The 57,671-nt window shown below is 53.0% G+C and carries 53 protein-coding genes and 1 pseudogene (2 of these 54 cut by a window edge); 47 read left to right on the top strand and 7 right to left on the bottom strand.

The window, feature by feature from the left end; genetic code table 11:
* Together IM700_RS05370 and IM700_RS05365 are read left to right on the top strand one after the other, a co-directional pair.
* Positions 1-258: the end of a glycoside hydrolase family 88 protein gene (locus IM700_RS05370; protein ID WP_193416514.1), read on the top strand. Its footprint begins 888 nt before the window's first position; only the last 258 of its 1,146 coding nucleotides appear in the window; the start codon falls outside the window, past its left edge; the stop codon is at positions 256-258.
* A 205-nt stretch (positions 259-463) separates the two neighbouring features.
* Entirely contained in the window at positions 464-1,741 is a 1,278-nt protein-coding gene (locus IM700_RS05365; RefSeq protein WP_204801119.1) for a BNR-4 repeat-containing protein, read from the top strand.
* Between the two features lie 66 nt (positions 1,742-1,807).
* Here IM700_RS05365 and IM700_RS05360 read toward each other — a convergent pair whose 3' ends face one another.
* Positions 1,808-2,482 carry an SOS response-associated peptidase gene (locus IM700_RS05360; protein ID WP_193416513.1) on the bottom strand — a complete coding sequence of 225 codons (675 nt, stop codon included), beginning with the start codon at positions 2,480-2,482 and terminating at the stop codon, positions 1,808-1,810.
* Between the two features lie 252 nt (positions 2,483-2,734).
* On the opposite strand from IM700_RS05360, the gene sigK reads away from it, so the two are divergent.
* The 11 genes from sigK to IM700_RS05305 all read left to right on the top strand — a co-directional run bounded on the left by sigK (position 2,735) and on the right by IM700_RS05305 (position 16,015).
* A complete protein-coding gene (gene sigK, locus IM700_RS05355) occupies positions 2,735-3,433 on the top strand; it encodes an RNA polymerase sporulation sigma factor SigK (protein ID WP_155605744.1) in 699 nt (232 codons plus the stop codon).
* Positions 3,434-3,559: 126 nt separating this feature from the next.
* Entirely contained in the window at positions 3,560-4,201 is a 642-nt protein-coding gene (locus tag IM700_RS05350; protein ID WP_472850234.1) for a YczE/YyaS/YitT family protein, read from the top strand.
* Between the two features lie 152 nt (positions 4,202-4,353).
* Positions 4,354-5,211, top strand: coding sequence for an ABC transporter ATP-binding protein (locus IM700_RS05345; RefSeq protein WP_193416512.1), 858 nt, complete (start codon positions 4,354-4,356; stop codon positions 5,209-5,211).
* On the top strand, positions 5,204-5,863 hold the full coding sequence (locus IM700_RS05340) for an ABC-2 transporter permease (protein WP_193416511.1): 660 nt from the start codon (positions 5,204-5,206) through the stop codon (positions 5,861-5,863). The genes IM700_RS05345 and IM700_RS05340 overlap by 8 nt, the downstream gene beginning before the upstream one ends.
* Complete coding sequence (locus IM700_RS05335) at positions 5,860-6,225, top strand: GntR family transcriptional regulator (protein WP_193416510.1); 366 nt, start codon at positions 5,860-5,862, stop codon at positions 6,223-6,225. The genes IM700_RS05340 and IM700_RS05335 overlap by 4 nt, the downstream gene beginning before the upstream one ends.
* Before the next feature lie 214 nt (positions 6,226-6,439).
* On the top strand, positions 6,440-7,408 hold the full coding sequence (locus IM700_RS05330; RefSeq protein WP_193416509.1) for a LacI family DNA-binding transcriptional regulator: 969 nt from the start codon (positions 6,440-6,442) through the stop codon (positions 7,406-7,408).
* A gap of 229 nt (positions 7,409-7,637) precedes the next feature.
* Complete coding sequence (locus IM700_RS05325) at positions 7,638-8,591, top strand: ABC transporter permease (protein WP_193416508.1); 954 nt, start codon at positions 7,638-7,640, stop codon at positions 8,589-8,591.
* A 12-nt stretch (positions 8,592-8,603) separates the two neighbouring features.
* Positions 8,604-9,500, top strand: coding sequence for a carbohydrate ABC transporter permease (locus tag IM700_RS05320; protein ID WP_193416507.1), 897 nt, complete (start codon positions 8,604-8,606; stop codon positions 9,498-9,500).
* 108 nt (positions 9,501-9,608) lie between these two features.
* On the top strand, positions 9,609-11,243 hold the full coding sequence (locus IM700_RS05315; RefSeq protein WP_193416506.1) for an ABC transporter substrate-binding protein: 1,635 nt from the start codon (positions 9,609-9,611) through the stop codon (positions 11,241-11,243).
* A gap of 20 nt (positions 11,244-11,263) precedes the next feature.
* Complete coding sequence (locus tag IM700_RS05310; protein ID WP_193416505.1) at positions 11,264-13,732, top strand: PfkB family carbohydrate kinase; 2,469 nt, start codon at positions 11,264-11,266, stop codon at positions 13,730-13,732.
* Positions 13,733-13,735: 3 nt separating this feature from the next.
* Complete coding sequence (locus IM700_RS05305) at positions 13,736-16,015, top strand: GH32 C-terminal domain-containing protein (RefSeq protein ID WP_193416504.1); 2,280 nt, start codon at positions 13,736-13,738, stop codon at positions 16,013-16,015.
* Positions 16,016-16,189: 174 nt separating this feature from the next.
* Here the strand turns inward: IM700_RS05305 and IM700_RS05300 are convergent, their stop codons facing one another.
* The gene (locus tag IM700_RS05300; RefSeq protein WP_193416503.1) at positions 16,190-17,473 is read right to left on the bottom strand and encodes a glycoside hydrolase family 27 protein; all 1,284 of its coding nucleotides are present in this window, start codon (positions 17,471-17,473) and stop codon (positions 16,190-16,192) included.
* A gap of 462 nt (positions 17,474-17,935) precedes the next feature.
* Positions 17,936-18,121: pseudogene (locus IM700_RS05290) on the bottom strand (catalase); the annotation flags it as partial.
* Positions 18,122-18,550: 429 nt separating this feature from the next.
* On the opposite strand from IM700_RS05290, the gene IM700_RS05285 reads away from it, so the two are divergent.
* A complete protein-coding gene (locus IM700_RS05285; protein WP_239483606.1) occupies positions 18,551-23,350 on the top strand; it encodes a X2-like carbohydrate binding domain-containing protein in 4,800 nt (1,599 codons plus the stop codon).
* 55 nt (positions 23,351-23,405) lie between these two features.
* On the opposite strand, the gene IM700_RS05280 is transcribed toward IM700_RS05285, so the two are convergent.
* Positions 23,406-24,386 (bottom strand): family 43 glycosylhydrolase, encoded by a 981-nt coding sequence (locus IM700_RS05280; protein WP_193416500.1) that lies wholly within the window; start codon positions 24,384-24,386, stop codon positions 23,406-23,408.
* A 246-nt stretch (positions 24,387-24,632) separates the two neighbouring features.
* Here IM700_RS05280 and IM700_RS05275 point away from each other — a divergent pair, with 246 nt between their 5' ends.
* Entirely contained in the window at positions 24,633-25,841 is a 1,209-nt protein-coding gene (locus IM700_RS05275) for an oxalate decarboxylase family bicupin (RefSeq protein WP_239483634.1), read from the top strand.
* Here IM700_RS05275 and IM700_RS05270 read toward each other — a convergent pair.
* The 3 genes from IM700_RS05270 to IM700_RS05260 all read right to left on the bottom strand — a co-directional run bounded on the left by IM700_RS05270 (position 25,832) and on the right by IM700_RS05260 (position 27,269).
* Entirely contained in the window at positions 25,832-26,206 is a 375-nt protein-coding gene (locus IM700_RS05270; protein ID WP_193416498.1) for a hypothetical protein, read from the bottom strand. The two genes, IM700_RS05275 and IM700_RS05270, sit on opposite strands and share 10 nt — an antisense overlap.
* A 2-nt stretch (positions 26,207-26,208) precedes the next feature.
* Positions 26,209-26,808 carry an ImmA/IrrE family metallo-endopeptidase gene (locus tag IM700_RS05265; RefSeq protein WP_193416497.1) on the bottom strand — a complete coding sequence of 200 codons (600 nt, stop codon included), beginning with the start codon at positions 26,806-26,808 and terminating at the stop codon, positions 26,209-26,211.
* A 107-nt stretch (positions 26,809-26,915) separates the two neighbouring features.
* Positions 26,916-27,269 carry a helix-turn-helix domain-containing protein gene (locus IM700_RS05260; protein WP_059044468.1) on the bottom strand — a complete coding sequence of 118 codons (354 nt, stop codon included), beginning with the start codon at positions 27,267-27,269 and terminating at the stop codon, positions 26,916-26,918.
* Positions 27,270-27,564: 295 nt separating this feature from the next.
* Between IM700_RS05260 and IM700_RS05255 the strand changes: the two genes are divergently transcribed.
* The 32 genes from IM700_RS05255 to IM700_RS05105 form a co-directional block, all read left to right on the top strand.
* Positions 27,565-28,056 carry an ArpU family phage packaging/lysis transcriptional regulator gene (locus IM700_RS05255; RefSeq protein ID WP_193416496.1) on the top strand — a complete coding sequence of 164 codons (492 nt, stop codon included), beginning with the start codon at positions 27,565-27,567 and terminating at the stop codon, positions 28,054-28,056.
* Between the two features lie 270 nt (positions 28,057-28,326).
* Positions 28,327-28,920, top strand: a complete 594-nt coding sequence (locus IM700_RS05250) for a hypothetical protein (RefSeq protein WP_336244882.1) — start codon at positions 28,327-28,329, stop codon at positions 28,918-28,920.
* 6 nt (positions 28,921-28,926) lie between these two features.
* A complete protein-coding gene (locus tag IM700_RS05245) occupies positions 28,927-29,151 on the top strand; it encodes a YqzN/YkzM domain-containing protein (protein ID WP_193416494.1) in 225 nt (74 codons plus the stop codon).
* 3 nt (positions 29,152-29,154) lie between these two features.
* The gene (locus IM700_RS05240; protein WP_193416493.1) at positions 29,155-30,612 is read left to right on the top strand and encodes a phage tail sheath family protein; all 1,458 of its coding nucleotides are present in this window, start codon (positions 29,155-29,157) and stop codon (positions 30,610-30,612) included.
* 30 nt (positions 30,613-30,642) lie between these two features.
* Entirely contained in the window at positions 30,643-31,059 is a 417-nt protein-coding gene (locus IM700_RS05235) for a phage tail tube protein (RefSeq protein WP_193416492.1), read from the top strand.
* Positions 31,060-31,313: 254 nt separating this feature from the next.
* Entirely contained in the window at positions 31,314-31,796 is a 483-nt protein-coding gene (locus IM700_RS05230) for a phage tail assembly chaperone (RefSeq protein WP_193416491.1), read from the top strand.
* Positions 31,797-32,101: 305 nt separating this feature from the next.
* Positions 32,102-33,700 (top strand): hypothetical protein, encoded by a 1,599-nt coding sequence (locus IM700_RS05225; RefSeq protein ID WP_193416490.1) that lies wholly within the window; start codon positions 32,102-32,104, stop codon positions 33,698-33,700.
* Between the two features lie 19 nt (positions 33,701-33,719).
* On the top strand, positions 33,720-34,361 hold the full coding sequence (locus tag IM700_RS05220) for a LysM peptidoglycan-binding domain-containing protein (RefSeq protein ID WP_193416489.1): 642 nt from the start codon (positions 33,720-33,722) through the stop codon (positions 34,359-34,361).
* On the top strand, positions 34,358-35,356 hold the full coding sequence (locus tag IM700_RS05215; RefSeq protein WP_193416488.1) for an XkdQ/YqbQ family protein: 999 nt from the start codon (positions 34,358-34,360) through the stop codon (positions 35,354-35,356). The genes IM700_RS05220 and IM700_RS05215 overlap by 4 nt, the downstream gene beginning before the upstream one ends.
* Positions 35,346-35,747: a hypothetical protein gene (locus IM700_RS05210; protein ID WP_193416487.1), complete on the top strand. Its 402-nt coding sequence runs from the start codon at positions 35,346-35,348 to the stop codon at positions 35,745-35,747. The genes IM700_RS05215 and IM700_RS05210 overlap by 11 nt, the downstream gene beginning before the upstream one ends.
* Positions 35,740-36,201: a DUF2634 domain-containing protein gene (locus IM700_RS05205; RefSeq protein WP_193416486.1), complete on the top strand. Its 462-nt coding sequence runs from the start codon at positions 35,740-35,742 to the stop codon at positions 36,199-36,201. Before IM700_RS05210 ends, IM700_RS05205 begins: the two co-directional genes overlap by 8 nt.
* Positions 36,201-37,319 (top strand): baseplate J/gp47 family protein, encoded by a 1,119-nt coding sequence (locus IM700_RS05200; RefSeq protein WP_193416485.1) that lies wholly within the window; start codon positions 36,201-36,203, stop codon positions 37,317-37,319. The genes IM700_RS05205 and IM700_RS05200 overlap by 1 nt, the downstream gene beginning before the upstream one ends.
* A gap of 103 nt (positions 37,320-37,422) precedes the next feature.
* Positions 37,423-37,962: a YmfQ family protein gene (locus IM700_RS05195; protein WP_193416585.1), complete on the top strand. Its 540-nt coding sequence runs from the start codon at positions 37,423-37,425 to the stop codon at positions 37,960-37,962.
* Positions 37,952-41,272, top strand: a complete 3,321-nt coding sequence (locus IM700_RS05190; RefSeq protein ID WP_193416484.1) for a tail fiber protein — start codon at positions 37,952-37,954, stop codon at positions 41,270-41,272. The genes IM700_RS05195 and IM700_RS05190 overlap by 11 nt, the downstream gene beginning before the upstream one ends.
* Positions 41,272-41,460 (top strand): hypothetical protein, encoded by a 189-nt coding sequence (locus IM700_RS05185; RefSeq protein WP_193416483.1) that lies wholly within the window; start codon positions 41,272-41,274, stop codon positions 41,458-41,460. Before IM700_RS05190 ends, IM700_RS05185 begins: the two co-directional genes overlap by 1 nt.
* Before the next feature lie 35 nt (positions 41,461-41,495).
* Positions 41,496-41,627, top strand: a complete 132-nt coding sequence (locus tag IM700_RS23355; protein WP_272491408.1) for a hypothetical protein — start codon at positions 41,496-41,498, stop codon at positions 41,625-41,627.
* A gap of 85 nt (positions 41,628-41,712) precedes the next feature.
* Entirely contained in the window at positions 41,713-42,000 is a 288-nt protein-coding gene (locus IM700_RS05180) for a hypothetical protein (protein WP_193416482.1), read from the top strand.
* Positions 42,001-42,321: 321 nt separating this feature from the next.
* On the top strand, positions 42,322-43,254 hold the full coding sequence (locus tag IM700_RS05175; RefSeq protein ID WP_239483603.1) for a peptidoglycan recognition protein family protein: 933 nt from the start codon (positions 42,322-42,324) through the stop codon (positions 43,252-43,254).
* A gap of 14 nt (positions 43,255-43,268) precedes the next feature.
* Positions 43,269-43,547, top strand: coding sequence for a holin (locus IM700_RS05170; protein ID WP_193416480.1), 279 nt, complete (start codon positions 43,269-43,271; stop codon positions 43,545-43,547).
* 102 nt (positions 43,548-43,649) lie between these two features.
* Positions 43,650-43,862, top strand: coding sequence for a hypothetical protein (locus tag IM700_RS05165; protein WP_193416584.1), 213 nt, complete (start codon positions 43,650-43,652; stop codon positions 43,860-43,862).
* A gap of 179 nt (positions 43,863-44,041) precedes the next feature.
* Entirely contained in the window at positions 44,042-45,631 is a 1,590-nt protein-coding gene (locus IM700_RS05160) for a DUF4127 family protein (RefSeq protein WP_193416479.1), read from the top strand.
* 84 nt (positions 45,632-45,715) lie between these two features.
* Positions 45,716-46,828 (top strand): amidohydrolase/deacetylase family metallohydrolase, encoded by a 1,113-nt coding sequence (locus tag IM700_RS05155; protein WP_193416478.1) that lies wholly within the window; start codon positions 45,716-45,718, stop codon positions 46,826-46,828.
* The gene (locus IM700_RS05150) at positions 46,794-47,897 is read left to right on the top strand and encodes a DgaE family pyridoxal phosphate-dependent ammonia lyase (protein WP_193416477.1); all 1,104 of its coding nucleotides are present in this window, start codon (positions 46,794-46,796) and stop codon (positions 47,895-47,897) included. Before IM700_RS05155 ends, IM700_RS05150 begins: the two co-directional genes overlap by 35 nt.
* 1 nt (position 47,898) lies before the next feature.
* Positions 47,899-48,654: a 2-dehydro-3-deoxy-phosphogluconate aldolase gene (gene dagF / locus IM700_RS05145; RefSeq protein ID WP_193416476.1), complete on the top strand. Its 756-nt coding sequence runs from the start codon at positions 47,899-47,901 to the stop codon at positions 48,652-48,654.
* On the top strand, positions 48,647-49,666 hold the full coding sequence (locus IM700_RS05140) for a sugar kinase (RefSeq protein WP_193416475.1): 1,020 nt from the start codon (positions 48,647-48,649) through the stop codon (positions 49,664-49,666). Before dagF ends, IM700_RS05140 begins: the two co-directional genes overlap by 8 nt.
* 10 nt (positions 49,667-49,676) lie before the next feature.
* Positions 49,677-50,390, top strand: a complete 714-nt coding sequence (locus IM700_RS05135; RefSeq protein ID WP_193416474.1) for a GntR family transcriptional regulator — start codon at positions 49,677-49,679, stop codon at positions 50,388-50,390.
* Between the two features lie 431 nt (positions 50,391-50,821).
* Positions 50,822-51,841 (top strand): glycoside hydrolase family 130 protein, encoded by a 1,020-nt coding sequence (locus IM700_RS05130; protein WP_155605719.1) that lies wholly within the window; start codon positions 50,822-50,824, stop codon positions 51,839-51,841.
* 328 nt (positions 51,842-52,169) lie between these two features.
* Positions 52,170-53,495: an extracellular solute-binding protein gene (locus tag IM700_RS05125; RefSeq protein WP_193416473.1), complete on the top strand. Its 1,326-nt coding sequence runs from the start codon at positions 52,170-52,172 to the stop codon at positions 53,493-53,495.
* Between the two features lie 146 nt (positions 53,496-53,641).
* Positions 53,642-54,517 (top strand): ABC transporter permease subunit, encoded by an 876-nt coding sequence (locus tag IM700_RS05120; protein ID WP_193416472.1) that lies wholly within the window; start codon positions 53,642-53,644, stop codon positions 54,515-54,517.
* A 17-nt stretch (positions 54,518-54,534) separates the two neighbouring features.
* Positions 54,535-55,365, top strand: a complete 831-nt coding sequence (locus tag IM700_RS05115; protein WP_193416471.1) for a carbohydrate ABC transporter permease — start codon at positions 54,535-54,537, stop codon at positions 55,363-55,365.
* A gap of 28 nt (positions 55,366-55,393) precedes the next feature.
* Entirely contained in the window at positions 55,394-57,196 is a 1,803-nt protein-coding gene (locus IM700_RS05110; protein ID WP_193416470.1) for a cache domain-containing sensor histidine kinase, read from the top strand.
* On the top strand, positions 57,186-57,671 hold the 5' end (the start) of the coding sequence (locus IM700_RS05105) for a response regulator transcription factor (RefSeq protein WP_193416469.1). 1,170 nt of this gene lie beyond the right edge of the window; only the first 486 of its 1,656 coding nucleotides appear in the window; its start codon is at positions 57,186-57,188; its stop codon lies beyond the right edge, outside the window. Before IM700_RS05110 ends, IM700_RS05105 begins: the two co-directional genes overlap by 11 nt.

Raw genomic sequence — 57,671 nt, 5'->3', positions numbered from 1 at the left:
TTACCTGCCGATGACCCGGACCGGGCAGATCTTCTGGCTTTTGCTGAACGTGCCGTGGCGTCGCTGGCGAAGCATTGTTTCTCGGGCGGCACGAACGAGGCCCGGGAAGGCGAAGGCTTCCTGCGACACGGCTCCTACTATGTGAGGGGCGGTATCGCAACCGATGATTATGTGATCTGGGGGGATTATTTTTACCTCGAAGCGTTGATGCGCCTTGGCCACGGGATCCCGGGATATTGGTACGAACGCGGGCGTTAATTCACGTGAATCCGGGGTTGGTCTGTATGATAAAGGAGAAATGTTCTATTTTTAGCAAAAATGCGTAATTCCGTTCTATTCAGAACGTTGTTTTGTTTCTATTCCGGCTCGGGGCAGCGTGATACGCTTGTACCGGTAGCGGGAGGGCCAAGGTTATCGGGGGATTGACTTTTGCAAGCGATTTCAGTTTGAGGAGGCGAGAAGTGTGAACAGGGGAAAAGGTTGGCGAATCGGGCTCTGGTTTGTAGCGTTGATGACGCTGCTGCCGACAACTACGGGGTATGCGGCCGCTGAACTTACAGAGGTTCCTTATCCGATGGATTCCAGCAACCAGGCGGGATGGTGGTCGCCGCTGGATACGTATGGAACGGGGTATGAATACGCTTATATGGCTTACAATGCGCCCGGGGGCACAGCGGGTATGCATACGATATATATCGCCAGAAGAGACGGAACGGGGGCTTGGAGCAATATCCCGGTCATGAACGGGTCCGTCGTAGCCGAGTATATCGACGATTTAGGTCACAACCAGCCCTCCATCGCGAGGGACGGCAGCGGCCGATTCCATGTGTTTGCCTCAATGCACGATAATAACTGGCGATATTTTCGTTCGGACACCGTGGGCGGGGCTCCCCAGAACCACTCGGCAGATATGCCGGGTCCGGATATGAAAATCTCTTATCCGATCGTCAAAACCGCGCCAAACGGGGATTTGTATCTCTTCGCACGGGCGGCCAAAGATCCTGCGGGGAAACGGGAAGGCGTCCTGTTCCATTGGGATAATACGGCCTCGACTTGGAGTCAGATCGGTGTGATCGCATCAACGCTGAATCGGTCCGTTTATCCGGACGACTTGGCTTTTAATGCGAATGGTGATATGCATATTTTGTTCGAGTGGGCGCATTTTGCCGCCAGCGCGTTACGCCATGAGCTGTCGTACCTGAAGTACAGCCCAGCCACAGGCAGCTTTACGAAGGCGGATGGAACGCCGGTATCCCTTCCGGCGACGTTGTCTACGGCCGATATCGTCCAGCCTTTAGCCCCTGGCGAAACCTACGTGCAGAGCGGCGACGATCCGGGCGGACCCGGCGTGCAAAGCGCCAAAATGACGGTGGACTCCGCAGGACGGCCGATCATCGCCTACCGTTACCGTGAAGCAGGCAGCGCGAATTTCGCCGTGAAGCAGGCAACCTACGGCACGGGAGGCTGGGAGCTGCAAACGGTCTTTGATGCCGCCGCGACGCGGGCTGCGGTGGATGTCACCTGGACCGGCACGGAAGCGAGAATCTACTACGTGAAGCAAAGCGGTGCGGATCGGGCCTTCGTGGCCGTGAATTCGAGCGGAGCCGGATGGACCGAGATATCGTTGGCCCCTGGCAAACCGATCGAGCGGCTGGCAGTGGAGCGTAGCGCCAAAGGCGTCGATATCCTGTACCTGGTGGATATCCCGAATCTCAAGTTATATTACGGCAGGAATAACTGAAGTGAAATTAAAGCTCTTGGACGAGAGAAGGGTCCAAGAGCTTTTTTGCTTATCTTTTTCAGAGTCTCATCGTTTCACCCAAGCCAGCTGCAAATCCATCTCCCGAATGCATTCGTCGGTGTCGTACCGGTTGTTGTCGATAAGCGGCGTAACCGCGTAGGCCTTCATTTCCTCCGCTGCATGCGGACGCAAGATGGGGTCCAGCGCATCGAGATCATTGTTCTCTTCATCCAGCCACCGGGTCATATCCTCCGGAGACAAAATCGCAGGCATGCGGTTCTCAAACTCTCCTATCAGCGGATTGGCATCCGTCATGACGAGGGTGCAGGTGCGGAGCGGCTCGCCTCGCGTATCCCGCCAAATTTCGTACAGTCCGGCTACACCAAACATGCCGCGGTTTTTCAGAACCACCCGGACGGGGTATTCTTTCTTGCCTTCCTTCCTCCAATAATAGAAGCCATTGCACGGGATGATGCAACGCTGCGTGCTGATGATTCGGCGGTACGTCGGATTCTGGTGGACGTTACGCAGATCCGCGTTAACCGCGTCTTTTCCCCAATACGGAACAAACCCCCAGCGGAACTCGTCGAGCACCCGCTCCCCATCCTGCTGAAGCACGACCGGCGTCGGCTGCGTAGGGCTAATGTTGAAACGGTTCTTGTAATAGCTCATGACCCGCCCGATTTGAAAATGCTCCTGAACTTCGGGCAACTCGGCCGCGATGGAAAACCGTTGACACATGAAATATCTTCCTCCTTTGTTCGATTGTGATGTAGTGTTTGTAAAAGGAGGAAAATAATTCTTTTTCTGAGCTAAAAATGATTTAATTCATGGATTTACTTGTGCTTCATGTTCCAAGATGAGAGAAAGGATCCTGTTAAATCAAATTCCTTCGTACAGGCACGCCTAGGCCTCCGCCCACATACAATGAAATGACCCAAAATGAAGCGAGGTTGTATTCATTGTGATGTGAATCAGCAGGAGGTGTCATCATTGCCTGGATTGTTTACCGCAATTGCTTTGTTCATTAAACAGCTGACTTTGCTCGTATCGTATGTCAAAAATAATGCGTTTCCCCAGCCCTTGACCGAGGAGGAGGAAACGAAACACCTGCAGCGCATGGCGGAAGGGGACGCGGTTTCCCGCAATATTCTGATCGAGCATAATTTGCGGCTGGTGGCGCATATCGTGAAGAAATTCGATAACACCGGCGAAGATCTGGAGGATCTGATATCGATCGGTACGATCGGTCTGATCAAGGCGATCGAAAGTTTTCGGCCGAATAAAGGGACGAAGCTGGCGACCTTCGCGGCCCGCTGCATCGAGAACGAAATCCTCATGCATTTGAGATCGCTGAAAAAAACGCGCAAGGACGTATCGCTGCATGATCCAATCGGTACAGATAAAGAAGGAAATGAAATCACCTTGATCGATATTTTGGGTACGGAAGCGGACGATGTGGTGGACCGGGTTCAACTGAAGATGGAGAAGAGCAAAATCTATCGGAACCTGGACATTCTGGACGCGAGGGAGCAGGAAGTGATTAAGGGACGTTTTGGCCTGGATCATGGGGGAGAAGAACGGACCCAGCGCGAAATCGCCAAGGAGCTCGGCATCAGCCGAAGTTATGTGTCACGGATCGAGAAGAGAGCGCTCATGAAGCTGTATCATGAGTTTTATAAGAAAAAATAATAAGAATTTGTTGTAGATGCCTAAGCGGGACCGAGCCATGCTCGGTCCCGCTTATTTTACAGTCAAGCGATTGAAATTATGATACAATGGCGTCGTTGATTATGAAGCTGCAGGAGCAAATATAAAATGATTAGGACGGACCCTATGAAGAGAGTATTTCTTAAAATAGATTCAAAGAGACTGATCATCATGGTTTTTGGTAATGTCTTTTTGGGGATGGGGATTAGTATTTTCAAGCTGTCCGGCATGGGCAACGATCCCTTCAGCGGCATGGTGATGGCACTCGCAGATTCTCTCGGCATCGCCTATGCTCATTTTCTAATCCTACTAAACTTGATGTTGTTTGTAATCGAATGGATCATGGGTCGGAAATATATCGGAGCCGGGACTTTCGTCAATGCGATTCTTCTGGGCTATATCGTTACTTTCTTTCATAGTACCTGGCTTCATCTATTCGGCGAACCTCAGCTTTTTTGGCAACGGACGGTCGTTGTGGCGATTGGTGTGGTCGTTTGCAGTTTTGGGGTATCGCTGTACCAGACCTCGAATGTGGGAATAGCTCCGTATGATAGTCTGTCCTTGATTATGAAAAATCGCTTCCCGAAAATCTCTTATTTTTGGCATCGGATGTTTACAGACGCACTTTGTGCTTTGATCTGCTTCCTGGCTGGAGGCGTGATCGGTTTGGGAACGCTCGTGTCCGCGCTGGGTCTAGGACCCATCATCCACTTTTTTGACGTGAAATTTACGAAGAAGCTTGTGGCTTAACCGGGATGCTGTCCAATCAAACCCCCGCCGACTTTATCGTCTGGCGGGGGTTTTGAGTTTATTTTACATCTTGAGTTATTGACGTTCCCCAATTTTGATGTTATATTGTGCATACACGATATGCACAATTATTTTTTTGGGGGAGGTACCGAATGCTGGCATTAGATATTCGTAACCTAAATAAGAAATACCCGAGCTTTGAGCTCAAAGATGTTTCGTTCCAACTGGAGAAGGGCTATATCATGGGCTTTATCGGGGTCAATGGCGCGGGGAAAACCACCACGATCAAATCGATTCTGAATATGACTCACATCGATAGCGGTGAGGTTCATATTCTGGGGCGAAACATGAACGAGCACGAGCTTGAATTGAAACAAGACATCGGATTCGCTTTTGGGGGCATCGATTTTTACACGCGCAGTAAAATCAAGACATTGACCGAGACCATCAAAAAGTTCTATCGGAATTGGGACGACGAGACCTACACCTATTACCTGCGGAGATTCAAACTGGATGAGAATAAGAAGATCGCCGATCTATCGACGGGCATGAAGGTTAAATACAGTCTTGCCCTTGCTTTGTCCCACGGGGCGAAGTTGCTCATTCTCGATGAGCCGACAAGCGGGCTTGATCCGGCCTCACGGGATGATCTGCTGGACATTTTCCAGGAGTTGATCGTTGGCGGTGAAGTCAGCATTCTTTTCTCCACCCATATTACCTCCGACTTGGAGAAGTGCGCGGATTACATTACCTTTATCGCGAATGGGGAAATTATCCTTAGCTGCGAGAAGGAAGAATTCAAGGAATCTTATCTCCTGCTGAACGGTTCCGCGAGTGAACTGGACCAGGTGAAGGACCAGATGATTGCCTACAAGACGAATTCGTTTGGGTTTACGGGATTGATCCAAGCGAGCGACTTCGATCCGTCCTGCGGCATCAAGTCCGCCACGCCAAGCCTCGAGGATGTCTTGATCTATTACACGAAGAAGGGGGAGCAAATCCATGGTTAACTTGATTAAGAAAGATATCAGGCTGGGCGTACATCCCCTGTTTTTGATTATGCCTTTCCTAACGGGCGCTTTAATGTTCATTCCCGGCTGGGTTTACTTCGTAGTGATCCTGTATTTTTGCTGGATCACCATTCCGAATATGTTTAACCAATTGAGATCGCAAAATGATTTGATGTTTACCTCGATGATGCCGGTCACGAAACGGGACATCGTGAAAGCGCGGGTATTCGTAGTCGCCGGATTGGAAACGGCGCATATTGTGGTTGCCTTGATCTTTGGCCTGATTAGCTCGCGCATCTATCCGGATTCGATGACCTATCTGTTCTTCCCGCCGAATTTGGGTTTCTTTGGTCTCTGTTTTGCCATGCTGGCGATCTTTAACCTTGTCTTTATTCCCATGTATTACAAAACGGCGTATAAATTCGGCATGGCGCTGCTTGCCTCCACCGTGGCTGCTACGCTGTTCGCCGGGATTACCCAATGGCTCGGGATCGTGAATTCGGGGATGAACCGTATTTTCTATGGTACGGAAGCGAATCATGTGGCGTTTCAAGCATACATGCTGATTGCAGGAATCGTCATCTTCTTTGCATTTACCGCTGTGGCTTACCGGATGGCAGTCAAACGATTCCTTCAAGTGGAGATCCAATGAACGTAGCGATTTCGAACACTTCGGAGAAACCGATCTATCAACAGCTGTTTGAGCAAATTAGCGCTCAGATTTTGAAGGGTGAACTGGAGAGCGGCTACAGTCTCCCCCCGATCAGACAAGCTGCCCATGAGCTGCGGGTCAGTGTCATCACCGTCAAGAAGGCATGGGAAGAACTCGAACGGCGCGGTTTGATCCATACGGTTACTGGAAAAGGATGTTTCGTGGCCGAGTTCTCACCGGAGGAGATGTTGCGAATCCGCAACGAAACGGTGATGGAGCAATTGATGAATGAGGTGTCTTATTATAAGTCCTTTGGACTGAGCTTGGATGAGATGATCGAAATGTTGAAGAAGGTTTATTGATGAAGCGAAGAGAATAACGATTTTGCGTTATGTGTTTCGAATCGATTGGAAATATAACGTTCGACTCCAAAAAGCCGCAGCAGCGGCTTTTTTCATTTTACGGTACATGGAAAGACTTAAAATTTTACGAATTTGAAACGTTTCCAAATTTATTATTGAAACGTTTCCACTTTGGTGCTATGATAGGATTCATAAGAGAGCTCGGGGGGGTTATATGGCAAGCATTAAGGATGTAGCCAACTTAGCTGGCGTCGCCGTGGGAACCGTATCCAGAGTCATCAATAACTCGGGGGCGGTCAAACCCAAGACGCGCAGAAAAGTGGAAGAGGCAATCAGGGAGTTAAATTATATCCCCAATGAAGTCGCTCGAAATTTTAAGATGCAAAAATCCAAGATGGTCGCTCTCTTGCTTCCAAGTATCTGGAATCCATTCTTCTCTGAACTGGCTTATTACATTGAGGATGAGTTGGATCGGGAAGGCTTCAAGCTCATGCTGTGTAACAGCGGGGGGAAGCCCGAAAAAGAACTGTACTACCTGGATATGCTTCGGCAAAACAAAGTGGCTGGAATAGTGGGGATCACTTACAACGATATCGAAAATAATGTGAGCCATGATATTCCGATCGTAAGTATTGACCGACACTTTAATAAGAAAATTACCTGTGTGACTTCGGATAATTTTGAAGGAGGACGCATGGCTTTACGGGAGTTAGTTAAAGCCGGTGCTCGAAAACCGGCTTTTATTGGGAGCGTCACTTCCGTATTTAGTGAGACCATGAACCGAAAAAAAGGATTCATGCACGAGGCTGAGGCACTGGGTGTCGAGTACGTGGTTTACGAGAAACCGGACCCTATTGTGGATGACGAAGCCTATTTTAATGAATTTTTTAATGAGCATGCAGCGGTGGATGGCATTTTTGCCATCACGGATATGCTGGCTGCCAACTACATCGAAAGAGCACGCAAACGAGGCATTCGTGTTCCGGAGGATGTCAAGGTGGTAGGTTATGACGGCATTCAGGACAATCCTTATTTTCACCCGATCTTGTCAACGATTAGACAACCGGTGGAAGAGATGGCGCGCATGGCGATTCGACTGCTATATAGCAAGATGGAAGGTGAACCTCTGACCGAGCAGGTCTATCGGATCCCGGTCACCTTCAAGCAGGGCGAAACAACTTGATTCCTTCAAAAGGAAAGAAAAACATCAGTTTATTCCGATTTCTATGAGAAACTGACGTTTTTCTTCTCAGAATTGGAAACGTTTCAAGTTTGAGTATCTGTGCGATAAACACTGAAAAACATTAAAGGTTTCAGTTGATGGATGGGATAGATTCGCGGTCTTCTGCACATAACAAATTGGAAACGTTTCAAAATAGAAGATCATTTTACCATGGAAAGGGAGTATTTCAATGACCTCAAGAACCAGCGGGGGGGAACCGAGGATGATCAAACCTCATGGGAATCGGAGATGGAGCCGGATCAAACGCGATTATGAGTTATACCTGTTCCTGCTTCCTATCCTAATCCTTTATCTCATCTTCAAGTATTATCCGATGTACGGCGTCCAAATCGCATTTAAGGATTTCTCGCCAAGTCAGGGGATCTGGGGGAGTGAATGGGTTGGGTTTCAGCACTTTATCGATTTCTTTGATTCCTATAACTTCTGGACCATCATTACCAATACGCTCTCCCTTAGTTTCCTATCGTTGATATTTGGCTTTCCGGCACCCATTATCATCGCCATTATGCTCAATCAGATGCTCGGCAAGAGATATAAGAAATTTGTTCAGACGGTGATCTATGCCCCGCACTTTATCTCTACCGTTGTGCTGGTCGGCATGCTGAACGTTTTTTTATCTCCCAACAGCGGCATCGTAAATCATATCATCACATGGTTTGGTGGAGAGCCTATTCTCTTTATGGCTGATGAGGGTTGGTTCCGTCCTTTGTATATCTTGTCCGGCATATGGCAGGAAACCGGGTTTTCAACAATCATCTACCTGGCGGCGCTTGCCGGAGTGAATCCGGAGCTGCATGAAGCGGCAATTATGGATGGTGCGAGTAAATGGAAGCGAATCTGGCATGTGGACATTCCAGGGATCTTGCCAACGATTGTGATTCTGTTGATTCTCGCGTTAGGCAACATCATGAGCATTGGATTTGAGAAGGCCTTCCTGATGCAAAGCGATTTGAACTATGCCACCTCCAATATCATCCCAACCTATGTTTACGAAATGGGGATTCAGAAAGCAGAGTACAGCTTCTCCACGGCAGTAGGCCTGTTTAATTCGCTGATTAATATTATCCTGATTGTCACTGTCAATCGAGTCGCCAAGAAGTTGACAGAAACTAGCTTGTGGTAGGAGGGGTCCACCTTGAATTCATTGCTGAAAAGAAAGAGCAGAGGGGACGTATGGTTTGATGTAACCAACTATTCCTTATTAACCATTGTGATGCTGCTCGTGTTATTCCCGTTATACTTTGTTCTGATCGCGTCATTTAGTGATCCCAACTATATCTACTCGGGAGAGGTTTGGCTGTTTCCCAAAGGCTTCACCTTGGATGGTTATGAGCGAATTTTTAACGATTCCTCCATTTGGATAGGGTATGCCAATTCGATCCTTTACGCGACTTTAGGAACCCTCATTGGAGTGGCCGTCACCGTATTTGCAGCTTATCCGCTGGCTCGTCGAGATTTGGTGGGGAAATCAGTGATTATGTGGTTTCTAATGGTCACCATGTTTTTTAGCGGCGGGTTGATCCCAACGTATTTGCTGATTAAGGATCTTCACATGCTGAACACGATTTGGGCGCTGGTTATCCCCGGAGCGGGCGGCGTATTTAATGTGATCATCGTAAGAACCTTCTTTCAATCGACCATCCCGGATGAAATGTGGGAAGCCGCTTCGATAGATGGATGTTCCAATACCAGGTTCTTCTGGAGTATCGTTCTGCCGTTGTCCAAGTCCATCTTGGCGGTCATGGTGCTCTATCATGTAGTTGGTTTCTGGAATGGCTTCTTTGACGCTTTGATTTACCTGAATGATGAGAGCAAGTATCCCTTGCAATTGGTGCTTCGCAACATCCTTGTCCAAAATCAGGTGAACTCGGGGATGATGATTGATGTGGAATCTTACGCGGCCAAAATGCGCGTCACCGAGTTGATCAAATACGGCGTCATCATTGTATCCAGCTTACCTTTGCTGATTTTATATCCCTTCCTGCAAAAGTATTTTGTTAAAGGCGTCATGATCGGATCGATCAAGGGCTGATAGGAACAAGCGACTTGAAGGGGGGGATGCGGGCTTAGGGCTATTTCATCGCAAGGAAACAATCGTGGGATTAAACGAGTAGGACGAAATCAAGGGAGGTTATGTTCAATGAAATCATGGTACAAAAAAGCGGGAATTCTTGCCTTAGCCGGAGCCTTTGTACTAAGTGGGTGTTCGGGTAAAGGGAACAGCAGCGAGGGTTCGAAGAACCAGGCCAATAGCTCGGTGGAAGACACCAATTTTAACAAGACCGGTCTTCCGATTGTAAACGACACCGTGACCTTAACCATGGTATCCCCAAAAGCGGCATTAGCGCCGGAATATTCCGAGATGGAAATCTTTAAGCGACTAGAGAAGGAAACGAACGTAAAGATCAACTGGGAGAACATTCCAGATACTGACTATACAGAGAAGAAAAACCTGCTCATTGCGAGTGGGGATTTGCCGGATGCATTCTACGCAGCCGGATTTACCGACTATGAGCTGATTAATTTCGGTAAAGACGGAACCATTATTCCTCTTGAGGACTTAATTGATCAATACGCACCGAACTTGAAAGCGCTTTTTGAACGTCGGCCGGACATCAAATCGACGATCACCGCACCGGATGGTCATATCTACGGACTTCCATCCTGGGAAGATAATAATCTGGGAACCAACCCGTTCTTTCATGTGATCAATAAAAGCTGGCTGGATAAGCTGGGGCTGAAAATGCCGCAAACCCTGGATGAATATACGGAGGCTCTGGTTGCTTTTAAAACACAAGACCCCAATGGGAACGGCAAACAGGATGAAATTCCGCTCAGCTTTATGCACATGCAATGGTGTATGGATATTGCCGGCATCTTTGGTGCATTTGGACTTCCGGATAACCTGGAGCATCGAGTCGTTCGCGATGGCAAGGTCATTTTCACCGCCACTCAGCCTGAATATAAAGAAGCGCTCAAATACTTCCACGAAAAATGGTACAAACAAGGTCTGATCGATCCCGAGTCCTTTACCCAGGACGCTGCACAGTATCTGGCTAAAGGTAAATCGTCGGATGAGACGCTGGGCTCCTATATCTGGTGGGAAATCGAAGAGGTTGTCGGGACAGAAGGCAGTAAGGACTATGCTCTGTTGTCTCCGCTGAAGGGACCCAGTGGTGATCAGTTAATCGGACGCGCTAATGGCGGAGGTCCGGGACGCGGAGCTTTTGTGATTACGAAAGCAAACAAGAATCCGGAAATCACCATGCGTTGGATCGATCAACAGTATGAACCCTACATGGCTGCTCAAATCCATTGGGGGCCGCTGAATGTCGTGTTCGAGAAGGATGAAAATGGGAAATTGGTGAACCTGCCGCTTCCGGAGGGCACCTCTGCAGGTGAATTCCGTCAAAAGGTTGCTCCAGGTTCGGGCGGACCCGGCGTGATCACATTTGAAGACTTCGGCAAAGTGGTCGATATGGAACCACGTGCCCAACAGCGTGCCAAGGATCTGGAACAGTATTACAACCCTTATATGGAGAAGGAAAACTATCCAAGCATCTTCTTTGAACCTGAGGAATTGGACAAAATTAACAAGATTGAGCCGGAGTTAATCAAATATGTAAATACGCAAAGAGGGAAATTCATCGTGGATGGCGGCGTGGATGGGCAGTGGGACAGCTACGTTAAAACACTGGAAAAAATGGGCCTCAATGAATTAATGGAGCTCTACCAAACCGGGCTGGATCGTTATTATGCAAACCTAAATAAATAGACGATAGGTGGGGAGAAACCGTGCTAGATGTCATCGCAATCGGGGAAGTATTAATTGATTTTACGCCGGCTGGCCGTTCAACTGGAGGAAACGAGCAGTTTGAATGTAATCCGGGAGGAGCTCCGGCTAACGTGGCGGCTGCGCTATCCCGGTTAGGATCCAAATCGGCCTTGATTAGCAAGGTGGGGGAGGATCAGTTTGGTTCCCTGCTGCATCAGACTTTGCAAAACGCCGGTGTGGATGTTACCGAAGTTTCGTATACGAAGGAAGCGAGCACCACGCTGGCCTTTGTCCATTTGGACGATCACGGGGACCGATCCTTCAGCTTTATTCGGAAGCCAGGGGCGGACACCTTCTTGCAGTCCATGGATCTTCCGCACGAGAAAATCGTGAACAGCCGAATCTTGCATTACGGGACGGTATCCATGACCCATGAACCGGCTCGTACCGCAACTAGAACGGCGGTTCTTCAGGCGAAGGAAGCAGGCGTTCTGCTCTCCTTTGATCCGAATATCCGGTTCCCGTTATGGGAGAGCCCAGAAAAGGCCAAGCAGAACATCCTTTGGGGAATGAAATACGCCGATATTCTGAAAATCTCCGAAGAAGAGCTTTCCTTTATTACGGGGACTCACGATATCGAAGAAGGATCCCTGAAGCTGGCGCAACAATTTGAGATTGCGGTGATCGTCGTCACTTTGGCGGAAAAAGGCTGCTACTACCGGATCGGAAGTAAAGACGGCTATGTTTCGGGGTTTCAAGTCAAGGTCGTTGACACGACGGGCGCCGGAGATGCTTTTCTCGGATGCTTGTTATTTAAAATCCTGGAGGCCGGAAGCCCTCTGAAAGATCTGACTCCCTCGCAGATCACGAACATGCTGACTTATGCAAATGCCGGCGGAGCGCTGGTCACAACACGGAAAGGGGCTCTGAGAGCAATGCCAACAACCGAAGAGATTCATCAGATGCTAGAGTCCAATCAGCAACCTATCGAAGAAGAACGTTTTAGACCGGGGTTTCACTTCTCGCCCCCAACCCATTGGTTAAACGATCCGAACGGATTGGTTTATTACGAAGGAAGCTATCATTTATTTTATCAACACCATCCTTACGGGAATCAATGGGGGCCGATGCATTGGGGCCATGCAGTTAGTAAAGACCTTGTTCATTGGGAGCATCTGCCGATCGCCTTGTACCCGGATGAACATGGCGCGATTTTCTCCGGATGTTGTGTGGTGGATTGGAAGAATAGCAGCGGATTATTCGAAGATTCCCATGGTTTGGTGGCCGTCTTCACCCATGCGGACACCCATCCGGAAACCGGGCAGCCCCGCCAACGACAAAGCTTAGCTTACAGCAGCGACAAGGGGTTAACCTGGCACAAATACGAAGGAAATCCCGTCCTCGCCGAGGAGGAGCTGGTTGATTTCCGCGATCCGAAGGTGTTCTGGCATTCCGAAAGCGAACGTTGGATCATGGTGCTTGTGGCGGGAGATCATGTTCGGTTCTATCAATCTGAGAATCTATTGAAATGGTCCCTGTCCGGTGTATTCGGTAAAGAAGAAGGGTCCCATGACGGCGTTTGGGAATGCCCGGATCTATTTGAATTGCCGATAGGCGATACCGGGCGTTCGAAATGGGTGCTTATCATCAGCATCGGCGATTATCCGAATGGTCCGGAAGGATCCCGTACGCAATATTTCATCGGGGAGTTCGACGGGAACACGTTCATCAATGAGAATTCGCCTGATCACATCCTGTGGCTGGATTATGGGAGAGACAATTATGCCGGGGTCACCTGGTCGGATCTCCCGGAAGAAGACGGACGGCGAGTGATCATCGGATGGATGAGTAATTGGAAATACGCCAACGAGACGCCTACGGGGGCCTGGCGAGGCGCGATGACTTTACCCCGCGTCTTGTCATTAACGGAACAGGATGGGAGTGTCGTATTATCCCAAATGCCTGTCCGGGAAATCGAGCAACTGCGTAAAGCATCATTGCGTTGGGAGGAGGTCTCGGTTACGCCAGAAGCTCCTTTTTGGCAGAACGTGAAAGAGGATTTGCTTGAAATGGAAGTGAATCTCGATATCCGGTCTGGCGAGGAAGTGCTGATCAGGTTGAAATCCTCAGAGAAGGACGAGGTAATTGTCGGCTATGATCCCGGGAATCAATGGCTGTTCATCGATCGTACCTATTCCGGGGTTAGCGATTTCCATCCGTCATTCGCTAGCAAGCATGGGGCTAAAATGGCGGCGATAGACGGGAAGATCCAACTGCATCTTTGGCTGGATCGCAATGCGGTTGAAGTGTACGGGAATCAAGGTCTCGTTGTATTGACGGATCAAATTTTTCCGAAAGCTCCGTTGGATCAGGTTGAAGTCATCACGAGATCCGGGGAGGTTGTACTGGATTCCGTTCAGATCCATACCCTGAAATCCGTTGAAATCCCCTACGCCTTTCCAAAGCAAGTGGTGTGTCAGGAGGGATAATCGATGAGTCAGCTCACGGGTGAGCAAGGATTAATGATGCATTGGGCTTTTGATGAAGGAGCCGGAAGAAGTGCTCTGGAGCAGGTATCCCAATTGCGGGATGAGATTCAGTATGTATTGAATCAAGCCGAATTCACTGAACCCGTTGATCCGCAGTGGAGACAAGGCGTAGTAGGAAGCGGGCTCCTGTTCGATGGATATTCAACTTCGATCGCCCGGCCTGCTAGTGAATTAGACAGGAATCGGAGGGCGGAGCCGTTGTCTGCCCTAAGCATAGGGGTGTGGGTGGCGCCACGCTCCTATGATTGGGGGTATGAAGGGAAACTGGCTGCTATTGTGAACCGTCACAACAGGGAATGCGAGCAGGGATATCTGCTTGGCATGTTCCGACACGGCCGCTGGTCCTTTCAGATGGGGCTTGATCAAGGGGGCTGGAAGGAAGTTTGGTCACCGGACGGCGATGAGCTGCCTAAGCATGAATGGTCCTACGTAAACGCTGTTTTTAATGGGGAGCAAGGCGTAATCAAGCTGTACTTAAATGGCCGGGAAATTGCTTCGTCAGAGGTTCCTGTTGGTTCCCGAATGGTCGAGGCTGTAGGCACAGATTTGCTAATCGGCAAAAATAATCACAGCAGCCGATGGGCGGGAGTATTTCATCTCCAGATGTTTAGCGGGATCCTGGATGAGCTGAAGATCTATCAACGGGCATTAAGTGGAGAGGAAATCGCCGCATCGTATCGGCAAGTGCTGGATTCCCTGTATGGCGGCATCAAACCTCAGGTGCCCTATGATGAGATTAAGCTGGATCGGACTCCGCTGTTGCTGGATCGGCATAGGCCGCAGTATCATGCCAGCCCTCCTGCTCATTGGATGAATGAACCACACGCGCCGATTTATTTTGAAGGGCAATATCATTTGTTTTATCAGCATAATCCGTTAGGGCCGTTCTTCTATCAGATCCATTGGGGACATTGGGTGAGTGAGGATCTTGTCCATTGGCGTGACCTTCCCGTAGCCCTGGCCCCTGAGAGGGATCGACTTGCCCCGGACGGAATTTGGTCAGGCAGTGCCACGTATGATGCGGAGGGTTTGCCTGTATTGTTCTTTACAGCAGGCAATGACAGTGCTTCGCCTAATCAAAGCGTGGCTCTTGCTCGGAGCACGTATCCAGCCGATGGCAACCCGGATTTGGTTCTTTGGGTCAAGCATCGGGAGCCGCTTATCGTACAGCAAAAAGGGATAGGGGCGTTTGGAGATTTCCGCGATCCGTTCGTTTGGAAGGACGATGACGGTTGGTATGCTTTGGTCGGATCGGGGATCGAAGGCGAAGGCGGGGCCGCGTTGGCCTTTGTTTCGAAGGATATGTTGAACTGGACGTACAAAGGACCGTTTTTCCAAGCGGATCTTCAGAGGTTTCCTTATCTTGGACCGATCTGGGAGCTTCCGGTTCTGCTTCCTCTTGGCACGGATAAGCAGGGGGAGAACAAGCACTTATTGTTGGTCAGTCCCGTGGGAGATGGCGCGGATGTTGAGGTGTTTTACTGGATTGGGCGGCTGGATAAGGAGGAGCTTTCGTTTATTCCAGATCAGGAGGAACCCGAGCTGATTGATGTTGGTGATTTCCATTTCACCGGCCCGAGCGGCATGGTGGACCCGAAGACCGGCAGAAAAATCATCTTTACGATAGCCCAAGGGGACCGGACGTCCGAACTGGAATATCAATCGGGCTGGGCCCATAACGCCGGGTTACCATTAAGCGTGTATTTACGGGATGACGGACGGCTGGGAATCGAGCCGATCCAAGAATTGCAATCGCTGCGCGGAGAGAAGCGGCTGTCGCTTCGGGACAATTCGCTCGCCGAGGCGAATGAACGGCTCCAAGAGATTCAAGGCGACATGCTCGAGATTCAATTGGAAATCGAACCGGACAGCGCCCAACAATTCGGAATCAAGCTCCGGCGGACTCCGGACGGGGAAGAAGAAACGCTGCTCTATTATGATTCGAAGCAATCGATGCTCCTGGTCGACCGAACGAAAACGACGCTGCATCCGGGAGAACGATGCGGAGGGATCCAGGGCGGCAAGCTGGAGCTCGCGAGCGAGAATTTGAGGCTGCACCTTTATCTGGACCGTTCCATGGTCGAAGCTTATGCCAACAGCCTAAAAAGCTTGACCACCCGGGTCTATCCAAGCCGCAGAGATGCGCTGGGGCTGGAGATTTGGGGAGATGGAGAGCTTGCTGTGAGGTCGATGGAAGTGTGGGAAATGAAGTCGATCTGGTAGAGAAGGGCAGAAATGATTTCCCATATAAAGTAACCCCTAAGTCGTTCGAATTGAGCGCTAGGGGTTACTTTTTTGTTCTTAACCACCGTTACTTATCAGGGCCACCGGTCAAAAGATAATAATAGGATTTCTGAGGACCTATGCATAAGTCACTAGCAGGTCTCTTTGTGTTGCTTACCCTAACCGGAATAAACGCACTCCATGCGATGGTACCGTGGTAGGAAGTTCACCTGATACCGTGAGCTCGGCCGTCGCTCCGCTCCACAGCTCAAAGCCCGCAGTAACTCCCGATAGACCGATCCGCTCCATAGGGAGTTCCAGCGTCAGCGGACTTTCACCGAGATTAAAAACAGCGGCATAGCCGAATCCCTCAGGATGTTCAGCCGTCCAAACGATAAGATCGCCTTCACGGATTGCTTCCCTGGCTCCGCGACTCTCCCGGTGCATGCGCAGCACCTCCCGATTGGTGATCAGCGAAAGAGTCCATTCGTCGTTATCCCTTAATTCACCGCCAAAGATGAGCGGCGAGCGGAAGATGCTCCAAAGCGACATCATCGTCAACTGCTCGTCTCGGGTGAACCGGGTCCAGCGATCCGCCCCGCCGCCATCCACCGAGCGTATGCCGATATGACCGAGCGGCAGCATGTCGCAGTCCGGCCATGAGCCGGCTTGCGGCACGCCCTGCCAGGCCCGGCACCGGTCGAACATATCTCGCAGAAGCGGCCACTGGTCCCAGAAATCGTCCGTCATCCGCCACATGTTGGCATGCTCGGCGAAGAAGGCCGAGGATTCCACCGGAGCCGGCCCGGGGGACAGGCTTAGCACCATAGGCCGGCCGCAGCGTTTAATCGCTTCGGAAATCATCGCGATTTCCGGTTGGTGGGTGCCGTATAACCTGGAGGCCGCAATATCGTCCACCTTTACCAGGTCAACACCCCAGGAGGCGTACAATTCAAAGAGCGAATCGTAATAAGCCTGCGCTCCTTCCTTTGAGGCATCCACGCCGTACATATCCGTATTCCAGGGACAGATGGAGTTCGTATGCGCAATGTCGCGCGCGGTCGCGGTATTGCCCAGAATTGGTGTGGCGCCATGAACGGCTTGGCGCGGGATTCCGCGCATGATATGTATGCCGAACCTCAAGCCCAGGTGATGAACATAATCGGCCAAAGGCTTGAAGCCTAGGCCGCCGACCGCGGAGGGAAAACGGTTCTCAGCGGGCATGAGCCGGGAATAGCTGTCCATCGCGAGCGGTACAAATGGGCGATATTGCGAGGAATGCGCCCCCGGTTCATACCATTGAATATCGACCGTGATATAACTCCAGCCAAAGGCTTTGAGGTGTTTCGCCATGTATTCCGCATTGCCTCGAATCTCTTCTTCCGTTACGGCCGCGCCATAACCGTCCCAGCTGTTCCAGCCAAGCGGCGGAGTAGGTGCAATAAACGAATGGTCCATTTTACTGGCTCCTTTACAGATGATTATTGCTCTATTTAGGTTCATCTTAATCAAGAAGTAGTGCAATATCTATAGTAACTTTGGAACGATGAGGGGAAAATATTGCGGTTAATCGAGTATATAAGGGAATCTGCGAAAACCATCGGTGTTATGGCTGCCGGAAGCTGCGGATGGACTTGCTGAGCTGCGGCGAATAAATGCAAGAACAAAGCCGGCGATTGCTGCTGCAATCGCCGGCTTTTCATTAATATCGATCGGACTTGTGTCCCATCCCTTGGGCTTTATCCAGCGCTTCATCCGCACTGGCAGTGCTGGTATGCTTGCCCGCCGCATCCATCTCCCGCTTCACCGCCTCAAGTCCTTCCTTAACCCTTCTTCCATACTCTGGGTCCGCTTGCGTGAAGTGGCTGATCCAAGTCTCCTGAATTACGGAACTGCACAACTTCAGATTGTTTACGAGATTCGGTCGAAATGGGAGATTTTCTCGAGGAGATGATAGTTCTCCAGTGTGGTCGGCCCCCGGCTTCCGACGGTTCGGACGTTTTGATTGTCTGTGATCGGGTGCCCTTGGCGGTCCGTTAGGGTTTGTTCCTCCTCGTTCGCTTCTTTGTTCGTGCCTGCATGTGGATCCACTAGATTGACCTCCAAATTTCAATTTGAGGATAGTGTCTTACGTGATTCTCGGAAGTATGCATTATTTGGTAAAAGTGGTTGATCGCAAAAATTCCCTTAAGAGATCTCTTGTCTAAAAGGAAAATTGTCCCTTGTTCGAGAAAATGGTTGCCTCAATCCGCTGGATGATCACCCCAAATGAGGGGGAGATGTACGTCGAACGAAGAGATGTACCTAGGCGAAAGCTTCGGCAATTTTCTATACTCATCGCGAAGGAAACGTGACCCAAATGTGGAAAGCTTAGGGGTATTTTCACGCAGGGGGACGGTCAGGTAACCTGAAATAATTCAACCTGCCGTTTTGAAAGCGTTACCAAAAAAGGGACGCTTGGCGCAGATAGGGGGGGGCACCGAATTTCACGGGTCTCTGAACAGGGACACCTATTCTACCAAAGGAGATGAAATGATGATCCGTTTGTTGCAAAAGACGTTGATTTGCTTGTTAGCAGCAGCGATTGTGCTAGTACCGTGTGCTTATTTTGAGCCAAGTCACAAGGTGGCACACGCGGCCGATAATGGGCTGGCAATGAAGCCTTATATGGGCTGGAGCAGCTACAGCTTACAGGTTTACGACGGCCCGGAGGGGAACTGGACCTCCGAAGAGAAACTGAAAAAGATCTCCGATGCGATGCATGAAAAACTGCAGTCTCACGGATACGAATACATCAATATCGATGCCGGATGGAACGGCAGCATGGACGAATACGGCCGGCCGATTCCGAGCGAAACGTTATATCCAAACGGTTTCGTGAATTTAGTGGATTATATTCATAACAATGGGCAGAAGGTCGGGATCTACCTGATACCTGGCTTGTCCAAGGAAGCTTACCGGCTTAACCTGCCAATCTACGGAACGGAATACCATATGCAAGATATCGCCGCCCAGCCGCTCCGACAAGCGGACTATTGGGATATCGATTACAAAATCGATTTCTCCAAGCCGGGGGCGCAGGAATACATTAACTCGATCGCTGATCTAATCGCCTCCTGGGGCGTCGACTTCGTGAAGTTCGACAGCGTGACCCCGGGGTCCGGCCATAACGACCTAACGATCGACGCACGCGATGACGTGAAGGCCTGGTCTACTGCGCTGTCCAAGCACGGCATTTGGTTCGAACTGTCTTGGGCGCTGGATCACAACTACGTGGATTTTTGGAAAAAGTACGCCAACGGATGGCGCGTCAATTGGGACGTAGAGGCCTATGACCCTAACGTCGGGATGACGCAGTGGGCGAACATCGCCCGGTTGTTCCCGGATGCCGCTTTATGGTGGCGTGACGCCGGTCCCGGCGGCTGGAATGACTTCGATTCCCTGAACGTCGGCAATGGTCAAACCTCCGGTTTGACCCGGGACGAGCGGCAGACGGCGACGACGTTATGGGCGATCGCCAGCGCGCAATTCTACACCGGCGATGATTTAACCAACCTAGACAGTTACGGGCTGGAGCTGTTGACCAATGATGAGGTCATCGCCGTCAACCAAGCCGGCCGTCCGGCACATCCGGTGTCGATGGCTACCAACCAGCAGGTGTGGGTTGCCAATAATGGGGATGGGACCTATACGGTGGCCTTGTTCAATCTAGGCAACAAAGGCGCTTCGATGGACGTCAAATGGAGCGACATCGGATTGGACGGCGCGGCTTCCGTCCGCGATTTGTGGAGCCATGCGGAACTCGGCCAGTTTGCAACCGGCATGGATAATATTGCTTTGGAGCCGCATGCTTCGCGCTTGTTTAAGGTAACGGCGAAGAACGGGACATCCAAAGTCAATGATGACGATACCGGCGTGAAGTATACCGGAAACTGGACGCGTAACGGCGGTAATGAGCTGGTGCAGGATGTGCAGGATCTGAATGTGACAATCGTCGACTCGAGCGCGGCAGCATCGGGGAACGCGGTAGTGTATGACGCAGCCGCGGTCAATGAGGAGAGAGTAGCGGAACCCGCGGGGCAGGAAGCGCCCGGTTCGATCGCCGCAGAGGCGGGCGAGCATTGGGTGATCTATAACGATAACCACCCGTCGGTGACCTATGATACTTACGGAAGCAACGGCAGTTGGGGATACAGTTCGGGGAGGGATCCCGTCTGGAATGATTATCTAGGCGATGTTCATTACGGGGAAAAGGGCGAGGTGCGTTTCGAACATCAGTTTAAAGGTACGGGCGTAGATTTTCTGACTGAAACGGCCGAATCCGGAGGGGACATCGACATCGATCTGGACGGCGAATTCCAAGAGACGGTAAGCGCCAATGCCCCGAATCAACAGGGACAAATCCCAGTTTACAGCGTACGGAACCTGCCGTTCGGCGAGCATACGATCTCCGGCGTGATGAAGGGCGGGACCTACTTGCTCGTCGATGGGTTCAAGGTTTACGCGGACAGCTTGCTTGGGGCAACGACGGCCAGCTTTGATACGACAAATCCGCAGGACATTCCCGTTTCGCTGCCGCTGGGAGGAGATACATTTACCCACATTGCGAACGGTTCAGCAGAACTGGTGCGAAACACGGATTATGCGGTCTCCGGCGACAGCGTCACGATCAAGAAAGCGTATTTGGCCCAGCAACCGCCCGGCCCGCTTGCCTTGACGTTTGGTTTTGCCGGCGGCGACACGCAGACGTTCACGGTGGACATTACCGGACCGGTGATCGTGAACAGCACGATCGCTCCGAAGACAGCGGAGTTTGATCAAAAAGCATCCGCGCAAGCCGATGTCTCGACCACGATGACCTTAAACGGCAATACGCTGGTCCGCATCACCAACGGGGCGGAAGCCTTGAGCGAAGGGGCGGATTTTTCGTTCGAAGGGGATACGATCCGCATCCATTCCTCGTACTTGGCCGCGCAGCCAACCGGCATAACCGAGCTGACCTTCCAGTTCAGTGCCGGGCTGCCGCAAACGCTCATGATTGATATCGTAAATACGTCCGGCCGTTTCCTCATGATCAACAACAACGATCCCGGCATTCGTTACACCGGGTCCTGGAACCGCAGCACAGGGCGCAACTTCGGCGATTATCAGGATGACGTGCATTTTGCCGAGACGAACGGCGATTTCCTGGAATACACCTTCAAGGGGACCGGGATCCAATATATCACGGAAATTGACCCTTCTCAGGGGGAAGTAGACGTTTATCTGGACGGCGCATTCGCGGGCACCGTGGATACCCATGCCGATGCCAGACAACCGATGCAAGCGGTCTACAGCATATCCGGGTTGACCGACAGCCTGCACACCATCAAGCTGGTGAAGAAATCGGGCCGCTTCATGCTGTTGGATGCCCTCAAAGTGCAAATTCCCGACTTGATTAACCACACCGAAGCGACCTTCGATAAGAATCCGTCCGCCCAGGACGACATCGAAGTCGAAGTGCTCGGCGGCATCGGGAACCTCGGTAGCATTCGGAACGGCCAAGTGCCGTTGGTTGCGGGCGCGGATTACACCGTAACGGGGAACATTGTCACGATCAAGAAGGAATACCTCGCTGTCCAGCCATTGGGAAGCTTGAAGCTGACGTTCCACATCAAAGGCGATTATTACGATGACGTGCATGCGACAGAGGTGAATGGGGATTCCTTCGAGTATACGTTTAAAGGAACGGGCATTGATTTGCATATGCCAAAAGGTCCAGCCCAAGGAGAAATGGAGGTTTACATCGACGGACAGTTAAAATCGACCGTTGATGCCTATAACGAGTCCCGCAGCGCCCAGCAGCCGTTGTTCGGCATTGCTAACCTGCCAGCTGGCCAACATACGGTCAAAGTAGTGAAAAAATCCGGCGAGCTGATGCTGGCGGATCTATTGATTTACCGCGTCGCCCCCGGTTCTACGACGCCAACAACGCCAACGAATCCGTCCAACCCGCCGTCGTCCCCAACCGGACCGTCCGGTCCTTCGGCGCCGCCTAGCGCGGCGGGAACGGAAATCGTTCGAAATCCGGCCAATCAGATCCCGGTGGATATCATTCGGACGACGTTAGCCGACGGAACGAAACGAGATGAAGTCAAACTGACGGCCGATGCTCCGCTTCGGGCTGCGATTGACAAACTAGAGGACGAAGGCGTCACATCGCTAACCCTTACGATTCCGGATGCCAAGGATGAAGTGGCCTCCGTCCAGTTGTCGCTCGCCCGCGATTTTATTCAGTTGATTACGGGACGCGGTTTGGAATTAAAACTCCAATCGACGAGCGGAGAGATCCTGTTCCCGGCAGCCTCTTTGCAGGGTTCGACCGGCGATCTGACCGTGACAATCCATCCCGTGAAAGCAGCTAACCAAAGCAAGGAAATCGAAGGACGCGCCAACAAAGCCGAGGTGGTACTTGCGTCCACAGGGGGGCAAGGGGTAACTGTCATCGGTCGTCCGGTTCAAATCGAAACGAACCTGCAGAACCGGGAGGTCGAGCTCATTCTGCCGCTGGCCGGCTCGGCGCTGAACGATGCGGACCCGGCCAAACTAGGGGTGTATATCGAACACTCCGACGGGACGACGGAGTTCCTGACGGGAGAGGTTGTTCCGTTCGGGAACGGCAAAGGGTTGAAATTCAGCGTAGACCATTTCAGCACCTTCGTCCTGGTGAAGACGGCCGAGGCCATGTTGCCAACGCATAAAGCTTATATCAGCGGCTATCCGGGGGGGCTATTCAAACCGGAGAACCGAATTACCCGCGCGGAGATGGCTGCCATGCTATCCAAGGCCGTGGGCTTGAAGGAGACGGCGGAAGCGTTAGGCTTCAACGATGTTCCGGCAGGTTATTGGGCTGCCGAAGCGATCGCCCAAGCGTCCCGCATGGGCTTGATGCAAGGTTTTGCCGATGGCAGCTTTAAACCGGAACAACCGGTGACGCGGGCGGAAATCACGGCCGTCGCCGCGAAATTCATGAAGTCGGTCGCGGGGCAGGGCACCGGCTTCTCCGACACCGCCGGCCATTGGGCGGAGGAGGCGATCCGGTCCGCCCAAGCGGCAGGGATCGTTAGCGGCTATGCCGACGGCAAGTTCCGCCCGGCGGCATTCGTCACGCGGGCCGAAGCAGTGACCGTGATCAACCGGGCATTGGGCCGAGGGCCGCTATTTGGCAACATCGACGTGCTTCCGGTTTGGCGTGACGTACCGCAAGCACACTGGGCTTTCCACGAAATCGCAGAGGCATCGACGGAGCATGTTGCGACACCGAGAGCGGGAGGCGGAGAGGAACCAAGTAAATAAAAAAAAGGGGAGCACCTCCGGCTTGATTCAGCCGGCCGGTGCTCCCCTGCTTTGCTTATTTGTACGGATCGATCGTTTGGATCGTGCCGTCCGGGTTGTAATGCAGTTCGGTGTATTTGACGCTGCGCTTGTGGTTCACGCCGCCGGACAACGAGCTGTCATGATAGAACAGGTACCATTTGTCCTGGAATTGCACAATGGAATGGTGCGTGGTCCAACCGATGACCGGCGTCAGGATTTTGCCTTTAAAGACATAAGGCCCTTGCGGGTTCTTGCTGATCGCGTACACGAGGGTATGGGTGGATCCGGTTGAATAGGACAGGTAATAATTACCGTTGTATTTATGCACCCACGGTCCTTCGAAATACCGCCGGTCTTCGTCCCCGGCCAACAGCGGATTTCCGTCTTCGTCAACGATGGAAATTTCTTGCGGTGCGGATTTGAAGCTGAGCATGTCATCGCTTAATTCAGCGAATTGTGGCCCCAACGCCGGCGCATCCGGTGCCGGTCCTTCGGCGTCCGGTTTGAAGGTGCCGGTTTGCCATTTCTCTAGTTGGCCGCCCCAAAGTCCGCCAAAATACATATAGGCGCGGTTGTCGTCATCGACGAGTATGGCCGGATCGATACTGAAGCTGCCAGGAATATAGCTTTCTTGCGGCGTGAACGGGCCTGCAGGCGAGGAACTCGTAGCTACGCCGATGCGGAAAATGCCTTCTTTGTCCCGGGCAGGGAAAAAGAGATAATAGGTATTGTTCTTGTAAGCCGCGTCCGGAGCCCACAGCTGTTGGCTCGCCCAAGGAATATCCCGCAGATGCAAGGCTTCGCCGTGATCGACGCACGGTGAGTTGAAATCGTCCAGCGAGAGAACGTGGTAATCTTCCATCGCGTATTGGTCGCCGTTATCATTGTCGGGACCGTTGTGATCGAGGTCATGGGATGGGTAAATATAAATTTTGCCGTCATACACATGGGCGGATGGGTCAGCCGTAAAAATATGCGTAACGAGCGGTTCATTCGGACGTACAGGTTTTTCCACGAGGATTCCCCTTTACCTAGTTAGTTTGTTGACTAAACTTACTAACTTTAATTATACAGAAGCTTGGACAACTATCAAGCTCTTGAAGTTATTTTCTCCGAAATCATCTGATTTTATTGGGAAATGAACCGTTTCGCCAGAACATATTTCTGCTAGGGAGGGAATAGGATCACTGTATGATTAGAATGTGGAAAAAATTAACATTGGCACGTCCAGAATAAGGAGTGATTGTCGATGACGGATCGAATGGATCCATCCGCTTCAAGGCATCCGGAAAATCACGCTGCGGGGGCATCCCCCGTGCCCGAGCCGATACGCGATGACGGCAGCGGCGCGACCGATACAGGACCACGGGATGTCATGCGGGATCGCGAAAATCCCGATATGCTGGTTCCTCCGGTGACCGATAACGGATTGGTTCCGAATCTGAAATTTTCTTTTTCGGACACGCACATGCAGTTGAACCAAGGGGGCTGGTCGCGGGAAATTACGATTCGGGAACTGCCTATCGCTACGACGCTGGCAGGGGTGAACATGCGCCTAACGCCGGGAGGCGTGCGGGAGCTGCATTGGCATCAGCAGGCGGAATGGTCGTTCATGATCTCGGGGAAAGCCCGGATCACCGCCGTGGACCAGGATGGAAGGAACTTCATCGCCGATGTAGGCATCGGCGATTTATGGTATTTTCCGCCGGGGATTCCTCATTCGATTCAAGGGCTGGAGGAGGGCTGCGAGTTTCTCCTTGTGTTCGATGACGGACATTTCTCCGACTTAAACACCCTGTCGATTTCAGATTGGTTCGCCCACACGCCCAAGGAGGTGCTGTCGGCGAACTTTGGCGTGCCGCGCAAAGCGTTTGACCATATCCCTGGTAAGCAGGTGTACATCTACCAAGACCGAGTCCCGGGGCCGATCGCCAGTCAAAAGATCACTTCGCCTTACGGAGAGATTCCCGTCAGTTTCAAGCATAGCCTGCTGGCCCAGAAGCCGATCCGAACGCCGGGCGGAACCGTGCGCATCGCGGATTCCACCAACTTTCCCATCGCCAAAACGATTGCGGCTGCTCTCGTGGAGATCAAGCCCGGCGCCATGCGGGAAATGCATTGGCATCCGAACAACGACGAATGGCAATATTATTTGTCCGGGAAAGGACGCATGACCGTGTTCGCCGGAGGCGGCGTCGCTCGCACATTCAACGTCAGGGCGGGGGATGTGGGGTACGTCCCATTTGCCTTTGGCCACTATATTCAAAATACCGGGGATCGCAGCATCTGGTTCTTGGAGATGTTCCGCAGCGACCGGTTCGCCGATGTGTCGCTGAATCAATGGATGGCGCTGACGCCGCGCGAGCTGGTCCAGGACAATCTGCATGTCGGGCCTCTGTTAGTGGATGCGCTGCGGAAGCAAAAGTGGCCGGTGGTGGAATACGAACGTACGTCCAAACCTCACTCATAACCTAAGACTTCTTCGACATCATCCATCTGCACCACCAGGCGCTGAATCTCGTCCGTATCGCCGCTGCGGGCGGCGATTTGCGGGAGACGAATGCCGAGAACCCGTTGGGATGGAACGGAAAGCGCTAATCCCAGCTCCGAACCGCCGGAAAACTCCGGCGGTTCTTTGGGCCGTACGAGGTCTTCCAGCAGGACGGATACGCCCGGCAAATCGCCGAAATCTTCGGCCGTGAACGGCTCAAACGGACCGGAGACCGGGATGTAGAGCGTCTTCGACCAATCCAGTTCTCCCGGCCGCGCATCGACAATCAACTGCAGCGGTCGGTTGGAATCCGCGTAAAAATCGCAATACGCCGCGATCCGCATCGTCACCGCCCTCCCTGGCCGCCGATTTGCCGTTCCAGTTGGGACAACATGCGCCGAGTCTCCGGCGACCAGCCCCGTTCTGCTTCGCGCTGGCGGCGGGTTGCTTCCTGGGCTGCAGCGATCAAGCTGCCGTGCAGCACCCGCCGCTGGATTTGGTCCAGCCGCTGCTCCGCCAGCTCTGGCGGGACATGGAATTGCTCGGCGATATAAGCCACCGCCTCGCTGCGATGATCCGGCACTGGCAGTTTGGCAAACATATAAAAGGGGATGGCGGCGTAAAGCACGAACTGCTCGGCTTCAGTCTCCTGGGCATGCAGGAACAGATCCGTCATCCGGCGCTGATCCCCGGCATGGCGCAGCACATGGCATAACTCGTGAAAGAAGACGACCCGGGTCTGAACCGCCTCCAACCACTTGTTCAGGAAAATCACGTTCTCCTCATTATCCGAAAAGGAGGGGTGATTCCCGTAAATTAGCCCGATGCCGAAGGCTTCGGCGATTCGCTCGATGTCGAGATCGGCGGGGGCCGATATCCCGTGATTCAATAATTTGGCGTTAATCCATTGTTCCAGATGGGTCTCATGATAATAAGCGTACAGCATCCAAGTCACCCCGAATCAGAATGTATGTTCGGTTCATCGCCCGAAATAAGGGCCCTCCAGAATCAGGGCCGTCATTGCTGGTCATATATAGGTTGGTTCACTTCAACTTACTTCGCTTCGTCCCCGTTCAGCAGCTTCTTCTTCTGCTCCCGATACGCTTTCAAAGCGGCCTCCATCATGGCGATTTCATCCGCCGTATACGCTTCGGGACCGCCGAAAAAAGACAAGCTCATCCCTTTCTCCGCAGCAGGAGACGGGTCGGGTGTTCGGCCCAGCAAGTAATCGGCGCTGGTATCCAGAGCGTCGACGATATTGCGTAGCACCTCCGGATCCGGCTTGCGGTCGTTTGTCTCGTACCGAGACAACTGCACGACCGAAATGTCCGCTTGGGAGGCGAGGTCTTTTTGCGTGAGCTGACGTTGTTCACGAAGATATTTGATCCGATCGCCTAGCGTTTGCATGGTTACTCCTCTTCCTTGCCGTTTCATTTAGTCTAGCATAAGTTGCCAAATTGGTAAAGTGTGGGCACACCATATGGAAATATTTTATATTGTCAAAACGGTAATAATGCAACTTGACATTACCGAAATGGCAATCTATAATCAGGATGCGGTTACCAAATTGGTAAAAAAGAGGAGGTTGAAGGAAGCGGAATCGAAGTTGCAGACGGATATACGCGTGGACAAGCAAGTTGATTTGCCGGAAGAAAATTACATTGATTGCCAATGTGGCAATATACTATAGGAGGGAATTAAGATGGGGAGAAGACGCATTCATGTGTACCATGCTTTATTCGATTCTATGCCGGTGGACGAAGCAGCAACCCGGGCTGCGGTGGAGAAGCGGTTGGAGGAAGTCAGGCGGTACCGGCAGGTCGGTTGGATTCGCAAGGAAGCGTTCATCACCGCAGGCTATGAGCCACGATACCATGGAGCTACCCATGCAGTAAGCCAACCGACGGAACGACTTGCGATCGGGAACGTGGATAAGGAAGCGGAGCTGGTTCGCAAATCGGAGCTGCTGGACCTCGCCATGGAGAGGTTGTCGGAAGAGCAGCGAGAAGTCATTCGGCGGAGTTATTTGGATCAGAAAGCCGAATACGATTTCATCAGTTGCGGCGAGATGGGCATCAGCGATCGGACGTATCGCCGCATCAAAGCCAGCGCGATTCGCCTTCTGGCGGCGGCGATGAGGCTGGAGGTTTACCAGGAAGAAGAATTGCATATGGCAAAGCATGGGGTCGGCTGATAGCCGGCTTTTTTTGCGCGTCTATAAGGAAATGGAGCTGTCCGATAGCTGTCCGGCGGGTGTCCGTCACTTGGCCGTTCGTTTGGTTTTGCCCATGTTACATTGGTAGCGTGGAAGAGAAAGGGATGGAGAAACCGAATCGACCGATGAAAACCGCTGACGTTCCGGCGGTTTTTTGCTTTGGAAAGGAGGGGGGACGATGCGAAGCAAAAAGATTTCGCCACCATATTCATTTGAACCCGAATGGGTGCAGCCGGCGCGTTGCCAGGGGTGCATCTGGGGGCGGTTGGAGGGAACAAAACAGTTTTGCAGTTTGCCGCGCTGTATGCATGGCGATTCCATGCTGGAAAGGAGGTGATTGCCATTGCAGAAGACGAAATGACTTTGATTCCGGAATCGGCGCCGATCAGAAGCGATCCTTGGATGACGGAATTAGCCCATTGGTCGTTGTCGGCGCTAGGACCCGAGTGGAAAGCTTACTGCGGGACGTGGCCGCCGGACGTAGCCGCTCCGGCCGTGATGTGGCGGATGATCGGCATGGACGTGCGGCCGTTGGGCCCGACGTCTTATGAGGTTCAAAAGCGGATGACGGCTTTTCTTCTAGCGGAAGACGCGGAGCAAGAGCATTCTGCGGTGCTGCGGCTGCTGGAAGCGCTGGGAACGGCGGTGAAAATCCCATTGGACCCTACGGCCAAACGGTATTTGCGAATTGCCGATCCGAAGATGAGTGTGCAGCCGGAGGGAACGGCGGAGAGTACGTCGGCACAGGGGCCGCTTACCGTCACGTTGATCCGGCGCATGTCAAAATCGATAGCGGAAGCGCCGTTGATGCAATCCGTTTTTTATCAATCGACAATGAGGTGATCAGACGTGGCAGGAAAGAAATCCAAGGGGAGTGAAGCTGCATCGGCTTTAGTTGCGGCGATCAGTTCCGCGGGTTACCGAATGGAGGAACTGTTGGTCTTCTCGGAGGCGGTGTTGGGAGTCAAACCGGAAATTCTGGCCGGGGCGATGTTGGGAAGGGAACGTAAGTTACTTCAAATTGACGAAGCCAAACGGCTCGTCGATCAATTTCTAAGGAAGAAGGTGCTGTAAGTTATGGCAGGAGGAACATGGAATGTAACGGATCAACCGGTGTTGCCCGGGCTTTACATGAATTTCGTCAGCGCGGCAGGGAACGCGATCCAGGCGGGGGCGCGCGGTATCGTTGTCGCTCCGGTGAAGGCCCATTGGGGACCGGTCGGACAATTCGTGGAAGTCGGAAATGAGGCGGCGATCCGGGAGTTGTTCGGGGCGGAAGAATCGGATGGAGCGACGGCGTATAGTACGCTGTACCTCGCTTTGTTGGGGGGGACCAAGAAACTGCTGGCTTACCGGCTGGCCGGGAGTTCCGCAACGGAGGCGTCGTTAACGCTTCAGGATACGTCGAACGCCGCGGCGCTGCGGGTGAAGGCGAAATATCCCGGCAAGCGAGGAAACGGCTTCATGATGTCGGTCGGGCCCAGCTTGACGCTTCCCGGCAGCAAGGAATTGAAGCTGTATGAGGGTACGGCGCTGCTGCGCACATTCCCGCTGGGAGACGGTTCTGCCGTGCAGGCGGCCGCAGCTATCAACGGCGATCCGGCCAATGTCTGGATCGTTGCCGAAGCGCTGGAGGGCGGCGCGTTGGCTGACGTAACCGGAGCGGCCCTGACCGGCGGGGACAGCGGCATCGCGGGCATCACGAACGCCGAATACGCTACGGCTTTGTCCGCGTTCGAGACGCAGGACTTCCATGTGCTCACGCTTGACGGCGTGTCGGACGCGGCTTTGCGGACCAGCGTCGCCGCTTGGGTGAAGCGCGTCCGCGGGGAAGGCAAAGGCGTCATCGCCGTGCTGGGCGGATCCGCTGCCGACGATACTGCTGCCGACGCCGTCGGTAAAGCGGTGGCGCGCAGCGCCGCCATCGATCACGAAGGCGTCGTCAACGTCGGCACCGGCGCGGCGCTGAACGGCCGGGCGTATTCGTCCGCGCAGGTGGCCGCCTGGGTCGCGGGCCTGATCGCCGGCCAGCCGCTGAAGGCGTCGGCGACCTACGCGGCCGCGCCGTTCGACGACGTCACGCGGCGCTGGACCCGCTCCGAGCAGGAGCAGGCGGTGCAGGGCGGAGTGTTCCTGCTCGTGCACGACGGCCGCCGGGTGAAGGTGCTGCGCGGCGTGAACAGCCTCGTTTCGCCTCGCGAGGGGCAGAACGTGGGCTGGAAGAAGATCCGCAAGATTCGCGTCATGGACCAAATCAATGCGGATCTGCAGCGGACCGCCGAGGATGCCTATATCGGCAAGGTGAACAACACCGAGGAAGGCCGCTTAGCGCTGATCGGCGCCGGGAAGCAATACTTGCAGACGTTGGCCGCCGAGAACGTGATCGAGGCAAGCGGGTTCGATGTGACGCTGGATCCTCGTTTTTATGGCAGTGCACCGCAATTTACGCCTGAGGACGATCAGGTCTTCTTGGCTTGGACGGCGGACGATACGGATGTAATGGAGCAAATTTTCGGCACGTTTTACGTGCAATAAACTATTTCATGTTTGAGGAGGAGCTAACCGATGGCACAATTTCTTGATCCCGGCCGCGTGATGATGGGGACGTTTGGCCAGATTTTTATCGAAGGGGTATGGCAGTCGAACCTGAACCACCTGGAGGCGAGCGTTGAGGCGGAGAAGAAGGAGTTAAACCTCGTGGGCACCGATTATACGGTGTACAAGCTGGGGCGCAAAAAAGGCACCGGCACGATGAGCGGCTACAAGATCACGTCCGATATGATCGCGCGTGGCTTTCAGAAATTTTCGATCATTCATAAACTTGACGATCCGGAAGCATACGGTTTCGAACGAATCCAGTTGAACAACTGCATGGTCGACAAAATCGTGCTGGCCAACTGGACCGCCGGCGAAGAGGTGACGGAGGAAACGCCGTTTACGTTCGAATCGTACGAGCTGCTGGATCCAATTGTGGCCTCATGAGTGAAAGTGGCCCTACGGCGGGGGCAGCGTAGCTACGTTTAGGGTGACGTCCCGCTCCTGACCGGGTCTACTTTCATTTAGCGGACATATTGGGCGTTATTTCCGTTTATTTGCGCTTAGTGAATGAAATAGCGGACATTTTTGGCTCTATTTTTCTTTTATAGCTGTGGTAGAACGCCTGATTTGAGACGGAATAACGCCCTTTTGTACCGCTATTGCTCGAACAAAATCGTTATAAGGAGGAGGTAACTAGTATGAGTGAATATACATCCATAGATCCGGCTCGTGAACAGGAAATTTTGGACGGGCTTTTCGAAACGGTGGCAAATTTGCCGGAGGAAGCCGTATTTATCGGACGCTTGGGACTGCGAGTGACGCTGCGCGGGTTGACGTCCAGCAAAGTGGACGCGATCCGCGAACGCTGCACCGTGCGCAAGACGACCAAAGGTCAGGTGAGCGAGAAAATCGACAGCGAGCTGTTTAATGCGGCGTTGATCAAGGAAGCTACTTCGATGCTGGAAGTGGTGAAAAAAGCCGAAGGCGGTGATCACGGCGCGGAGACGCAAAGCGTGAAACTAAGCGGCTGGGGCGACGAGCGGTTGACCAGCCGGTTGAAGCTGTCCGGCGGTGAAGAGGCCGTCCGCCGTCTGCTGCTGGCCGGGGAGCTCGACGCCGTTGGTGATAAAGTGCTGGAGATTTCCGGGTTCGGCGTCGACATCGAAGACGTAAAAAACTAATCAGCTCCGGCGGCATGACGACGCTGTTGTTCCATATGTGGACGCGGCATCATCTTCGCCCCGGGGAATACTGGTCGCTCCCGAAGGGAGAACGCCTGTTGCTGCGGGCTTTTTCGGAACGGGAGTTGGAGATGTTGTGAGGTGTTCCACCCGTTTGGCGGGTTGAGAGATTAACTGTAAAAAGTACCGTTATTCTGCCGTCATGATAGGCGTAGGGGCGATGACCTGGACGGTAGGAAATCCTGTTTTTTTTCGGGATAGGATTATAGCTCGCTCGAAACAGAGAGAAAGGAGGTACGACGACTATGGCTAGAGATGACAATGACATCCTTGATATCGAGACCGACGACCGTGACGTTGATCGAACAGCGAAAAAGCTTCGCAGTCTGGACAAGCTGCTGCAACAAACTCAACGCCGTGTGGCGCTGCTGGGGAAAACCCGCATCAAGCCTATCCTCGCCCTGGACGACCGCTTGACGACCGGCGCCCGAAAGGCGGAGGAAGCGCTAACTCGTCTGCAACGAACGACAGCGAAGCCTGTGGTGCAACTGAGCGATCGTGTCTCGGCTACTGCACTGAAGCTTCAAGATTCCCTCGCTGCGCTTGCCGCGGCCCCATGGCAACTTACTGCTGCGGGTGTAGATTGGGAGGCTGTGGTCGGCGACTCTTTTGCCGGATGGGTCAGCTCCGAGGGGAAAAGCACGCTCAAGCGAATATCCTCGGCGATTGGAGAAGCGCTGGGTTTTACGGGGAAGGTAGCTAGTTCTCTACTCGCACCTGAAAGTAAAGGATTGGCTAAGACCGATAATCCCTTGTCCACGCAGCCTAAGAAAAAAGGACCTTTGGAGAAAACGGCCGAGTCCTTTTTCGGATTCACGAAAAACGTCCGAAAGGATGTGTCAAAGGATTACGCTAAAGAAGGTACTAAGGAACTGGTTGATAAATTATTCTCGATTGAAAAGGACAAGAAAGTCGAGTGTAAATGCGAAGTTACCTGCAATTGTAACTGTGGTTCAGGCGGCGGATATATTGGTGGAACCGGATCCGGGAGGAAAGGAAAGGGGCGTGCTGCTAGGGGATCTAGACCCAATAGACGCGGTACACTCAATTTACCCAAGAATACAGCGCTCCCTCGTGTTGATTTGCCTAAACCAAGTTCTGGCCGCGCCATCAAAGGTTCATTAAAAAAAATCGGTGTGGGATTGCTCCTGAATACAGGAATAGATATGCTAGGCGGCGGTGGTGTACCGGAGTTGATCACCAAGGGGGCAGGCACGGTTGATAAGCTCGGAGCGAATTTATTAGGCAAAGCCGGTGGACTGATCGGGAAGATTGGCAAGGGCATTAAGCTTCCGGGACCGTTAGGATTACTGTCGGACGCAACTGCGATTGCATCGGCTAAAAATAATAAGGATCGCGTGAAAGCGACCACCTCCGCGGTGGCTTCTTCGATCGGCGGTTTTGTTGGTGGAGCCGTCGGTTCGATCATTCCCGGAGCGGGTACAGCGATCGGAGCAACGTTAGGCGCGATGGGCGGTGACTTTATTGGAGATAAATTGGGTGGATTTATGTATAACCTTTTTTCTAAGAAAAAAGAGAAAGCCGACAAGAAAGTAACTCCGAAGTCGTCACCTTTGCCAATGGGGAACACTCTGGGCTTATCTTCGGTTCCGCAGTTGGCTCCGAGCTTGGCTGGAATAAATCCATACGCGGGGAATGTAAACCGTCCGAAGGACGATGCGCAGAATAAATCTTCAGTTTCTCCTCAGGTCAACGTTTCCTTATCCCAAGGTGCGCTAAGCCTTACCGTGAACAAGGACGAGATTAATTACGATGAACTTGCTAAGGCCGCCGGCTGGAAAATCGCCAACGAAGTACGATTCGCCATGCAAAATCTGAAATAGCGGAGGGGAGGAGGACTCTATGGAGATTCACTTGATCGACGGTGCGGGTCAAAATTTCGTGTTTCCCGTCAATCCGGAGGAGATCACGATCTCCCGCGGCAAAGGCTTGGAGACGGTGAATATCGTATCGCTGGGGGAATATGACTTTCCGGCTGGAGAGAAGGTGAAGGAAATCGCCTTCTCTTCTTTTTTTCCGGCGGTATATGATCCGGGTTATTGCAACTATCAAGCGCTCCCCGATCCGCAGGAGGCGATGAACCGGCTTACGACCATGATGAACAGCAAGTCGCCGGTGCGATTGATCATTACCGATACGGCCGTAAACGTGCTTGTCACGATTGCAACACACAACAGCACGTTTCGAGGCGGGGAACCGGGGGACGTGTACTTCGACCTGACTGCCCGGACTTGGCGGGAGATGAAGGTGCACACCAATGCGGCTACCGGTGGGGGAGCTTCAACTGCCAAATCCGCCCGGCCGGACACGAAGAAACCGGCGAAAACCTACGTCGTCAAATCCGGCGACACATTGTCCAAAATCGCGAAGCTGGAGCTTGGCGACAGCTCGAAATGGCAGCAGATCTACAGCACCAACCAAAAAACGATCGGTAAAGACCCGAACCGAATCAAGCCTGGTCAAAAGCTGGTGATGCCGCAGTGAGTTACGAAGTGGTGCTGCAAAACAAATACTACTTGCGGGAATTGGTTGAGAGTATTTCGTTAAAGGATTCTCTCGATCAAATTTCTTATCAAGGCGTGATCGGACTGAAGCTTCCGGATTCTTTTCCGGGGATTGAACCGGGACAGGAGATCCGGATCAGCGGCGTGCCGTATGACGGTATGGGCAGCGGCATTGCCGCTGGGGGTAAGATGATTCCGTTGCTGCATCCCGGCGTGGTGTGGGATTGCTCCAGTACGCTGAAGCAGACGAAGCACATGACAGTGACGGTGTATGACCGGACGATTTATTTGGCGAAATCGGAGGATGAGTATCTGTTTCCGGCAGGGGGAACAGCTGCCCAGCGGCTAAGGAAATACGCGGCGGACTGGGGTATTCCGCTTGATAAGGTACCGGATACGAAAACCAAGCTGAAAAAAGCTGTCTATCGACCGCAAACGCTCTACAACATGATGATGTCCGATCTCAAGGAGACGGTGAAAGCCGGTGGGGACATGTACGTCCCACGGATGACGCCTGCTGGACTCACCTTGTTCAAAATCGGCAGCAATAACGTGGTCTGGAAGCTGGAGCAGTTGGAAGAAGCAACGCAAAACCGTACGCTGGAGGGTACAGTGACGCGAGTTAAGGTCATCGGGACCGAGGACAAGGGGGATAGCGCTCCTTCCAAAGTGCTGGCCGTGGCGAGCGGGGAGACCGCCAAGTATGGCGTGCTTCAACGGATCTTGCAGGACGAAAACGTCAAAACCGCCGGTGCTGCCAAGAAATTCGCGGAATCGATGCTGACAGGCCAAGGCCAGAGTTACACCGTGACTTGCGTGGATCTGAACACGATTCGAGCGGGGGATAAGGTCCATTTTAACGGGCTGAACCTGATCGTGACTTCCGTATCGCATGAGTTGGGAGATCTCGGACATATGACGCTGGAGCTCGCGACGTTGGACGACGTAAAGAGGAGGTATTATCTTGACCATTGATCCTTATTCGGCGTTGGCCGTTTCGCTTCGGGAAAATGCTGCAAAAAAAGCGGCCGAAGCGTTAACCGGTGCGACGGCAGAGCTCGGGACCGTGACGGGCTCGGGATTGAAGCTGGACAGTTTCAAGCATGAAATCCAAGAGTACTTGGTTGCGGAGTTTCCGGGGATGCTGAAGCTGCCGGAGTTGAAGCTGGTCGGCAGCGTTCGCGGGCTGAGGGACAGCGGCGGAGGCAACGTGGAGGGCCAAGGGGAGTTTACGTTTGAGCCTTCGGAGACCAAAGAAACGGTGTTAACCCTAAAATATCAGCCCGGAGATCGCGTGCTGGCGTTGCCGCTGAACGGCGGGAATGACGCGATCGTGTTGTGCAGGGTGGTGAGCGGGAATGGCTAATCTTTTTCCGGAAGCGGTAGGGGATTCTTGGCTGGCTGCGGGACTGGACGGGCAGGAATCGGTGGGGGATACGGTCGCGTTTGGCCGGAGCTGGCGGTTTGATTTTGATGCCGGGGAGTTCGTGATGACGCCGACGGGAAAAATCGCCCTTGCCGATGAAATCGCTGCCTGGAAAATGTGGTGTGAAAAAGCGATCCGCACGCCAAGGTATCGGCACTTGATCTACTCCCGTGCGTACGGCCAGGAGTTCGAGGAGTTGATCGGCCAAGGCTATAGCCGGGCCGTTCAGGAAAGCGAGATCCGGCGGATCGCGACGGAAACGCTAATGGTGGACACGCGAACGTTGAGCGTGGACGGGTTTGTATTTGATTGGCGGGAGGACGGGTGTCGATTTGCGTGCAGGGTCAAAAACATCAGGGAGGATGAGTTACTGGTGGAAGGGAGCGTGACGTGATGGCGGAGTTGCCGCTTTATTTGCAGGATCAGACGGAAGCGCGGATTATGCAGCGAATGCTGGACCGGGTACCTTCGGATATCGATAAATCCGAGGGTTCTTTTATTTGGGACGCGGAGGCGCCGGCGGCCTTCATGCTGTCGGAGGCGGCGGCTTGGGCGCAGCAGCTGTTGGCGCGCGGGTTCGCGAGCACGACGTACGGGGAGTATCTCGATCTCCGGGCGGCGGAGCATGGAGTAACGCGGCGGCCGGCCGTGGCGGCGACCGGCGAGGTTCGGTTTACCGGGGAGCCGGGAAGGACGGTGCCTGCGGGGACCGTGGTGGCGACGCCGGCGGATGAGTATTCGGCGGAGGCGTCGATGGAATACAAAACGACGTCGGCCGTGACGTTGGATGAGCGCGGCGAGGGGACGGCCCCGATCCGGGCGCTGGTTCCAGGCCGGGCGGGGGTTGTGCCGGCAGGCGTGATTCAGGTGATGGCTACGCCGGTCAGCGGCGTGACTGCCGTTACGAACCCGGAGGCCACGCGGGGCGGTGCCGATATCGAGTCGGATGAGCTGCTGTTGGAGCGTTTTTTCTCGCAGGTGCGCAATCAGGGGACGAGCGGGAACAAGGCGCAATATTTGAAGTGGGCCGGAGAGGTGCCGGGCGTGGGCGGAGCCCAGGTGGAGCCGTTGTGGCATGGTCCGGGGACGGTTGGCATCTATTTATTGGATGCCGACAAGCGGGCGGCCAACGGGGAGATTGTTGCAGCGGCGCAGGCCTATATCGATCCGACTCGGGACGGACAAGGCGAAGGCGCGGCACCGGCGGGGCCGGTCGTCACGGTGATGGCTGCCGAGGAAGTGCCGATCGAGATTCGCGTGAAGCTGACGCTCGCCAGCGGCGTAACCATGACCGAGGTGAAAAAGAAAATTGAGGATGGTGTGCGCGCGTATTTGAAGCAGCTTGCTTTTGCCGACCCGCTAGTACGGTTTACGCGGATTGCCGCGATCCTGCTGGACATTCCGCCTATTATCGACTACTCCGAGTTGACGGTGAACGGCAACGCGGATACCAATCTGGAGATCTATACGGGGCAGGTTGCCGTGTTAGGGACGGTGGATGTACATGAGTGAACCGATGCTGAGGCGGACGAGTGAAACTTTGCTTGCCAATGGGGGGGATCCTTTACTGGCAAGCTCTAACGTTTCTTTACTGACCAGCCCTAGAGGGCGCGAAATGTTCTCCTACCTCCCCGGGTACTACGAAACTTCCCGGATCATGCAGGCGGATATGAACGCAAAAGGGACGGAGATGGACCTGCTCTTCGCGGCGTTGGATGAGACGCTGCAGCAGTTCTTTGTGCGCACGGCCACTTGGGGCCTTGATCGCTGGGAGAGCGAGCTGGGCATCGCGACCGACTCAAGGAAGCCGCTGGATCAGCGCCGTGCCGTCGTCGAATCTAAGCTGCGCGGCAGCGGGAAGTTTTCGGGGCGGTTGGTAAAGAGTGTGGCGGAGGCGTATGACCGGGGGAGGGTGGAGGTTTCTTTTCAGCCGGGGGAGTGGAGTTTTACGGTGAAGTTCGTGGATACCGTGGGTATTCCGCCGAACCTGGATGATTTGAAGGCGGCCATCGAGGAGTTGAAGCCGGCGCATTTGAAAGTAGAGTTTGAGTTTAATTACATGTTGATTCGTGATGTTCACGGAGTTTTGACGCTCCATGAACTGGAACAAATCCCATTAAACCAATTTGCAGGAGGTGATCCGGTTGGCAACTAACACACCGAATCTCAATTTGCTCAAGAAAGACCCTGTGACCGACGGGAACGAAACCTTTAATGTTCAAACGATGCTCAACGATAACTGGGATAAGATCGATGCGGCCGTGGGGAGTATTCGCCAACAGGTGGAGCAAATCGAGATAGACATTCCGGTAGCGACCCTGGAGCAGCCAGGGATTACGCAGCTCTCCAACGCTATAAACAGCGATGCAGAAGATCGCGCAGCTACACCAAAGGCGGTAAAAGCAGCTGCAGACGACGCTCGCGGCAGTATCTTCAAGTTAAGCCGCGACGTCGCAAACCTGAACATGCAGCTGGAGGCATCTAAGCGGGTAACAGACGGCTTTACGTTCGGTTCCAACTTTGCAGATAGCTTTGGCATGGAGATTGATACAACTAAGCTTATAAGCCCTACAGCCCTGGAAGTGGGCCAAACCGAAATTACCGTTGATACTATCGGAACGCTTGCGGCTGGCATGGAGGTTACGGTATACGATGATGTGAACATGGAGCGTACGACCGTAAACGAGGTCGCTACAACGCAGAACTTTGTTACAAAAACAACGGAGAATGCGGTGGTGAAATCCGGAATTAGCGGTTTGTCCACAGACGGAGGCAGGAAGCTTATTCGCTTAAATAATGGGGTGCTAATTTCCACAGGTAAATACGCAACTGGATGTTATATCGTAAAATCCGCAGACGATGGCAATACGTGGGCTTCGTTGTGGGCTACGGCAACAGTTCAAGACGTCACACTTGTATCGCTAGGAGAAAGATTCGTTATATTCTACGCGGCAAATGGAACCACTTTAAGAGTTATCATAATGGACGAAAACGGTTCTATGGCGCAGGGTGGTGAAATCCAGTTTACCGGGGACGCTACATCTCTAGGGACGACTGTTAGCGCCGATTTTAATCCGGCTGATAGCACGCTACACTTAGCTTGGCACGGAAAAACGGCGTCGGCATCAAACAGCGATAACATCAAGTACATGAAATGCCCTGTAAACGTAAGCGCCGGGACGCTTACAGCGGGAACCGTGGAGACGGTAACGACAAGTAATGCGACAAACGTCGATAATATAGCACCGTGCATTGCGTTAAATGCAAATGGAAGCCCGGTGATAGTTTATTCCGGTTCCGGGAGTTCGGCAGTAAAGGGCATTTTTGCCTTCATAAAAAGCGGGGGAGGTTGGACCGGTAAAAGCGCGCCTTATAATACGGGGTCAACTACCTATATGCAATATGCTCCGTCCGTTGTTTTTGTTCCTAGTAGCGTAAACGGTCTTTCAAACGGCCGGATATGGTGTACTTGGTGGGGGACAACTGCAACGATAACAACTGGATCCATATTCGTTTCCTACTCCGACGACGGAGGAAATACATGGTCAACGCCGGAAAGAATATCCCCGGTCAGCTCTAAACCAAAAACATACCCGAGCATTACTGCAGACAAGAACGGCGTTATTTATGTTCTCTCCCGGAGCATCGGAGAGGCAGGTTCGGACAATTCATATGACATTTGCATGGTAAAAAACGCAGGGGGGTCATGGGGAGCGGAGACTACAGTTGTTGAAAGCTACTATGTGCCAGTAACTGGCACCGCACAGCACTATTATCCACAAACTTTAAACGATATTTCAATGGAGTTTGTTGTTCCCCCGTTCATTTATCGCACAATTGGGCTTGCTGACGGGGACGCGGTTTCGTTCTATGGTTCTTGGAAAGAAATAGGGGCGGCGACGAAATTGACTTTTAATCCACTCACCAAGCACTACAAAACTGGGGCCGTTATCGCCCGTACTACAGCCGTTGTGGATGCTGTTAATAAGGCGTTGAAGTTTGGAAGCTTTAGGGTTGTTGGAGAACATAGTTTTGAAAACAATGATACAGTTGTAGCGGATAGGTTAAACTACCTAGAAACTGGAAATAAGTCCCTTGTTCGTCTCCCGAATGGCTGGCTTGTATTGACGACAAGATACGGCAGTAACGGACTTAGATTCTACAAGTCAACAGACGAAGGGAAAACATGGAGCATGGAAAACAGTTATAGTTTCCCTTCTGTCAGCTCATACTCCGTCGTCGCAAAAGGGAACTATCTATTTGGGATTGTTTCGTATAATACAAGCCAGCTTTCGTGGTTCCGTTTCAATGTAGTTGATGGAGGCTTCACACAGGCCGCACTTGATTCGTCTTTAGTCCAAGCCGGATATGTAAGTTTAGCTATAAATAGCGCGGGTACAGAACTACATGCGGCCTACGATTTCGTTAGTACAAGTGGTGGACAGGCGAATATTAGGTATGTAAAGGGCACCATTGACACAAGCAATAACATTTCGTGGAGTGCCGTGGAGAACGCAACAACAATGGTTGGGGCTTACTTATCGGCGAGGTATCCCTCGGTTGTACTTAGACAAGACGGTACCGCTGTTATTCTGGCAACGGCTACGACAAGTTCAACTCAATATTTCGTTATCGCAATAAGCAAGGCGTTTTCAGGTACTTCCCAATCAGGTGTGGCCATGAATAGCGGATGGGGAAACATGACGGTATATAGCCCCACACCGGGCGCAGGACAGGACCAAGCATATACATGCGCCGTATTCATCCCCCAGAGCATAAACGGGCTAGCTAACGGACAAATAACCGTAGCATGGCAAGGGAGAAATACAAGCGAACTATCGGCGTGGAATATTTGGATTGCCACGTCCACTAATGGCGGAGCGTCATGGACTACAGCGCAAATGACAACCGGGAACACATATTCCAGAATGAACCCATCTCTATCCATGGATAAAACCGGAAAGACGTATCTATTTTATTCTGGAAATGATGTAAACGACGCGTCAACAGACATTAGAATGAGGGCACACACGCCCGGAGTCGGCTGGAACAGTGAGCAGATAATTTCTCAAGCAACTACCGCGTCGAAGTCAGTGCCTGTTACCCAAGTAGACTTTACAATGACATGGGAGTTACCTCCATTAGCTTATTACGATACTAACGGAGTGTATTTTTCCGGGGCGTGGACGAAAACGACGGAATACGAAACTCCCCTAACGGAAAGCGACGTCCGATTTAAGCTGAAAGACACCGACGAGGTAGTTCTGTGGGTACAGCGTGACGAAGGCGTAAGCCTTGCCGCCCGCATTAATGGGGAGACGATGGACAAGACTTCGACAGCCGGAGAAGATCAATATACAATCGCGCTGGATGAATCAGGCCCGGCGGAATGTAAATTAGTCATGACAAGGGCAGACACGGCCACAGACTTAAAAATTACCCGGATTCTAGGAGGGGTTGCGTAATGCGGTTTAAGGACGAGGTTACGGGCAAAGTAGTGACGATCAAACCGACGGAGAAGACGCCGGAGGAAAAGATCGCCGCGCTTGTAGAAGAAAATCAGCTGCTTAAAGCTCAGAACAAGGCGCTCTCCGATCGGGCGGACTTTATCGAGGACGTTATAGCAGAAATCGCAACTCAAGTGTATCAATAGATTCACCTTTATCCCACATGAAGGGAGGTGAGGTCGTGGTAGCTATGTTTTTCGCGCAACGGGTCATTTTGGGTAAAACCAAGTACAACGAAGTCCCAGTGACGCTGCAACCAGAAGTAATAAAAATTCTGACAGATAGTGGGCTCGGGTTTTTGATTGATGAATAAGCCTGCCACAAAGCGCCGCAAGGCGTATTTTTTATGCCCTCGGTCCCCCGAGGGCTCTTCATTTTCCCCGAAAGAAGGTGTAATTATGGACATTACGATAATCACTGCGGTGACCTCCGTGCTGGCGGCGGTGAGCGGGGTTGCGTTGGGGTGGGCGGGGCGCGCGAAGGCGGCGAAACGGGAGGCAGAGGAGTCGGCCGAGGCGGAGGCCGTGCAGCGGGCGGATGTAGAATACATCAAGCGGGGCGTTGATGACATGAAAATCGAACAAAAGCTGCAAGGCCAGCGATTTGAAGCGTTCTCCGAGCGACTGACGCGCGTCGAGGAATCGGCTAAACAAGCCCATAAGCGGATCGATCGGCTGGAGGAATAAACGCCCTGTGAATGATTGAGGTATATGGCAGAGTATGCTAAGATAACAATAGAAACAAGGAGGCTGCGCCACAGCCTCCCCGGTACAACACTTGGGTGGGAAACCTCCAAGATAAGACTGTAGAGAATAACCCGCACCTTGGCGCTAACCTGGGCGGGTTATTTTCGTTTATTCAGGTAAGTAAACAAATTATACCAGGAGTCTGCTATCTATCGCAGGCTCTTTTCTTTTATTCTCCTGTCTCCTGGAATCGGACAAACAAGCGCACAGGCGAACCGGCACCCGTACGGAATAGTATGAATGGAAGGGGTGAAAACGCTTATGGATACACAAAAATACCGAATTGAAAGGCGGTACGTCGCGATCCGGCCGAACGTAAGGCCTGGGACGAGGTTATCGACCGGAACGCCGGAGTTTTTTGTGGCCCATGACTCGGGAAATCCGGGAGCAACGGCGGACAATCACTATGCCTATTTTAACTCGCAAACGAATCGCTCCGCCTCGGCCCATGTATTTATCGACGATACGAAGATTCTTGAAATCATACCGACCGGCACCGGTCCCGAACCGGCGGAAAAAGCCTGGCACGTGCTGTACGACGTCACGACCGACAATGATTTGTTTGGCTATGATGCCAACGATGCGGCGATCGGGGTGGAATTTTGCTACGGCGGGCGCATAAACTTTACGGAAGCGTACAAGCGGTATGTTTGGTATATGGCCTATTGCTGCAGCATATGGAACAAAAATCCTTATGTCTTTATCCCGTCCCACCGGCAATTGGATCCGGCGCGCAGACAGGATCCTGATGAGGCTCTGGCCACGGGCAGGAAAACGCTGAACCAGTTACTGGACGATATCTCGACCGAACTCAACGTGATGCGAACGCCTAGGCCAACTCCAAATTCGAGTACGTCATTTGCGCCGCTGCCCGCAACCATCGCGCAGTCCTTGATCGACAACTATGTCTCTCCGGCTTGGTTCGCCTCGCAAGCCAAGGGCGACCAGGTCGGAATGACGCATTTTCACAATCTGGCAAACAATCTTCGGGTGGCTTCGGGGATTCCGCTGGCCTCCTCATCCTCACCCGGTCCGCTGATCCCGCTGCCGAAAAGCAATGCCCAGGAGATCATTTTCCGATGGCTGTCGCCGGCTTGGTTTAAGGCGCGGGACGAAGGGAATTCGGCACGGGCGAAGCATTTTAACAACCTGGCGAATTATCTGCGCCGGGCCGCGGGCATCCCGGAACAATAACAAGGAGGGAAGTCATGCAAAACGAGATTTTAACCAATGTGTTGGCCTTTGCCTCGGTTTTGTCCGTATTCGTCTTAGCTTTGGTCCAACTCGTCAAAACGACCATCAACCTGCCGAAAAACCTGATCCCTTTCATCGGGGTCGTCATCGGCGTATTGGTCGGAGCCGCGGCTTACCCTTTTACGGAAATGGAATTAGTGTTGCGGCTGTGGGCGGGCGGTTTAGCCGGTTTGTCAGCCACCGGACTGTTCGAGCTTGGGAACAATCGTCAAGGGAAGACGAAGGAGAAGTGAGGTAACGTCTGTTGCCTTAATACAATACCCGCCTGTTTCATTTTCCAGTTGAATAAAGAACATATGTTTGCATATAATACAAACAAACGTTCTTATTTGGAGATGATTCGGGTGGAAAAATACATCGGCCGGACGGTAGAAATCATCTACGTCGACCGCGAGGGCAAGATCACCCAGCGGCGGATCGAGGTGCACGATGTGCGTGAGGGTATAGTTCGGGCAACCTGCCTGGCTTCTAACGCGCCTCGGGCTTTTCGAATGGAGAATATTTTGGCTTGTATTCCTGTGGCAAAAGGACGGCATCATGCCTCCTGAGCCTTCCCTTGTTTTGGGCCGTTTCGCCTTGGCGAACGGCCCTTTTTGCATTTTTCGGATATTATCGTAAATCCGTGGGATATTTCCCGGACTCCCGGAAAGCTAAGATTACATTAGGCGTACGATGAGCTATACGCTGTTTTTCGATGGGAATCAGGCTAACGGGAAGGAGTGGCAATATGGCTAAAGTGGTTTATGTGCCGCTGGACGAAAGGCCGTGCAACGAGGGGTTTCCCAGGCAGCTGGCGCGGATGACGGACGTAACGCTCGTTGTTCCGGACCGTTCGATGCTCGGGGACAAGAAACGCCCGGCAGATACGAATGCGATTCGGGAATGGATGATCGAGGCCGCGGAAGGAGCGGATTATGTGCTCGTATCGATCGATCTGCTCGTTTACGGGGGGATCGTGCCATCCCGGCTGCATCATTTATCTCTGGAGGAGTGCTTGCGGCGGTTGGCGGTATTAGGGGAGGTCAAACGGCATTACCCCGGCATCAAGATTCACGCCTTTAACTTAATTATGCGCGTGCCAAACAATAACAAAGACGAAGAAGAGCCGGATTATTACAAATTTCACGGCGGGCAAATTTTCAAATACAGTTACCTGACGGACAAAGCGGAGCAGGAGGTATTGACCCCGGCGGAACAACGAGAACTGGAAGAGGTCACGCGGTTCATCCCGAAGGCCGATTTAGGCGATTTTTTGGAGCGGCGTGCCGTCAACCAACAAGTAAACCAGCACGCATTGACCCTGGTCCGCGAAGGCGTGATCGACCATCTGGTTGTCCCGTTGGACGACAATTCCCAATACGGCTTCTCCCGGGCGGAACAGCAAATGATGGTTTGCCGCGTGGAAGCGTTGAACGTGCTGGATAAGGTCTTGATCTACCCCGGGGCAGACGAGGTAGGCTGCACAATGTTTGCCCGCATTTTTGGGGAATTGAAACAGTACAAGCCGGAGATTTTTGTGCGTTATTCTTCAACCCAGGGTCCGCGGATCAAACCGAAATACGAAGATCGCAGCCTAAACGAAAGCGTCAAATCGCATATTACGGCGTCGGGAGCGGTCCTAGCCGACCATTCCGCAGAGACGGATTTAGTGCTCCTCGTCCACTCGCCGGCGGTCGACCAGGCGGGGATGGCCGAGCAAATCCCGTTCCAGGAACGGCATCGCACCTACTTTTCGGAAATCCATTACCGGGAGTTTGCCGAAGCAATGGGGGCCTACTTGCGTAAAGGGAAGATGGTTGCACTGGGGGACGTGGCGACCTGCAACGGCGGCGATCCGGTGCTGATGAACCTGCTGCAGCAGCAAGGGCTGTTGGATCAATTAACGGCCTACGCCGGCTGGAATACCTCCGGGAACACGCTGGGGACGGTGGTTGCCCACCTGGTGATCGCTTCGTACTACGCCAATCGATGGGCGCAAGGCGAATTGGCAAAGGCATATGAGGCGAGCCGCGTCTTTTATTACCACCGTCTGGCGGAAGACTTCCTGTATCAATCGCTGGTGCGGCAAGACATGCTGGCGAACGATCTTCCCCGGCTGAACGCGAGCTACTATGTGCTGGCGCATTGCTTGGAGCAGGCTGAGGCGATTCTAGCGGACAAAATGAACCAGGCGGCGGCGCACTATTTTGCGGGAATTAAGGAGAAGGAAGGCCTGATTCGGCTAAGCGGGCTGCATTTTCCGTGGAGACGCATGTTTGAGGTGGGTTTCGAGCTGACGATCGAAGGATTCGACGCGCTTCGCAAACAAACATTATAACGTTATATTCTCAAGAGGAATTTTCCGTGTTATGCTAAACCCAATCGTAAGCATGACAACGATCTATAAAAAGAGGCGAGCAAAGTGAAGGAAAAAGTGGTTCTCCATCATCTGAAGCGAGTGAACGGGGAAGAGATCGACATCGTGATCGAGGACGGAAAAATCGCCGAGATGACCGGAGCCGGCCAGGCTCGCGGCGATCAAGAATGGGATGCATCCTCCCTTTACGTATCCAGCGGCTGGATCGATATGCATGTCCACGCTTTTCCGGAATTCGACCCGTACGGCGACGAAATCGATGAGATCGGCGTGAAGCAGGGTGTCACGACGATCGTGGACGCCGGCAGCTGCGGCGCGGACCGGATCGGCGATCTGGTGGCGAACGGCAAAGCGTCAGCAACCAACCTGCTGGCGTTCTTGAACATCTCGCGGATCGGGTTGAAACGCGTCGACGAACTGTCCGAATTGGCCTGGATCGACCGCGATCGGGTCAAAGAAGCGATCTCGGATTACAGCGACTCCATCGTCGGCCTGAAAGCGAGGATCAGTCAAAGCGTGGTCCGGGAGAACGGCGTGGAGCCGCTGCGCATCGCGCGCGAGCTGTCGCTCGAGACGGGACTGCCGCTGATGGTGCATATCGGTTCGGCGCCGCCCGATATCCGGGAGGTGATTCCGCTGCTGCAGCGAAAAGATATCATTACCCATTATCTCAACGGCAAAGCGAACAATCTGTTCGATGCATCGGGCGAACCGCTCCCGATTTTGATTGAAGCTATCGGCCGGGGCGTGCATCTCGACGTGGGCCACGGCACGGCGAGCTTCTCCTTCCGGGTCGCCGAGGCGGCAAAACGGAACGGCATCAATCCGGATACGATCAGTACCGACATCTACCGGGGCAACCGGCTGAACGGTCCGGTGTACAGCATGGCGAACGTGCTAAGCAAATTCCTTTATCTCGGTTATTCGCTTGAAGAAGTCATCTCGGCGGTGACCTCTCGCGCCGCGCAGTGGCTGGGAAGGCCGGAGCTCGGCCGCATTCAGGTCGGGGACCCGGCCAATTTAACCTTGTTTGCCGTCAAGGAAACACCTGCGGCGCTGATCGATTCGGAAGGAGAACGGCGTGTCTCGAACCGCCATATTGAAGCAAAAGGAGTGATCATCCATGGAAAGTTCATTGAATGCGAAGTACGGGCTTAAGCGCGTCATCAACGCCAGCGGGCGGATGAGCATCCTCGGCGTATCCGCGCCGAGCGATACCGTGATGGAGGCGATGAAGCGGGGTGGCCAGAGCTACGTCGAAATCGCCGATCTGGTCGATAAGGCGGGGGACTATGTCGCCAAGCACGTCGGTTCGGAGGCGGCAGTGATCGTGAACTCGGCGTCAAGCGGCATCGCCTTGTCGGTAGCGGCGATCGTGACACAAGGCGACCGGCGCAAGAGCTTGCGTTTGCATCAGGACGAGATTGCCCGTAACGAAATCCTTATCCTGAAGGGCCACAACGTGCAATACGGCGCTCCGGTGGAAACGATGGTTTACCTCGGAGGCGGCAAATTGGTGGAAGTGGGCTATGCCAACGAAGGACGGGCGGAACATTTCGAAGACGCGATCGGCGAGAAAACGGCGGCGATCCTCTACGTGAAATCGCATCATGCGGTGCAGAAGAACATGATCTCCGTCGAAGAAGCGTGGGAGGTGGCGAAACGGAACCACGTGCCGATGATCGTGGACGCGGCCGCGGAAGAGGATCTGCAAAAGTACGTGAAGTTCTCCGATTTGGCGATTTATAGCGGATCCAAGGCGATCGAAGGCCCGACCTCCGGAATCGTCGCCGGGAAACGTACCTATATCGAATGGGTGAAGGTGCAGTTGCACGGCATTGGACGGAGCATGAAGGTCGGCAAGGAAACATCCTTCGGCCTGCTGCAGGCCCTGGATGAGTACGCCGTCAAGCCTGACCACAGCGAGCGGGAAAAGGCGGCTTTGCAGACGCTAATGCCGCTTAGCGATCTCCCGGGAATCCGGGTTTCGATCGTGCAGGACGAAGCCGGACGGGCGATTTACCGGGCACGGGTGCAGGTTGATCCGCAGCAGGCCGGCATTAACGCGAAGGAAATGGTTCATGCGCTGCAAACCGGAGATATTGCGATTTATACCCGGGATTACGGCGTCAGACAAGGGTTTTTCGATATCGATCCGCGCCCGCTGATGGGGGACGATATCCAGATGATTGCCGAAAAAATACGCGAATTGGCAGGAGGACGTTAAGATGTCGCAGATTGCAAAACGATTTTATAAAAAACGGGTAGCTCTCAATGTATTGGCCAAAGACATTCCGAACGCCAAGGAAGTGTTTGAAGCCGCAGAGGGCTACGTTCTCGTCGGGGTATTATCTAAAGACTACTCCACTGTCCAGGAAGCCGTCACGGCGATGAAAGCGTACGGCCGGGAGATCGACGATGCAGTGTCGATCGGCCTGGGCGCCGGCGATAACCGCCAGGCGGCGGTCGTTGCGGAAATCGCCAAGCATTATCCCGGCAGCCACATCAACCAGGTGTTCCCGGCCGTTGGGGCGACCCGGGCAAACCTCGGCACGCAAGACAGCTGGATTAATAGCTTAGTTTCACCGACGGGGCAAACGGGTTACGTGAACATTTCCACTGGCCCAATCAGCGCCGCCCAGGAGAACCAGGCGATCGTTCCGGTCGAAGCGGCGATCGCCCTGGTGCGCGATATGGGCGGCAATGCGCTCAAATACTTCCCGATGCAGGGGCTCAGTCGTGAAGAGGAGCTTCGCGCCGTGGCGGCCGCCTGTGCCAAGGCGGATTTTGCACTGGAACCGACAGGCGGCATTGACCTGGACAATTTCGAAGCAATCCTGCGCATTGCCTTGGAAGCCGGCGTTCCGCAGGTAATTCCGCATGTGTATACGTCCATCATCGACAAAGCGACCGGCAACACCCGCACCGAAGATGTGCTGCTGCTGACCAAAGTCATGAAAAAGCTGGCGGATGCTTATGCCTAAACGCATAGCAGCCTTCGGCGAAGTCATGATGCGCCTGCAGGTGCCGGGTTACGAAACGTTGGCGCAGGGCGATACGTTGAAATATTCCTTTTCGGGCACCGGCGTCAACGTCGCATCGGCCTTGTCCCGTTACGGGCAAGCCGGTTCGCTGGTTACGCGGTTGCCGGACAATCCGCTTGGAGGCGCCGCTTCCGCCTACCTGCGCAAACTGGGTATCGATACCTCGCGCGTCCTGCGAGGAGGCAAGTACGTTGGCATGTACTTCTTGGAGAACGGCTTTGGCGTGCGGCCTAGTCGCGTGACATACTCGAACCGGTTGGACAGCAGCTTTAACACCGCGCCTGAAGGAACCTACGATTTCGCGGAAATCGCCGCCGGGATCGATGCGGTCCATTTCTGCGGGATTACGCTGGCGATGAACGACGGCGTGCGGGCGCACATGAAATCGTTCGCCGAAGCGGTCAAGCGGCAGGGGGGCAAGGTGATTTTCGACTGCAATTACCGCCCGTCCCTTTGGGGGGAAGGCGGGTATGCCAAAGCTAAACCGCATTACGAAACGATGCTGCGGCTAGCAGACGTCGTGATGATGAACGAACAGGACGCGATGCTTACCCTGGGGATGATCACGGCCCTGCAGGAACGGGAGGATCAACTGGCAGAGCTGATTCCGGTCGTGGCGGAAAGCTACGGCATTTCCGCGATTGCCGGAACGCATCGCCAGATCCACGGCGATAATTCCCATTCGCTGCGCGGATTTCTCTACAAGGGGGAGCGGCTCGTTTACTCTGATCGGCTGACCTTTTCCGTCTATGATAGAATAGGGGCGGGAGACGCTTTTGCGAGCGGGATTATCCACGGCGAGCTAGAGGGCTTCGCCCCGGAGCGAACCGTCCGGTTCGCGGCGGCGGCGGGCATGCTGGCGCATACCGTGCCGGGCGATACCCCGATGGCGACGGAGGCGGAGATCCTCCGGGCGATGGAGCAATCCGCCGCCGGTGATGTGGAAAGGTAGGAAGAGGGCCATGAATTTGTCCCGTAAAGATCGACCGTTATATTTGCAAATCAAAAATATCCTGAAGGATCGCATCTTATATGGCGTTTACCCGCTCGGATCGAATATCCCTTCCGAGCCTCAACTGGAGCAGGAATTCGCCGTCAGTAAAATTACCGTCCGCGGCGCGATTCAGGAGCTCGTCCAGGAAGGTTACCTGGAGAAGGGCAGCGGCAAAGGCACCAAAGTGATCCGCAATAAGGCGGCCTCCAAGTGGTCCAAGTGGAAGCACTTCACGGAGATTCTGGTGGAGGAGAACCATCAAATCCGCAAGGAGTGGCTCCGTGTTGAAACGGTGCGGAACGACGCGGGCTCTGAGCTCCACGGGATGTTCGGGGAGCGTTGCTTGAAGCTGGAACGCGCGTATTATCTCGATGGCCAGCCTTATATTTTTTACGAGCATTACGTGAAGACTCCTCGGAAAGAACCGGATCTCGACGATTTCCGCGATCATTCGCTTTACGAAGTTCTGGAGGAGTGGGGCGTGTCGCTGGACAAGCTCCGGGACGAATTTGCGGTGACCCTTCCGCCGGGCGAGGCGAAGCGGTTCCTGCGGTTAACCGACGGGGTGCCCGTATTGAAGCGGTCGCGCTATTCGCGGGATGTTCAGGGAAGCTTGGCCGAATACAGCGTCGGCTACTACAATACGGAGCAGCAGGCTTACATCGTCGATTATGACGCGTAACGCGGCTGGTCGAATGAACTCTAGGCCCCAGATCGTTGCCCTGATTGCGCAATGATCTGGGGTTTTTATGCGAAAAACCGAGTATAATTCGCCGTGCCCGGTGATTTTCGCGGAATATATGTGAAATTTCATACAGATTGAAGTCCCGGTGAGTGAAAAGTCGCGATTATAGATGATATTTCGAATAGAATCCGAACTTTGTGGCGTTAGCGACTAAATATATGCGAAATACCGAGTACAAAGGAAGCTTCGATCGGTTCAGCAGGGTGTCTTTTTCCTTAATTCGGCCCTGGGTCCTATCGGATCCGGTTCGCACCAAACGATCCGAATTATTCAGATGTTTTCGAAAGTTTATGGGATATTTCCGCCGGATAGCCAAAGCTATAATAGCATTAAAGCACTTACAAAGGGTTTCATGAGGAGGAGCACAGATGAAGATAACGAGGCATCCGGAAAATCCGATCGTGGTACCGGGAGGTTTCGAATGGAGAAAAGTAACCGTATTCAATCCGGCGGTGATCATGGATAACGGTAAGTTCTATATGATTGAACGGACGGCAGGATCGCTGACGCCGTGCAAAAACTACCTGGGCCTTCTGGAAAGCGAAGACGGCGTGCATTTCACCCATGTGAAGGACGAGCCGATCGTTACGCCGGACATGCTCGGCTTCCCGTATGGCAGCGTGCAAGATCCACGGATCGTGAAAATTGACGATACGTTTTACCTGAATTATGCGCTTCGTCCGTGTGCGATGAGCTATTACCCGACAGGCCGAGGGGTCCCGGAGCGTTCGATCCCCGAGTACCCGGACGGTTGGGGCGAACAGGAAGGCCATTGGCTGACGCGTTCGTCGATCCTCGCCTCTAAGAACCTGATCGATTGGGAGTTCGTGGCCGACACGACCCCGCTGGAGATCAACGATCGGGATAACATCCTGTTTCCGGAGAAAATTAACGGCAAGTTCGTGTTGTTACGCCGGCCGGAGGAATATGTGGGCGAAGCGTACGGGACGGAAAAAGCAGCGATGTGGATCACCTATTCGGAGGATCTGATCCACTGGGAGGAGCCGAAGCTGCTGGCGAAAGCGGAAAACATGGCGTGGGAGTCGCGTAAAATCGGCGGTTCGACACCACCGGTACGGACGGATCGCGGGTGGCTCGTGTTGTATCACGGTGTGGACGACGAGGTGGTCTACCGCGTCGGCGCCATGCTGCTGGATCTGGAGAACCCGGAGAAGGTCATCGCCCGCACCCAAAACTTCATCATGGAACCGGAAACGTATTACGAAAAATTCGGGTATCAGATTCCAAACGTGGTTTTCCCGACAGGGAACGTCGTTAAAGACGGACTGCTTTACATTTACTACGGGGTGACCGATACGGCGATCGCGCTGGCGACTGTGCCGGTCGAGGAACTCGTCGATTATATCCTGAATGATCCACAGGCCTAACTGCTAATGCTTCCATTGGAATGACCGCATCAAGCGGTTATTCCAAGAGCGATTTTTGCAACCGCTTACTGAAAGAGGTTGAAAAGGGAAAAAGCACCGGTTAGTGAAAAGAATTTATAAATGTTATGTTATATAACATTGTTTTCTGAAAGCGGCATAAAAAACATCAAAACCAGCTAGATATTTCGGATATAATCGAAGATTTATAGGATATAGTCGAATCGATGCAGCTTTTATAATAGGTAATATAACAGGAAAGGAAACGAAAGTGATCATTTCCTGTTATGTTTAAGGACTGGATCCAAAAAACAAGAGAAGAGGGTTGACTATGGGCAAAAAACACAGAGGCAAAAAAGCGGTACTGCTCGGTTTGGTTGCGGTGCTGGCACTGTTCACGGCGGCATGCGGTAACGAAAACGCGTCGGGCGGCAACAACAACTCCGGCGGCGCAGGCGAAGCGGAGACGATTACCTTAAACATGATGCATCCTTGGACTTCCCCGAACGTGGACAACGAAGTCTACAAAGCGCGGATCGCCGAGTTCGAAAAGCAGCACCCGAACATCGTAATTAAGCAAGACGGCGTACCATCCGCCCAATACAAAACCAAGCTGCGCACGTTAGCGGCCGCCAACAACCTGTCCGATATCAACGTCGTATGGCCAGGGGCGGATTTGTCGCCGCTTGTTGCCGGTAATTTGCTTCAGCCGATCAACGATCTGATGGACAACTGGGGCTCCATTCTGCCGGAAGCCGCGTTAGCCGGATTTAACGTGGACGGACAGCAATATGCGGTACCGACCAAGCAAAACTTCGTAGACATCATTTATTACAACAAAGAGATGTTCGCTCAAGTGGGTTACGATCAATTCCCCGACACCTACGATAAATTCATCGATGCAGTGAAGAAGCTGAAAGCGGCGGGGATTACCCCGATTTCGCTCGGCAATAAAGAGCAATGGCCGCTGCAATCGTCTTACATTTCCATCATCGGCGACCGGTTCACCGGAAGCGATTTCCTTCCGGCCGTACTTGAAGGCAAAGCGAAGTTCACCGACCCCGAGTTCGTCAAGGCGCTTTCGGTCATCGATGAACTGACGAAGCTGGGTGCCTTCAATACGGACGCCAACAACATGGACTCCGTTCAAGGCCAGGACTACTTCATCCAAGGGAAGGCGGCCATGCATATTTCCTCCGCAACCGTCGATGGACGAGTACGGATTAACAACGAAGAGGGAGATAAATTCGGCATCGCTCTGTTCCCAAGCGTAGAAGGCGGCAAAGGCGATCCGAAGAAGAGCGCCGGGATCGTGCAATACGGCATCGCTATCAAGAACGGGCTCGACGAGAAGAAAAAAGCGGCTGCCGAGGAGTTCTTGAAGTTTTTCGTGAGCGAAGATCTGTATAAAGAGTTGATCCGCAACGGGGTAGTCGTGCCCGCTAAGGTAGAAATTCCCGAAGACGCCAGCCCATATCTGAAAGAAATGCTATCGCTGACAGGTGGCGGTACAGCCCCGGTATTCGATAGCGTTATTCCTACGCAAGTGGTGGATGTCCTGCAAAACGGATTGCAAGCCTTGACCGTGGGCCGCGGCACCCCAGAAGAGCTGGCTAAGGAAGTTCAGGAAGCCATGGAGAACTATAGCAGCAATTAACGAAGAGTAGGCATTCTAAATTCGCGATCAAACTTGCGCTTACGTCTTTCAAAATCGATGCGTGAAAGAAAACCCGAATCCCGGGTTTTCTTCATTCATCGGGCTTGAACCTAGATTCGACATAAAGGAAAAGGAGGGAACCTCTGGTGCAAACGTTACGAGGCACGAAACTGGCGATTTTTATCGGGTTGTTTCCGGCGTTAATCATCTATCTGGGCATTGCCATCGTTCCGATCGGAATGTCTCTGTACTATTCGGTGATGAATTGGAACGGCATCGGTTCGATGAAGTTCGTCGGCCTTGATAATTTCGTGAAGATCCTGGGCGATGACACCTTCTGGCTATCCGTCAAAAATAACGTCATCATCATGGTGACCGGCTTGATCGGCCAAATTCCGCTTGGTCTATTGCTTGCGCTTCTGCTCAACCGCGGGCTCAAAGGCTCCGGATTTTTCCGGACGGTTGGCTTCATGCCGGTCGTGATATCATCCGTCATGGTGTCCCTGATCTGGGGCATGGTTTATAACACGGAGTACGGGATGCTGAACAATCTGCTGAGCATCATCGGCCTAGACGGCTGGAAGCAAAATTGGCTCGGCGACGACCGGTGGTCGATGCTGTCGATCAGCATTGCGTACATCTGGCAGAACTGCGGACTGTACATGGTGATTTTCCTGGCCGCGCTGCAGAACATCCCCGACGAGGTGAACGAAGCAGCCGAACTGGATGGAGCCACCGGGCTCAAACGCACCTTTCGCATTACGATTCCGATGATTCGCAGCACGCTTATGGTTGGGGTCGTCTACAGTATCAGTAACTCCTTCCGCGTCTTCGACCTGATTCAGATCCTGACGGGCGGCGGTCCGGCGCATCAAACCGAGGTCATGACGATTCACATGTACAACAGCGCCTTCATGAACATGCGTTACGGATACGGCAGTGCCGTGTCGATCCTGATTCTGCTGTTCAGCTTGATCGTCATCTCCCTGGTGAATCGACTGGGCCGAGAAAAAGAAGCTTAAGGAAGGAGGATATACCCATGAATAAGAAGTCTGTCGGCTTCCGAATATTTGCATACACTTTTCTAAGCCTATTCGCTATGATGAATATAGTCCCGCTGTTCTGGATGGTCGTCAACTCTTTCAAAAACGAACAGGAATACGCGGCCAGTCCGTTTTCGTTCCCGGAGGCATTGCATTTTTCCAACTACGCCGAGGCGTGGAAGGTCGCGAATATGAATGTATACTTTCTGAACAGCCTTTTCGTCACGTTTGCTTCCTTGATCGTGACCGTATTTTTCGGGGCCTTGGCGTCCTATTTCCTATCGCGGTTTCAATTCAAGCTTCGCGGATTCACCTACGGCGTATTTCTGCTCGGCATGCTGGTGCCGATTCATGCGACTTTAATTCCGATCTTTCTGATCATGCAAAAATTGCATCTGCTGGATACGCATTTATCGTTAATCTTGCCGTATACGGCGTTCCATCTATCCTTAACGATCATTATTCTGGAGGGCTTCATGCGGGGATTCCCCAAGGATTTGGAGGAATCGGGCGTGATGGACGGCGCGGGCATTTTCCGGATCTTCTGGTCGATCATTCTCCCGATCACGAGACCCGCGATGGCCACCGTCGTCATCCTCAACTTCATATACAATTGGAATGAGTACTTGTTCGCCTTGGTGTTGATCAGTTCTTCCGCACTCAAAACGCTGCCGCTTGGCTTGGCCAACTTCGTCGGCATCGAGACAGCGAGCCTTACCCTGCAAATGGCGGCGCTAACGATGGCGCTCATTCCGATCGTTATCTTTTATCTCCTGTTGCAGAAACAATTGGTTACCGGAATGACAGCAGGAGCGGTTAAGGGCTAAGACATCACGAATGGCGGAGGTGAAGGCGATGACAGGCTATAGAAGGTTGCTCGGCAGCTTTGGTTTAAAGCGGAAGGCGCTTGTCATCTTCTTGATCTTCGTCATCCTCCCGACGTTTGGCGTCGGCGTGGTCGTGCAAATCCAATTTAACGAGGTCCTGCGGGAGCAGTTCATCAATTCGACCAAGCGAAATCTCGATAACGTCGCCGGCCAACTCAGCGAGCAGACCAAGATGGTCGAGGATATCGCCAATTACTTGATATTGAGTCCGGATATGCGGAACTTTCTGCGCACGTCGCCTCCGCTCAGCAGCGAACAGCAAGCTTCCTATAAGCGAAATATCGAGGATTTTTTAACATTCCAACTGATGTCAAAGGGGTACATTCGATCCATCGAAGTTTACGGTTTCAATGGCAGCTTTATCGAAATGGGCGAGCCTTTCAGCGGCGACGAGACAAAATGGGAACAGGCCGCCAAGGTGCGCAAAGGCGGGATTACCTGGACTGAAGGATATGCGCTCCATAGCGATTGGAACGGCGAAGTTCGCGTCCTGTCGATGTTCCGCGTCCTCAACTCCTACAGCCAGATTACCAAACCGCTCGGAAGGCTGATCATTCGTTTGGACGAAGCGAGTATCGTCGGTTTACTGGAGAAAGGGATTTTTAAGGACGGGGCCGGGAGCGTGTTTATCGTCGGCTCGGAAGGCCAGGTGATCCTGGGATCGAAGAATCCGTTGCCGGACGTGCTCCAACCGGGAGCGCCGCTTCTGGACAAGCTCTCGTCCGGACGGGGAGACTTAACGTACGAGGTGAACGGCCAGCGTTATTTGACCCTATATAAGGGGATGGAAAACACCGACTGGAAAGTGGTCGCCATGATTCCCGAAGCGAAGGTATCCGAGGAGTTCCGAGGGATCAAGATGACGATGCTGGTCATCCTGACGGCGATTATGCTGCTGGGGTTAACCGCATTGATCGGGTTCCACTATACGATCATCCGACCGATTTTGCGACTCAAAAAAGAAACCAGCAAAGTCACCTACGGCGATTTCAACGCTCGGGTTCCGGTCAATTCCAACGACGAAATTTCCGAATTGAACCGCAAATTCAATGAGATGGTCGCGACGATTCAGCAGCTCATCGAGCATAAATATAAGCTGGAGCTAAGGGAACGGGAATCCGAGCTAAAGCTCATGCAAAACCAGATGGATCCGCATTTTCTGTACAATACGCTCGATATGATCCGTTGGACGGCACGATTGGAGCAGGCGACGAAATCGAGCCAGCTGATCGAAATGCTGTCGAAGTTCTTCCGGTCCAGCATGAATAACGGAAGTTATCAGACCACGCTGCGCAAGGAACTGGAATTCGCCCAATCCTACTTGTACCTGCAGCAGCGTCGGCTCGGGGAGAAAAAGTTGAGGTATTCCCTCCATACCGAGGCGGGCATCGAGGAGGCCGTAACGTTGAAAGCCACGATCCAGCCGTTGGTGGAGAACTTCATCAAGCATGGCCTGGATCGCGGCAAACCGTTCGGGGAAGTGAGCGTGCGCTGTTACGCCCGCGAAGGCGAAATTCGAGTGGACGTCATCGACAACGGCAAAGGAATGGATCCCGGCAAGGCGGAAGCCATCCGGAACGCCCTGGAGCGAACAGGAACCAGCGGAACCAGGGAGGGAGCCATGCATAACATTCACGAAAGACTATCGATCTTTTTCGGACAGAACTACGGTTTGGAGATCGTAGAGACTTCGGCCGAAGGCACGTGGGTACGGCTTCGTTTCCCTTTTGCCGAGGCTTGTTATCCCGGAGGTGAACCCCATGAATCTTGATTATGGAACGAATATAGATCCTGCCGGCGTTGGTAAACGGGTGAAGATGCTGATCGTGGACGACGAAGCGGTCATCTGCGAGGGGCTGCGTTATACGATCGACTGGACGAAGCTGGGCGTGGAAGTCGTAGGCGAGGCGTATGACGGGAAAGAGGCGCTGCGGCTGGTCGAGGAACATGGCGTCCAGCTGGTGCTTTCGGACATCCGCATGGACGGCATGGACGGGCTGGAGCTGGCCAAGCATTTGCGGCAACGGCATCCCGCGGTGCAGGTGGTCATGATCAGCGGCTATGAGGATTTCGAATATGCGCGCCAGGCCATCCGGCTTGGCGTGGAAGACTACCTGCTGAAGCCGGTCGACATCGAGGAATTGAGCTCAGTCGTGAAAAAAATCGTTGCCGGCATCCGGACCGGCGATAAGGAAGAGAAAGACCGGGAAATCGAGCTATGGCTTTCCGGCATGGCCCGGCACGGC

The sequence above is a fragment of the Paenibacillus rhizolycopersici genome (assembly GCF_014947195.2).
Classification (GTDB): Bacteria; Bacillota; Bacilli; order Paenibacillales; family Paenibacillaceae; genus Fontibacillus; species Fontibacillus rhizolycopersici.
The sequence above is the reverse complement of the archived record's forward strand: the minus strand, read 5'-3'. Positions and strand labels throughout refer to the sequence as shown.

Coding starts and splice junctions, on each gene's coding strand:
- IM700_RS05165 (WP_193416584.1), top strand. CDS start 43,650: ATGATTCGGGTGGAAAAATACATCGGCCGGACGGTAGAAATCATCTAC.
- IM700_RS05265 (WP_193416497.1), bottom strand. CDS start 26,808: ATGCTGTACGCTTATTATCATGAGACCCATCTGGAACAATGGATTAAC.
- IM700_RS05200 (WP_193416485.1), top strand. CDS start 36,201: ATGGCGGAGTTGCCGCTTTATTTGCAGGATCAGACGGAAGCGCGGATT.
- IM700_RS05160 (WP_193416479.1), top strand. CDS start 44,042: ATGGCTAAAGTGGTTTATGTGCCGCTGGACGAAAGGCCGTGCAACGAG.
- IM700_RS05175 (WP_239483603.1), top strand. CDS start 42,322: ATGGATACACAAAAATACCGAATTGAAAGGCGGTACGTCGCGATCCGG.
- IM700_RS05260 (WP_059044468.1), bottom strand. CDS start 27,269: ATGCAAACGCTAGGCGATCGGATCAAATATCTTCGTGAACAACGTCAG.
- IM700_RS05340 (WP_193416511.1), top strand. CDS start 5,204: ATGGTTAACTTGATTAAGAAAGATATCAGGCTGGGCGTACATCCCCTG.
- IM700_RS05135 (WP_193416474.1), top strand. CDS start 49,677: ATGAATTTGTCCCGTAAAGATCGACCGTTATATTTGCAAATCAAAAAT.
- IM700_RS05195 (WP_193416585.1), top strand. CDS start 37,423: ATGTTCTCCTACCTCCCCGGGTACTACGAAACTTCCCGGATCATGCAG.
- IM700_RS05300 (WP_193416503.1), bottom strand. CDS start 17,473: ATGGACCATTCGTTTATTGCACCTACTCCGCCGCTTGGCTGGAACAGC.
- IM700_RS05325 (WP_193416508.1), top strand. CDS start 7,638: ATGACCTCAAGAACCAGCGGGGGGGAACCGAGGATGATCAAACCTCAT.
- IM700_RS05115 (WP_193416471.1), top strand. CDS start 54,535: ATGAATAAGAAGTCTGTCGGCTTCCGAATATTTGCATACACTTTTCTA.
- IM700_RS05235 (WP_193416492.1), top strand. CDS start 30,643: ATGGCACAATTTCTTGATCCCGGCCGCGTGATGATGGGGACGTTTGGC.
- IM700_RS05350 (WP_472850234.1), top strand. CDS start 3,560: ATGATTAGGACGGACCCTATGAAGAGAGTATTTCTTAAAATAGATTCA.
- IM700_RS05220 (WP_193416489.1), top strand. CDS start 33,720: ATGGAGATTCACTTGATCGACGGTGCGGGTCAAAATTTCGTGTTTCCC.
- dagF (WP_193416476.1), top strand. CDS start 47,899: ATGTCGCAGATTGCAAAACGATTTTATAAAAAACGGGTAGCTCTCAAT.
- IM700_RS05140 (WP_193416475.1), top strand. CDS start 48,647: ATGCCTAAACGCATAGCAGCCTTCGGCGAAGTCATGATGCGCCTGCAG.
- IM700_RS05225 (WP_193416490.1), top strand. CDS start 32,102: ATGGCTAGAGATGACAATGACATCCTTGATATCGAGACCGACGACCGT.
- IM700_RS05180 (WP_193416482.1), top strand. CDS start 41,713: ATGGACATTACGATAATCACTGCGGTGACCTCCGTGCTGGCGGCGGTG.
- IM700_RS05205 (WP_193416486.1), top strand. CDS start 35,740: ATGGCTAATCTTTTTCCGGAAGCGGTAGGGGATTCTTGGCTGGCTGCG.
- IM700_RS05285 (WP_239483606.1), top strand. CDS start 18,551: ATGATCCGTTTGTTGCAAAAGACGTTGATTTGCTTGTTAGCAGCAGCG.
- IM700_RS05360 (WP_193416513.1), bottom strand. CDS start 2,482: ATGTGTCAACGGTTTTCCATCGCGGCCGAGTTGCCCGAAGTTCAGGAG.
- IM700_RS05255 (WP_193416496.1), top strand. CDS start 27,565: ATGGGGAGAAGACGCATTCATGTGTACCATGCTTTATTCGATTCTATG.
- IM700_RS05305 (WP_193416504.1), top strand. CDS start 13,736: ATGAGTCAGCTCACGGGTGAGCAAGGATTAATGATGCATTGGGCTTTT.
- IM700_RS05315 (WP_193416506.1), top strand. CDS start 9,609: ATGAAATCATGGTACAAAAAAGCGGGAATTCTTGCCTTAGCCGGAGCC.
- IM700_RS05150 (WP_193416477.1), top strand. CDS start 46,794: ATGGAAAGTTCATTGAATGCGAAGTACGGGCTTAAGCGCGTCATCAAC.
- IM700_RS05185 (WP_193416483.1), top strand. CDS start 41,272: ATGCGGTTTAAGGACGAGGTTACGGGCAAAGTAGTGACGATCAAACCG.
- IM700_RS05345 (WP_193416512.1), top strand. CDS start 4,354: ATGCTGGCATTAGATATTCGTAACCTAAATAAGAAATACCCGAGCTTT.
- IM700_RS05125 (WP_193416473.1), top strand. CDS start 52,170: ATGGGCAAAAAACACAGAGGCAAAAAAGCGGTACTGCTCGGTTTGGTT.
- IM700_RS05130 (WP_155605719.1), top strand. CDS start 50,822: ATGAAGATAACGAGGCATCCGGAAAATCCGATCGTGGTACCGGGAGGT.
- IM700_RS05230 (WP_193416491.1), top strand. CDS start 31,314: ATGAGTGAATATACATCCATAGATCCGGCTCGTGAACAGGAAATTTTG.
- IM700_RS05170 (WP_193416480.1), top strand. CDS start 43,269: ATGCAAAACGAGATTTTAACCAATGTGTTGGCCTTTGCCTCGGTTTTG.
- IM700_RS05275 (WP_239483634.1), top strand. CDS start 24,633: ATGGATCCATCCGCTTCAAGGCATCCGGAAAATCACGCTGCGGGGGCA.
- IM700_RS05240 (WP_193416493.1), top strand. CDS start 29,155: ATGGCAGGAGGAACATGGAATGTAACGGATCAACCGGTGTTGCCCGGG.
- IM700_RS05270 (WP_193416498.1), bottom strand. CDS start 26,206: ATGCGGATCGCGGCGTATTGCGATTTTTACGCGGATTCCAACCGACCG.
- IM700_RS05335 (WP_193416510.1), top strand. CDS start 5,860: ATGAACGTAGCGATTTCGAACACTTCGGAGAAACCGATCTATCAACAG.
- IM700_RS05330 (WP_193416509.1), top strand. CDS start 6,440: ATGGCAAGCATTAAGGATGTAGCCAACTTAGCTGGCGTCGCCGTGGGA.
- IM700_RS05110 (WP_193416470.1), top strand. CDS start 55,394: ATGACAGGCTATAGAAGGTTGCTCGGCAGCTTTGGTTTAAAGCGGAAG.